50 protein-coding genes (2 of these 50 cut by a window edge) are annotated in these 57,671 nt (G+C 47.6%); 28 read left to right on the forward strand and 22 right to left on the reverse strand.

All coding sequences use genetic code 11. From position 1 onward, the window contains the following. Window positions 1-756, reverse strand: partial view of a TRAP transporter substrate-binding protein DctP gene (gene dctP / locus JNC77_RS11430; RefSeq protein WP_374832573.1) — the 5' portion only. 255 nt of this gene lie to the left of the window's left edge; 756 of the gene's 1,011 nt are visible here — the first part of the coding sequence; it begins with the start codon at window positions 754-756; the stop codon falls past the left edge of the window. Window positions 757-986: 230 nt separating this feature from the next. Between dctP and JNC77_RS11435 the strand changes: the two genes are divergently transcribed. The 3 genes from JNC77_RS11435 to JNC77_RS11445 are packed head-to-tail and all read left to right on the forward strand — an operon-like array spanning window position 987 to window position 4,692. Beyond that, complete coding sequence (locus tag JNC77_RS11435) at window positions 987-1,856, forward strand: FAD binding domain-containing protein (protein ID WP_374832575.1); 870 nt, start codon at window positions 987-989, stop codon at window positions 1,854-1,856. Then, entirely contained in the window at window positions 1,853-2,356 is a 504-nt protein-coding gene (locus tag JNC77_RS11440) for a (2Fe-2S)-binding protein (RefSeq protein ID WP_374832577.1), read from the forward strand. Before JNC77_RS11435 ends, JNC77_RS11440 begins: the two co-directional genes overlap by 4 nt. A 2-nt stretch (window positions 2,357-2,358) precedes the next feature. Continuing rightward, window positions 2,359-4,692 carry a xanthine dehydrogenase family protein molybdopterin-binding subunit gene (locus JNC77_RS11445; protein ID WP_374832579.1) on the forward strand — a complete coding sequence of 778 codons (2,334 nt, stop codon included), beginning with the start codon at window positions 2,359-2,361 and terminating at the stop codon, window positions 4,690-4,692. A 61-nt stretch (window positions 4,693-4,753) separates the two neighbouring features. Here the strand turns inward: JNC77_RS11445 and pyc are convergent, their stop codons facing one another. From pyc to JNC77_RS11475, 6 genes are all read right to left on the reverse strand, one after another. Continuing rightward, the gene (gene pyc / locus JNC77_RS11450) at window positions 4,754-8,209 is read right to left on the reverse strand and encodes a pyruvate carboxylase (RefSeq protein ID WP_374832581.1); all 3,456 of its coding nucleotides are present in this window, start codon (window positions 8,207-8,209) and stop codon (window positions 4,754-4,756) included. A 373-nt stretch (window positions 8,210-8,582) separates the two neighbouring features. Then, window positions 8,583-9,761 (reverse strand): diaminopropionate ammonia-lyase, encoded by a 1,179-nt coding sequence (locus JNC77_RS11455; protein WP_374832583.1) that lies wholly within the window; start codon window positions 9,759-9,761, stop codon window positions 8,583-8,585. 170 nt (window positions 9,762-9,931) lie between these two features. Next, window positions 9,932-10,612, reverse strand: a complete 681-nt coding sequence (locus JNC77_RS11460) for a GntR family transcriptional regulator (protein WP_374832585.1) — start codon at window positions 10,610-10,612, stop codon at window positions 9,932-9,934. 76 nt (window positions 10,613-10,688) lie between these two features. Next, window positions 10,689-11,021, reverse strand: coding sequence for a cupin domain-containing protein (locus tag JNC77_RS11465; RefSeq protein WP_374832587.1), 333 nt, complete (start codon window positions 11,019-11,021; stop codon window positions 10,689-10,691). Window positions 11,022-11,113: 92 nt separating this feature from the next. Beyond that, entirely contained in the window at window positions 11,114-12,766 is a 1,653-nt protein-coding gene (locus tag JNC77_RS11470; protein ID WP_374832589.1) for a thiamine pyrophosphate-binding protein, read from the reverse strand. A 10-nt stretch (window positions 12,767-12,776) separates the two neighbouring features. After that, complete coding sequence (locus JNC77_RS11475; RefSeq protein ID WP_374832591.1) at window positions 12,777-13,565, reverse strand: SDR family oxidoreductase; 789 nt, start codon at window positions 13,563-13,565, stop codon at window positions 12,777-12,779. Between the two features lie 135 nt (window positions 13,566-13,700). On the opposite strand from JNC77_RS11475, the gene JNC77_RS11480 reads away from it, so the two are divergent. Beyond that, complete coding sequence (locus JNC77_RS11480; protein WP_374832593.1) at window positions 13,701-15,149, forward strand: aldehyde dehydrogenase family protein; 1,449 nt, start codon at window positions 13,701-13,703, stop codon at window positions 15,147-15,149. Between the two features lie 58 nt (window positions 15,150-15,207). Here JNC77_RS11480 and JNC77_RS11485 read toward each other — a convergent pair whose 3' ends face one another. The 3 genes from JNC77_RS11485 to JNC77_RS11495 form a co-directional block, all read right to left on the reverse strand. Then, window positions 15,208-15,891 carry an ABC transporter ATP-binding protein gene (locus tag JNC77_RS11485; protein ID WP_374832595.1) on the reverse strand — a complete coding sequence of 228 codons (684 nt, stop codon included), beginning with the start codon at window positions 15,889-15,891 and terminating at the stop codon, window positions 15,208-15,210. A 41-nt stretch (window positions 15,892-15,932) separates the two neighbouring features. Continuing rightward, complete coding sequence (locus JNC77_RS11490; protein WP_374832597.1) at window positions 15,933-16,721, reverse strand: ABC transporter permease; 789 nt, start codon at window positions 16,719-16,721, stop codon at window positions 15,933-15,935. 134 nt (window positions 16,722-16,855) lie between these two features. Continuing rightward, the gene (locus JNC77_RS11495) at window positions 16,856-17,758 is read right to left on the reverse strand and encodes a LysR family transcriptional regulator (protein ID WP_374832599.1); all 903 of its coding nucleotides are present in this window, start codon (window positions 17,756-17,758) and stop codon (window positions 16,856-16,858) included. 170 nt (window positions 17,759-17,928) lie between these two features. Between JNC77_RS11495 and JNC77_RS11500 the strand changes: the two genes are divergently transcribed. From JNC77_RS11500 to JNC77_RS11525, 6 genes are read left to right on the forward strand one after another with little or no spacing between them, the layout of a single operon-like run. Further along, window positions 17,929-18,897, forward strand: coding sequence for an ABC transporter permease (locus JNC77_RS11500; protein WP_374832601.1), 969 nt, complete (start codon window positions 17,929-17,931; stop codon window positions 18,895-18,897). Further along, complete coding sequence (locus tag JNC77_RS11505) at window positions 18,897-19,796, forward strand: ABC transporter permease (RefSeq protein ID WP_374832603.1); 900 nt, start codon at window positions 18,897-18,899, stop codon at window positions 19,794-19,796. The genes JNC77_RS11500 and JNC77_RS11505 overlap by 1 nt, the downstream gene beginning before the upstream one ends. Beyond that, on the forward strand, window positions 19,793-20,803 hold the full coding sequence (locus JNC77_RS11510) for an ABC transporter ATP-binding protein (protein WP_374832605.1): 1,011 nt from the start codon (window positions 19,793-19,795) through the stop codon (window positions 20,801-20,803). Before JNC77_RS11505 ends, JNC77_RS11510 begins: the two co-directional genes overlap by 4 nt. Further along, window positions 20,800-21,846, forward strand: a complete 1,047-nt coding sequence (locus JNC77_RS11515; RefSeq protein WP_374832607.1) for an ABC transporter ATP-binding protein — start codon at window positions 20,800-20,802, stop codon at window positions 21,844-21,846. The genes JNC77_RS11510 and JNC77_RS11515 overlap by 4 nt, the downstream gene beginning before the upstream one ends. Then, window positions 21,843-23,426 (forward strand): ABC transporter substrate-binding protein, encoded by a 1,584-nt coding sequence (locus JNC77_RS11520; protein ID WP_374832609.1) that lies wholly within the window; start codon window positions 21,843-21,845, stop codon window positions 23,424-23,426. The genes JNC77_RS11515 and JNC77_RS11520 overlap by 4 nt, the downstream gene beginning before the upstream one ends. Continuing rightward, window positions 23,423-25,291 carry a CocE/NonD family hydrolase gene (locus tag JNC77_RS11525; RefSeq protein ID WP_374832611.1) on the forward strand — a complete coding sequence of 623 codons (1,869 nt, stop codon included), beginning with the start codon at window positions 23,423-23,425 and terminating at the stop codon, window positions 25,289-25,291. The genes JNC77_RS11520 and JNC77_RS11525 overlap by 4 nt, the downstream gene beginning before the upstream one ends. 67 nt (window positions 25,292-25,358) lie before the next feature. Here the strand turns inward: JNC77_RS11525 and JNC77_RS11530 are convergent, their stop codons facing one another. Both JNC77_RS11530 and JNC77_RS11535 read right to left on the reverse strand, forming a co-directional pair. After that, window positions 25,359-25,808, reverse strand: coding sequence for a GFA family protein (locus JNC77_RS11530; RefSeq protein ID WP_374832613.1), 450 nt, complete (start codon window positions 25,806-25,808; stop codon window positions 25,359-25,361). A 99-nt stretch (window positions 25,809-25,907) separates the two neighbouring features. Next, window positions 25,908-26,468: an invasion associated locus B family protein gene (locus JNC77_RS11535; RefSeq protein WP_374832615.1), complete on the reverse strand. Its 561-nt coding sequence runs from the start codon at window positions 26,466-26,468 to the stop codon at window positions 25,908-25,910. A gap of 450 nt (window positions 26,469-26,918) precedes the next feature. Between JNC77_RS11535 and JNC77_RS11540 the strand changes: the two genes are divergently transcribed. Both JNC77_RS11540 and JNC77_RS11545 read left to right on the forward strand, forming a co-directional pair. Further along, complete coding sequence (locus tag JNC77_RS11540; RefSeq protein WP_374832617.1) at window positions 26,919-27,527, forward strand: hypothetical protein; 609 nt, start codon at window positions 26,919-26,921, stop codon at window positions 27,525-27,527. A 113-nt stretch (window positions 27,528-27,640) separates the two neighbouring features. Beyond that, entirely contained in the window at window positions 27,641-28,630 is a 990-nt protein-coding gene (locus JNC77_RS11545; RefSeq protein ID WP_374832619.1) for a DMT family transporter, read from the forward strand. On the opposite strand, the gene JNC77_RS11550 is transcribed toward JNC77_RS11545, so the two are convergent. Beyond that, entirely contained in the window at window positions 28,610-29,461 is an 852-nt protein-coding gene (locus tag JNC77_RS11550; protein ID WP_374832621.1) for a sulfite exporter TauE/SafE family protein, read from the reverse strand. The genes JNC77_RS11545 and JNC77_RS11550 overlap by 21 nt on opposite strands. 368 nt (window positions 29,462-29,829) lie before the next feature. Between JNC77_RS11550 and JNC77_RS11555 the strand changes: the two genes are divergently transcribed. Genes JNC77_RS11555 through JNC77_RS11565 form a run of 3 tightly spaced genes read left to right on the forward strand, consistent with a single transcriptional unit; the run spans window position 29,830 to window position 33,243 of the window. Next, window positions 29,830-30,216, forward strand: coding sequence for a response regulator transcription factor (locus tag JNC77_RS11555; RefSeq protein ID WP_374832623.1), 387 nt, complete (start codon window positions 29,830-29,832; stop codon window positions 30,214-30,216). Between the two features lies 1 nt (window position 30,217). Then, complete coding sequence (locus JNC77_RS11560; RefSeq protein WP_374832625.1) at window positions 30,218-30,532, forward strand: hypothetical protein; 315 nt, start codon at window positions 30,218-30,220, stop codon at window positions 30,530-30,532. Further along, window positions 30,532-33,243, forward strand: a complete 2,712-nt coding sequence (locus JNC77_RS11565) for an ATP-binding protein (RefSeq protein WP_374832627.1) — start codon at window positions 30,532-30,534, stop codon at window positions 33,241-33,243. Before JNC77_RS11560 ends, JNC77_RS11565 begins: the two co-directional genes overlap by 1 nt. Before the next feature lie 3 nt (window positions 33,244-33,246). Here the strand turns inward: JNC77_RS11565 and JNC77_RS11570 are convergent, their stop codons facing one another. Then, window positions 33,247-34,788, reverse strand: coding sequence for a helix-turn-helix domain-containing protein (locus JNC77_RS11570; protein WP_374832629.1), 1,542 nt, complete (start codon window positions 34,786-34,788; stop codon window positions 33,247-33,249). A gap of 178 nt (window positions 34,789-34,966) precedes the next feature. Here JNC77_RS11570 and JNC77_RS11575 point away from each other — a divergent pair, with 178 nt between their 5' ends. The 5 genes from JNC77_RS11575 to JNC77_RS11595 all read left to right on the forward strand — a co-directional run bounded on the left by JNC77_RS11575 (window position 34,967) and on the right by JNC77_RS11595 (window position 40,123). Further along, the gene (locus JNC77_RS11575; protein WP_374832631.1) at window positions 34,967-36,310 is read left to right on the forward strand and encodes a substrate-binding protein; all 1,344 of its coding nucleotides are present in this window, start codon (window positions 34,967-34,969) and stop codon (window positions 36,308-36,310) included. 91 nt (window positions 36,311-36,401) lie between these two features. After that, window positions 36,402-37,430, forward strand: coding sequence for a branched-chain amino acid ABC transporter permease (locus tag JNC77_RS11580; RefSeq protein ID WP_374832633.1), 1,029 nt, complete (start codon window positions 36,402-36,404; stop codon window positions 37,428-37,430). 6 nt (window positions 37,431-37,436) lie between these two features. Beyond that, entirely contained in the window at window positions 37,437-38,576 is a 1,140-nt protein-coding gene (locus JNC77_RS11585; protein ID WP_374832635.1) for a branched-chain amino acid ABC transporter permease, read from the forward strand. A 12-nt stretch (window positions 38,577-38,588) separates the two neighbouring features. Then, window positions 38,589-39,362 (forward strand): ABC transporter ATP-binding protein, encoded by a 774-nt coding sequence (locus tag JNC77_RS11590; RefSeq protein ID WP_374832637.1) that lies wholly within the window; start codon window positions 38,589-38,591, stop codon window positions 39,360-39,362. A gap of 11 nt (window positions 39,363-39,373) precedes the next feature. Continuing rightward, window positions 39,374-40,123 carry an ABC transporter ATP-binding protein gene (locus tag JNC77_RS11595; protein ID WP_374832731.1) on the forward strand — a complete coding sequence of 250 codons (750 nt, stop codon included), beginning with the start codon at window positions 39,374-39,376 and terminating at the stop codon, window positions 40,121-40,123. A 68-nt stretch (window positions 40,124-40,191) separates the two neighbouring features. On the opposite strand, the gene JNC77_RS11600 is transcribed toward JNC77_RS11595, so the two are convergent. The 7 genes from JNC77_RS11600 to JNC77_RS11630 all read right to left on the reverse strand — a co-directional run bounded on the left by JNC77_RS11600 (window position 40,192) and on the right by JNC77_RS11630 (window position 47,683). Further along, the gene (locus JNC77_RS11600; RefSeq protein WP_374832639.1) at window positions 40,192-41,964 is read right to left on the reverse strand and encodes an SLC13 family permease; all 1,773 of its coding nucleotides are present in this window, start codon (window positions 41,962-41,964) and stop codon (window positions 40,192-40,194) included. Between the two features lie 181 nt (window positions 41,965-42,145). Then, window positions 42,146-42,829: an ABC transporter ATP-binding protein gene (locus tag JNC77_RS11605; protein ID WP_374832641.1), complete on the reverse strand. Its 684-nt coding sequence runs from the start codon at window positions 42,827-42,829 to the stop codon at window positions 42,146-42,148. Next, complete coding sequence (locus tag JNC77_RS11610; RefSeq protein ID WP_374832643.1) at window positions 42,830-43,579, reverse strand: ABC transporter ATP-binding protein; 750 nt, start codon at window positions 43,577-43,579, stop codon at window positions 42,830-42,832. It lies immediately after the preceding gene. After that, the gene (locus JNC77_RS11615; RefSeq protein WP_374832645.1) at window positions 43,572-44,552 is read right to left on the reverse strand and encodes a branched-chain amino acid ABC transporter permease; all 981 of its coding nucleotides are present in this window, start codon (window positions 44,550-44,552) and stop codon (window positions 43,572-43,574) included. Before JNC77_RS11615 ends, JNC77_RS11610 begins: the two co-directional genes overlap by 8 nt. 9 nt (window positions 44,553-44,561) lie before the next feature. Further along, the gene (locus tag JNC77_RS11620; protein WP_374832647.1) at window positions 44,562-45,482 is read right to left on the reverse strand and encodes a branched-chain amino acid ABC transporter permease; all 921 of its coding nucleotides are present in this window, start codon (window positions 45,480-45,482) and stop codon (window positions 44,562-44,564) included. 164 nt (window positions 45,483-45,646) lie between these two features. Next, a complete protein-coding gene (locus JNC77_RS11625) occupies window positions 45,647-46,783 on the reverse strand; it encodes an ABC transporter substrate-binding protein (RefSeq protein ID WP_374832649.1) in 1,137 nt (378 codons plus the stop codon). 54 nt (window positions 46,784-46,837) lie between these two features. Beyond that, window positions 46,838-47,683 (reverse strand): alpha/beta hydrolase, encoded by an 846-nt coding sequence (locus JNC77_RS11630; RefSeq protein WP_374832651.1) that lies wholly within the window; start codon window positions 47,681-47,683, stop codon window positions 46,838-46,840. Window positions 47,684-48,031: 348 nt separating this feature from the next. Between JNC77_RS11630 and JNC77_RS11635 the strand changes: the two genes are divergently transcribed. From JNC77_RS11635 to repC, 5 genes are all read left to right on the forward strand, one after another. Beyond that, window positions 48,032-48,409 (forward strand): MarR family winged helix-turn-helix transcriptional regulator, encoded by a 378-nt coding sequence (locus tag JNC77_RS11635; protein ID WP_374832653.1) that lies wholly within the window; start codon window positions 48,032-48,034, stop codon window positions 48,407-48,409. 65 nt (window positions 48,410-48,474) lie between these two features. Beyond that, complete coding sequence (locus tag JNC77_RS11640; RefSeq protein WP_374832655.1) at window positions 48,475-50,094, forward strand: AMP-binding protein; 1,620 nt, start codon at window positions 48,475-48,477, stop codon at window positions 50,092-50,094. Between the two features lie 407 nt (window positions 50,095-50,501). Continuing rightward, window positions 50,502-51,707, forward strand: coding sequence for a plasmid partitioning protein RepA (gene repA, locus JNC77_RS11645; RefSeq protein WP_374832657.1), 1,206 nt, complete (start codon window positions 50,502-50,504; stop codon window positions 51,705-51,707). Between the two features lie 3 nt (window positions 51,708-51,710). Continuing rightward, entirely contained in the window at window positions 51,711-52,733 is a 1,023-nt protein-coding gene (repB, locus tag JNC77_RS11650; RefSeq protein ID WP_374832659.1) for a plasmid partitioning protein RepB, read from the forward strand. Between the two features lie 167 nt (window positions 52,734-52,900). Next, a complete protein-coding gene (gene repC / locus JNC77_RS11655; RefSeq protein ID WP_374832661.1) occupies window positions 52,901-54,100 on the forward strand; it encodes a plasmid replication protein RepC in 1,200 nt (399 codons plus the stop codon). Between the two features lie 70 nt (window positions 54,101-54,170). On the opposite strand, the gene JNC77_RS11660 is transcribed toward repC, so the two are convergent. After that, window positions 54,171-55,115, reverse strand: a complete 945-nt coding sequence (locus JNC77_RS11660; protein ID WP_374832663.1) for a LysR family transcriptional regulator — start codon at window positions 55,113-55,115, stop codon at window positions 54,171-54,173. Between the two features lie 319 nt (window positions 55,116-55,434). Between JNC77_RS11660 and JNC77_RS11665 the strand changes: the two genes are divergently transcribed. From JNC77_RS11665 to JNC77_RS11675, 3 genes are all read left to right on the forward strand, one after another. Continuing rightward, window positions 55,435-56,235: a transporter substrate-binding domain-containing protein gene (locus JNC77_RS11665; RefSeq protein WP_374832665.1), complete on the forward strand. Its 801-nt coding sequence runs from the start codon at window positions 55,435-55,437 to the stop codon at window positions 56,233-56,235. Between the two features lie 136 nt (window positions 56,236-56,371). Continuing rightward, the gene (locus JNC77_RS11670) at window positions 56,372-57,067 is read left to right on the forward strand and encodes an ABC transporter permease (RefSeq protein WP_374832667.1); all 696 of its coding nucleotides are present in this window, start codon (window positions 56,372-56,374) and stop codon (window positions 57,065-57,067) included. A gap of 5 nt (window positions 57,068-57,072) precedes the next feature. Then, window positions 57,073-57,671, forward strand: partial view of an ABC transporter permease gene (locus tag JNC77_RS11675; RefSeq protein WP_374832669.1) — the 5' portion only. Its footprint extends 100 nt past the window's final position; only the first 599 of its 699 coding nucleotides appear in the window; it begins with the start codon at window positions 57,073-57,075; the stop codon falls past the right edge of the window.

Below are 57,671 nucleotides of genomic sequence, written 5' to 3' on the forward strand. Positions count from 1 at the left end.
CTCGTATTTATCGAGGTTCATCACAATGTTTGCACCACTGCGATACATCGGCTGGTCGATCATATATTTGGTGACGCTCTGCCAGCCATAACGGGTAAAACCATCGGCAACCGGCCAGCTGAAACCATCAACCGTACCGCGATCCATCGCCAGATAAATTTCACTTGGTGGCAAAGTGACAGATTCTGCGCCCGCATCTTTCAAGAAATGTCGGGTCAGCGGTGCTGAACGCAGCTTTTTCGACTTGATGTCGTCAATGGATTTTACCGGAAAATTGGTACTGATATAATGAACACCTACACCTAGATCTCCACTGGCGTGGCCGATATAACGTGCACCTTTGTTGGCATAAAGATCAACCAAATAGTTATGTAGTTTACTGCCCGGGCCATTATCCGGCACTTTATAAGGTGAAAGTTCGGTGATGTCTCCGCCCGGCACCACACCTGCCCAATAGTTTGGTGCACCATACCAGACATCAAAAACACCATTTACCAGCGCTTCCGGCTGATCAAAAGGCGGCAGAACATCGTCTGCACCCATATATTGCACCCGCACTTTGCCTTCACCAATGCGGTTTACATTATCCATGAAATTTTTGCCGATATCGGCAGTTGGTGAAAAGCCGTGCGCCCATGCGCCGACCATTCTTAATGTTACAGTTGCTGCTTGCGCCTCTGTCATCCACGCCGTGCCACTCCACAGAAGCGCACCTGCCAAAGCTATCGATGTAACAGGGGTAATAAATTGCCTCATGACCGAAATCATGTCATTTCCTCCCTTGATTTCTCCCCGACCGCACTTCGCCAAAAATGCGGCTTACACTCAAATCCTCCTTTGAGCGCAAATGTATCGTAATGCGTTTACATCCAACTTGTCTACAAAGTTTTTTGTATTGCATACAATCTTTGCGTAGCTTACAAATAAATATGACGATATAAGCGGGTTTCCTGTTTCACAGGTTCCATCACTTTGGGAGGAGTGACATGCGCCCTTCGGGTTTTAGCTATCATCGCGCTGATGACCTTCAGCACGCCTATCAATTATTGGCCGAGTTTGGTGAAGATGGCCGCCCCTTATCAGGTGGGCAAAGTCTGGTACCAATGATGAATTTGCGTTTAGCAAGGCCAAATCATCTGGTTGATATCAACCGGCTACCGCTTAACCAGTTTGAATTACTGCCAAATTTTTTACGCATCGGTGCACTGGTGCGCCATCATGAATATGCAACCAATCCGCATATTGAAGCCTACTTTCCAGCATTTCAGGAAGCCGTTCACTGGATCGCTCATCCCACGATCCGCTTACATGGCTCGCTTGGCGGTAGTATTTCCCATGCTGATCCGACCGCAGAATTACCTGCCATGTGCGTTCTTTATGATGCGGAAATTATTTTAGGCTCGCTGCAAGGCGAACGCCGCGTTAAAGCACAAGATTTCTTTCATGGTGCCTATGTCACTGCCGTGGAACCGGGTGAAATGGTTATTGCAGTGGAGTTTCCATTGCCAAAAGAGCAACCATCCGGTGCTTTTAGCGAACTTGGCGAGCGCTTAGGCGATTTTGCCATTGCTTCTATCGGTGTCGCACTTACCCATAAGGCCGGCACTATCGCAACTGCGGCAATTGTCTGTGGCGGTGCCGAAATGGTTGCAACGCGAGGCCCTGCGATTGAAGCGCAATTAGTCGGAAAACGCTTGGATCAAGTCAATTTTGACACACTGGCTGCCGAGTTTTCCGGCCAGTTTAATCCGGCTGGCGATTTTACCGCTACTACTGCCTATCGCAAAAACCTGATCGGTGAATTGACAAAGCGCACATTGCAGCGCGCTTGCAACAAAGCATTGGAAGCAGCATGAGCGAACAATCAAAAATGAATGTAACTTTGACGGTTAACGGTAATACCCGCACGGTTTCAGTCGAACCCAGACATTTGCTGGCAGATGTTTTGCGCCATGAATTCAATCTTTCCGGTGTCCATATCGGATGTGCGCATGGCGCATGTGGTTGCTGCACGGTGCATCTCGATGGGATCCCACGTCTTTCCTGCCTGACATTCGCGGTGCAATGCGACGGACGCGACATCAAAACCGTTGAAAGTTTGGGCGGCATTGATGCCACCCATATTTTGCAACAGGCATTCAAAAGCGAGCATGGCCTGCAATGCGGCTATTGCACTCCTGGTTTTCTGATGACACTCGCGCCTTATGTCAGCCAACAAATTGAACTGGGTGAAATGCCGGAAGAAGCTGATATTCGTGAAGCTATGAGCGGCAATATCTGTCGCTGCACCGGTTATCACGGTATTGTGGCCGCGGTTAAAAAAGCGATTTCATCTCAATTGACGGAAAGGGCTTGAATATGAGACCTGAAAGCCCCCGCCATATCGGCGCACGCATTCAACGTTTTGAAGATACAAGGCTTTTGTCGGGCACGGCACGTTATATTGACGATATCAAAATGCCGGATATGCTGCATTTGCGTTTTGCACGTGCGCAATCCGCCCATGCCAAAATTGTGGAAATCGATCAATTTGCGCTGGAAGACATCGGTTTTAAAACCTGGGTTTTTACCGGTGAAGACACCCGCCATTTGTCGATGAAAGCCCATCAGGATTATCCTGAAATGCAATATTCAGAGCAGCCTTTGCTGGCTCTTGATAAAGTACGCTATGTCGGTGAACCGGTGGCAGCTGTACTGGCTGAGGACCCTTATCATGCAGAGGATGCGGCAGAGCAACTTTTCATCGATTATGAACCGCTGGCCGTTGTCGCTTCCATGAAGGATGCGCTTGACCCGAATATTCCGCCAATTTTTGATAATTGGACAAAAAACACCTTTGTCGAACGGCAAATGAAAGGTGGCGATCTGGAGGCGGCAAAAGCTGCTGCCCATTATACCATCAAGCGTCGTTATATCAATAAAAGACAAGCCGGCGTACCAATGGAAGGCCGCGGTGTTGTCGCTTATATGGATCCGGCAACGCGGTTTTTAACCGTCTGGTCGTCCACTCAAATGCCACATCTGGTGCGCACTTATATTTCAGAAGAATTGGGCTTGCCGGAATCGCGCATCCGCGTTGTTGCGCCCGATGTCGGTGGTGGGTTTGGTGTCAAAGGGCAAGTCTTCCCCGATGAGGTACTGATCGCTTGGATTGCAATGCAGGTTGGCCGTCCGGTCAAATGGATCGAAGATCGCCGCGAACATCTGATTTCCAGTATTCATGCCCGCGATCATGATCATACATTGGAAGCTTATGTCTCTGAAGATGGTCGCTTATTAGGTTTGAAGGCTGATATCAGTGTCGATGTCGGTGCCTATTCGACATTTCCGTTTACCGCTGCCGGTGATCCGGGAATGGCTGCAAAAGTCATGCCGGGGCCTTATGATTTTCAAGCTTATGAGGCCACATTCCGTGCGCTCGCCAGCAATAAATGTCCGCTCGGCACCTATCGCGGTGTGGCGCGCCCGTCTGCCGTGTTCTCACAAGAGCGCTTGATGGATGATATTGCCAAAGAAATTGGCATGGATCCGTTTGAATTTCGCCTGAAAAATATCATCCGCGAATTTCCATATAAAAACGTGCTCGGCTTTACCTATGATCCGGGGTCTTATGAGCAATCCATCCTGCAAATCAGGGAATTGTTGAAAGACGATATTGCAGCGGCTGAAGCATCAAAAAGCTCCAAAACCACCCGTATTGGCGTCGGTATTGCCACATTTTTAGAGCAAACCGCGCATGGAACACCCGATTTTGCCCGTCGTCGTACACCCATTGAAACCGGTTATATTGCAGCGCATGTACAAATGGCACCGGATGGCACAGTGACCATCAATTTAGGGCTGCAAAGTCATGGCCAAGGGTTGGAAACCACCATGGCGCAGGTCGCAGCCGACGCCTTGGGCGTGCGGCCGGAAGATGTTTTTGTCAAACATGGAGACACAATGGGTTCACCCTACTCGGTCGGCACATGGGGCAGTCGCGGCGGGCCTTTGGGCGGCGGTGCCGTCCATATGGCCTCCTTACAAATTGCCAATAAACTTAAGGCCATTGCGGCTCATTTTCTGCAAGCAAGCAGTGATGACATTGAGCTACGGGATAATTTGGCCTTTTTACGCAGTGATCCGGGGCGCAATGTGGCGCTCAAAACCATCGCGCGTGCAGCAATACGCAATGTCGACCAATTGCCGGAAGGTATCTTGCCAGGCTTGGATGCCGAATATGCACTTGATGGGCCAACGGACGGAACCTATGCCAATGCCACCCATGCGGCCGTGGTTGAAATTGACGTACCAACCGGAAAAATGAAACTGAAGCGCTTTGTTGTGGTGGAAGATTGCGGCACCATTCTCAACCCATTGGTGGTGGACGGACAGGTGCGTGGCGGCGTGGTGCAAGGCATCGGTTCAGCAATGTTCGAGCATTTTGTCTATGACGAAGAAGGGCAGCCCTTAACCACCAGCTTTGCTGACTATCTGATGCCGATTGCACCGGAAATTCCAAATATCGAAGTGCATCACATTGAAACGCCAACGCCGTTAACACCGCTGGGTGCCAAAGGTTTGGGTGAAGGCGGAGCTATTGGCCCCCCTGCTGCAATTGCCAATGCAGTGGCCAATGCGCTTAATGTTTATGTGCCATTTACACCTCTCAATGCCAGCGACATCTGGGAATTAACAGCAAATATGCGTTAAATTAAACGAAAAACCCCGACATTTCTGTCGGGGTTTTTTATGATTACAACTCCAGAAAAACTTATTCGTAAGTAATCAGCAGGTCTTTTGCATCCACCTGCTCACCAGCGCGTACCAGCACTTCAGCCAATTTGCCATCACGTTCGGCATGAATCGCGGTTTCCATTTTCATCGCTTCCAATGACAATAACACATCGCCTGCTTTAACCGCTTGACCGCTTGAGACAGCCACGGTCGAAATCACACCCGGCATCGGTGCGCCGATATGTTTGTCATTTGCCATGTCCGCTTTACGCTTCACACCACCCGCTGCACCCTTGGCACGGTTTGGCACTTTAACACGGCGCGGTTGACCATTAAGTTCAAAGAACACAGTGACCATGCCCTTTTCATCTGTTTCACTCATTGCCTGATTGACGACGACAAGGGTTTTGCCCTTTTCCAGATCAACAAACACTTCCTGCTCGGATGCCAGACCATAGAAATAAACCGGTGTCGGTAAAACGCTGGTTGGGCCATAATTTTCCTGTGCTGCCGCATAATCGGCAAACACTTTCGGATACATCAGCGATGAAGCAAATTCCTGATCGGAAATTGTGCGCCCAACTACCGTTTCAACACTTGCCCGCTCGGCTTCCAGATCGGCTGGCGCCAATAATGAACCCGGGCGCACTGTGAATGGCTTTTCGCCCTTCAGAATTTTCTTCTGAAGCGCTTCAGGCCAACCAGCAGGCGGTTGCCCCAAATCACCGCGCATCATCGACACAACGGAATCAGGGAAAGAAATATCCTTGTCCGGATTTTCAACATCCTTAACCGTCAAATCTTGACTTACCATCATCAAAGCCATATCGCCCACCACTTTGGAGGATGGTGTGACTTTAACAATATCACCAAACATCTGGTTCACATCTGCATAAGTTTGCGCCACTTCATGCCAGCGGCTTTCAAGCCCTAATGAGCGCGCCTGTTCTTTCAAATTGGTGAACTGACCGCCCGGCATCTCATGCAGGTAAACTTCCGATGCGGGACCTTTCAGATCACTTTCAAAGGCTGAATATTGATTGCGTACCCCTTCCCAATAAAAAGAGATTTTGCGGATGGCGTCGGCATCAAGACCAGTATCGCGTTCATCGCCATGCAATGCTTCGACAATGGAACCCAAACACGGCTGCGATGTATTGCCGGAAAGGGCATCCATCGCCGCATCCACCGCATCAACACCAGCATCCACTGCCGCCAAAACGGTGGCAGCAGAAATGCCGGATGTATCGTGGGTGTGGAAATGTAACGGCAGATCGGTCGCTTCACGCAGCGCTTTAAACAATTGTTTGGCAGCTGCCGGCTTCAACAGGCCAGCCATATCCTTGATTGCAATAATATTGGCACCGGCTTTTTCCACCTCACGCGCCAGATCAACATAATATTTCAGATCATATTGCGGGCGGGCACTGTTTAAAATATCGCCGGTATAGCAGATGGCGGCTTCGCAAAGTTTGCCTTCTTCCCGAATTGCATCCATCGAAACGCGCATATTTTCAACCCAGTTGAGGCTGTCGAAAACGCGGAAAAGGTCAACGCCGCCGCGCGCTGCTTCGCGCACGAAATATTTGACCACATTATCCGGATAGCTCTTATAACCAACGCCATTGGCACCGCGCAGCAACATTTGCAGCAGAATATTAGGTGCATTTTCACGCACCATTGCCAGACGCTCCCACGGATCTTCGGTCAAGAAACGCATCGACACATCAAAAGTCGCGCCGCCCCAGCATTCAAGCGAGAAAAGATTAGGCAGTGCCCGTGCGTAAGTGTCGGCAATGCGTGCAATATCATAGGTACGAAGACGCGTTGCCAACAACGACTGATGACCATCACGCATGGTGGTATCGGTTACCAGCACCCGTTTTTGCTCACGCATCCATTGGGCAAATTTTTCTGCGCCCAACTGATCCAGCAATTGTTTGGTGCCGTCGACAATCTTTTTGTCCGGCGTATAAGGAATTTTTGGTGCGGCTGTTGCGGCAGGCTGGGCGCGGCCACGCGTTTCCGGATGACCGTTCACCGTCACATCAGCAATATAAGTCAACAATTTAGTCGCACGATCCTGACGCTTCATATGGGTGAAAAGCTCAGGTGTCGTATCAATGAAACGGGTTGTATAATCATTCGCCAGAAAGCTGGGATGATTGATAATCGCTTCCACAAACGTCAGATTGGTGGCAACTCCGCGAATACGAAATTCACGCAACGCTCTATCCATCCGACGTATCGCTTCAATCGGTGTGGAGCCGGAAGCTGTCACCTTCACCAAAAGCGGGTCATAATAACGGGTAATATATGCACCTGAATAAGCGGTACCGCCATCCAGACGAATGCCGAAACCGGAAGCTGAACGATAGGCTTGAATACGCCCATAATCCGGAATGAAATTCTGCTCTGGATCTTCGGTGGTAATACGGCATTGCAGCGCATGACCGTGCAAATGAATGTCTTTTTGCGCAGGCACACCTGACTCCGGCGTGCCAATCGCAAAGCCTTCAAGAATATGAATTTGCGCTTTGACAATATCAATACCGGTGACTTCTTCCGTCACCGTATGTTCGACCTGAATGCGCGGATTGACCTCAATGAAATAAAACTCATTGCTGTCGACATCCATCAAAAATTCGACAGTACCAGCGCCGATATAATCAGTCGCTTTGGCAATTTTCAGCGCATAAGACGCCACTTCCTGACGTTTTTCATCGCTCAAATAAGGTGCTGGTGCACGTTCGACCACTTTTTGGTTGCGGCGCTGAATGGAACAATCGCGCTCAAAAAGATGCACCGCATTGCCATGGGTATCACCCAAAATCTGCACTTCCACATGGCGCGCCCGTTCCAGCAGTTTTTCCAAGTAAACTTCATCTTTACCGAAAGCCGCCTTGGCTTCGCGCTTGGCTTCCACCACTTCGCGTTCCAGATCTTTTTCAGAACGGATAGCGCGCATACCACGGCCACCGCCACCCCACGAGGCTTTCAGCATCACCGGATAGCCGATTTGGGCTGCCAGCTTTTTCACTTCCTCGATATCATCAGGAAGCGGATCGGTAGCAGGCACCACCGGCACACCCACTTCCAAAGCCAAATTACGCGCGGAAACCTTATTCCCCAGACGGCGCATGGTCTCAGCCTTAGGGCCGATAAAAATAATGCCGTTTTTATCACAGGCATCGACAAATTCAGGGCTCTCGGAAAGCAGGCCATAGCCGGGATGAATGGCATCAGCGCCGGATAATTTGGCGACACGAATGATTTCATCAATGGAAAGATAGCTTTCAATCGGCCCCAGATCACGCTCCAAATGGGGTCCGCGACCGACCTGATAACTCTCATCCGCTTTAAAGCGATGAAGGGAAAGTTTATCTTCTTCAGCCCATATGGCTACCGTTTTAAGCCCCAGTTCGTTGGCCGCGCGAAATACGCGGATAGCAATCTCGGAACGATTAGCGACAAGAATCTTCCTGATGGACAAGATAAAATCTCCCGTATTATATCTGGTGGAATTTACTGCAAGCGTAACTCTCAATTCTCATTTTGATACTTTGTCTGAACTAATTAAGACGGAATATCAATAAGATAGTTGCTTGGATATGTTAGACGAAAAAATGCAAAACGAAATTTTCGTTCGTTTCGGTTGAATTTTTTATTCCAATGACATTGTGTTATGACATTCATCTGGAAGATTATTCAATTTTTTCAATGGGTAAGTAATGCTGACCTGTTTTTGTATTATATCTGAGTAAAGTACGCTTCGTTCCATTCAGAGAACGACTGTATAAATTTTGTTATAAATTTTTATCATTCAACTCCGGACGGCAAAGCTGCCGTCCGGAATTTTATGCCGGTCAGCTTGCCAGCAAACGTTGATAAAGTGCTTCGTCAGTCGCCCCTTCTGTGCCAATCAACAGCACACGGGAATCATTGTTAAGACCAAGTTTTGCCATTAGTGCCGAATCATCAGTTGCCGTTAAAAGTCCGGCCAAACCGGAGGCACCTGATTCACCAATTTTAAGGGATGGATCACTGCCAAACGGATGTGCCAATTGTTTCAAGGCTGTCACTGCTATGTCTTCATTGACAGTCAGATAATAATCAGCTGCTTTTTCAAGCACTTCCCATGCGGACAGTGATGGTTCATAGCATTCAAGCATCGCCATGATGGTTTCTTCACCCGGTTCCATTGCCAATGAATGACCAGCCTCGGCACTGCGCTGCAGACAATTTGCGCGTTGTGGTTCCACGACAATGAGTTTTGGTCGCTTATTCCCCATCTTATCGAGGTAAAAGCCAGCAACGACCGCAGCCAAACCACCTACACCAGCCTGAATGAAAATATGGGTGTAATCTTCATCTGATTGATCCCAGATTTCGTTAAGCATCAGCGTATAGCCTTGCATCACCAACCCTGGAATTTCAGTATAACCGGCACGCGAAAAGTCGGAAATAACCGTCCAACCGTTTTCTTCCGCCATTTTAAAAGATTGGGCAACGGAATCGTCGTAATTACCTTTGGTGCGGATAATTTCTGCACCAAAACGGGCAATAGCGTCTTCACGACCTTGGGTGACATTTTCATGCAGGAAAATGACGCAGCGACAGCCGTATTTTTCTGCGCCCGATGCAACCGAGCGGCCGTGGTTGCCGTCTGTAGCACAGCATATCGTCAATTGGCTCGCAACCGCTTTACACTCATCACTGGTGAGTTCTGATGGCGCAATTTTACGGCCCAGTTTTTCTTCAACATAAGCATGAACTACACGCGCTACCGCATAAGCACCGCCAAGTGCCTTAAAACTTGAAAGACCGTAACGGCCGCCCTCATCTTTAAATGAAATAGTGTTCAGGCCAAGTTTTTGTGCCAGATTTTTCAACTCAACCAATGGTGTTGGCTGATAATCCGGAAATGCACTTAAAAATGATTTGACCTCTTCAACGCCGGCAATACCAGCGATCAGCGATTGCGCATGATCAAGTTTTTGACCCTTTTGTGCCGATTTATTCTCTACCAGACGAACGTCCGTCATCGCGCTCACTCCCATGCGAATAGATCTATACCGGAAATATTCCGGCCGGTTGAAAGTCGGGAAATATTTTTCGTCAGAACAAAGCAGCACTAATTAAAAAGCCACTCTTGCCCCGAAATAAAGTCAATTCTGCTTTTTTATAAAAGCATCATGACGGTCAAATGACAGCATCAGTCTGTGTGGCTTAGGACACTGCTTTCGAGTGCTACCACAACATCTGCCGCGCCACCTGCAATCAGCTCCACATGCTCGCGCATCAGTCTGTCAGCCAATTCGCCATCACCATTTTCAATGGCTTGCAGCAAACGGCTGTGATCATCACAGCTTTCCTGCATGCGCCGCGGATGAGTTACATAACGACGATAAGGATTAAGGCGTTTGCCCAGTTTAAAAGCTTCTTGATAGAGAAACTGGTTTTGTGAACAACGCCAAATGACATCATGAAATGCATTATTCGCCAAAATAAAGCCGGTCTGGTCATCCTCACCAGCCTTTTCACGGCAAATATCATTTTCCATGCGCAGAACTTCAATATCTGTTCTGGTCATACGGCGGGCACATAAACGAGCTGCCAATCCTTCCATTTCCGCAAGCACCTGAAACATTTCGACAACGCTGCGCGTTGTCAGTTCCATCACGGTTGCACCCTGATTACGTTTGATTTCCACCAACCCGCTGGAAGCCAGATGACGCAGTGCTTCACGCACGGGCGTGCGTGAAACTTCGAACCTTTTGGCCAACGCCTGCTCATCAAGCCTTGTGCCCGGCAAAAGACGACCGCTTAAAATATCATCTTCCAATATCTGGACTAAATTGGCTGGTGAAGAGGTTTGATCCAAAGTTACATTCATTCTTTTGCCATCTGCGCTTTATCGGTTTTCGTATCAGGAAATCAGAACCGGCGTTCATGTTCCAACGAAAATATTGTTATTGTTTAACTGTGATGACGATGCTGACGCATTCTTCATCTTGCTCGTTAATCGTATAATGAGGATCAAACGGTTCGAACAGAACGGCCTGACCTTTTGTTAAAGTAAAGCGCTCTTTACCTGTATCAAAGGTTAAAGCACCCGACGCAATATAAAAGACTTGCGACACGTCGTCATGGTGATGCAGCTCTCCTCCACCGCCTTTCGGCGCTTTAGAAACCTGTATGCAGAAATTGGAGCCCGCAAAAGGCACAATATCCAATACGTTCAAACCGCCAAAATGGTTGGGCGGCGTAATGCCGTGTTTATCGCCATCTTTCCAGATTTTCATTCATTCCTCCAGTTTATCAGTCATGTCACAATCGGCAAGGTTCAAACTGTGCTGCTTTTTCAAAGAAAGCGCAGCACAGCTCAGACTTTAGATTAAGAAATATATTCCATATAAGGGCTAATGACGCTGCGTACCGGCACCTGAATGATTGCTGGCTTGCCGCTGGCAACGGCTTGTTTCACTGCTTCGCCGATCTCGTCGGCTGTTTTGGCGTGATAGCCTTGACCACCCAAAGCTTCAGCCAGTTTTGCCCAATCACGTCTCGGCAACGCCATTTCATAGGTTTCACCATATGACATCTCCTGCGGCAAAGCGATGGCTGCCCAGGATTCATCATCCAGAACCACAATGATGAAAGCACGGCCATAGCGCTCCGCCGTATCAAGCTCTGTCACATGGAAACCGACACCGCCATCGCCGACAAAAACAATAGACGGCGCTTGCGGGTCGGCAAAGCTGGCACCAGCGCCATAAGGAACTTCCGCTCCCAATGTACCCGATTGACCCGCTCGCAAATAACGCCCCGGCGCTTTGATTTTTAATCGTGCATCCGCCCAGAAATCTACATTGCCATGTGAGGTGGTATAAATCGTATTATCCGGTGCGGCTTTAGTCACCGCATCAATCGCATTGATTGGATGCAATCCTTGCGCATTATCTTCACCCGCTTGCGCTTTAAACTCGTCATTCCATTTGGCAATCAGCGCATCGCGCCAGCCTGCATCAAAGGCACCAGTCGCTGCTTCTGCCAAAGCATAAATAAAATGATAGGCGGAAGCATTAATGGCCACATCCGCACGGCGGTTGCGGTGTAAAATGGTCTGGTCGCCTGCGACCTGAATAATTTTCGTATCTTTACCAACGCCTGAGCCAAATTCGAGGTCGAATTCAAAATGATGGCCAACAAGAATAACACAATCGGAGGCAGCCAGTGCCTGACGCATAGCGCTGTTGCAAGGCGTATAGGCAGGGCCGGCCCACAGATCATGATTTTCATCCACCGAACCACGCGCCAAACGCATGGTGAAGAACGGCAGTTGATGTTTTTCAATTGCCTCTTGCAAACGCTCGCTCGGATTGAAAAACACATCATCGCCAAGGATCAATACCGGACGTTTTGCGGCACTGAATATTTTTTCAAAAGCCGCAATATCACCGGCGCAATTGCCCGGGCGCCCCGGTTTAACTGGTGTCTGTGTTGCAATGGTTGCCGGATCCGCATCAATCAATTGATGCAAAATGTCGGTCGGCACTTCTAAAAACACCGGCCCCGGGCGACCTGCCCAAATATGGCGCCAAGCCATGTCCAGATATTCGGGCAAGCGTTTAGCTTCTGTGCAGCGTGCTGCCCATTTTGTCACCGCCTGCATGGCAGGCAGCACATTAAAGGTCATGCCTGCACCTTTATCGGCGCTGGTCGTTGCTGATTGTGCACCGATAATTAAAAGCGGTGTACCTGCCAGATTGGAAACAATTGCAGGTGTTATAGTATTGGTCACACCAGGCCCAAGCGTTACCATTGCAACACCAACTTCACCCTTCACACGGGTATTAGCCTCGGCCATATAGCAAGCAGCTGCTTCATGGCGCGCATGTACCAATTGAACGCCGGTTTTGGCGCAAGCCCGATAAACCGGATTGATCGGTCCCCCGGATACGGAGAAAATATTCTTAACACCGGCTGCGTGTAACCATTTGACAATAGCCCCACCGCCATCAAGCTGTATTTGCTTATCAAGCATCATTCTCTCTCCCTTAATATGCGCGTGATTTTCCGCCATCGAGTGCAATGGCCGTGCCGGTGATAAAGCCGCCGCGTTTTGAAGACAGGAAGGCGACCATCGCGCCAAAATCTTCCGGATCGCCAAATTTGCCGACGGGCACTTCACCGAGCCATAGTTTTTCGGCGTCACCACGGCTGAGCTGATCGCGCTCCATGCTGGACGTCACCAGATACTCCATCCGGTCGGTTGCAAAAGGCCCCGGACAAAGGCAGTTGACCGTAATACCTTCATGAGCAAATTCGATCGACAAAGATTTGGCCATGCCAACCACCGCCAGTCGGATCGAATCCGACAAAACCATATTCGGCTGAACTATTTTCACACCCACTGTGGTGACAAAAATGATGCGCCCAAACTGGCTCTTCTGCATATGAGGCAGAATTTCATGGCAAAGATCGACCATCGGGAGCAGGCTTTCATTGAGCGCCTCTTCCCAGCCTTCACGGCTTACTCCTAAAAAAGGTGCCGATTCAGGCCCGCCTGTATTCGCGACAAAAATATCAATGCCGCCAAGTGCGGCGACTGCGGCCTGAACGCCGGTTTGTAAAGTCGAACGTTTGGATAAATCAATTTCCACCGCGACAGCCTTTGCCGCACCTGCTGCTTTCAGTTCTTCAACAAAACCTTGCATACCAGCCAGATTGCGCCCTGCAACAGCCAATGACGCCCCCTCACGCGCCAAAGCAATAGCAGCAGCGCGGCCAAGACCACGTGATGCTGCTGTTATCAGAGCGCGCTTGCCCTGAAGTCCCAGTTCCATTCTCCACCTCCCAGAGTTGTCTAACATGACACATACACATGTGCAGATTAAATGTCGACAATATTTTATAATTTGTATACATATTGGTTTATCGTGTATCAATCATACACATAAAACAAACTGGAGGAGTTTGAATTGCGCGATATTCCGTTATTAATAGGTGGCAAAGAAATTCATGAAGGTTCCGATGGCATCGGGGAGAGCCGCGATCCTTCGACCGGAAAACTTATCGGCCGTTTTGTTCGTGCCGGTGAAAATGAAGTGAATGCAGCTGTGGAAGCTGCCCGCAATGCTTTTGATCAAGGGCCCTGGGCACGTATGCGCCCGTTTGAACGCGGCCGTATTTTGCATAAAATCGGCGAGCTGATTCTCGAGCGCCGTGACGCAATTGCAAAATTGGAAAGCCAGGACAGCGGCAAACCTTTACGCGACGCTTATTGGGAAGTTGATTGTGCCGCACGTTTCTTTGAATATTATGCAGGCGTTGCCGATAAACAGCACGGCTCTTCCATTCCCTTAGGCCCTGACTGGTCTGATTGGACGGTGAAAGATGCTATCGGCGTTTCATTGCATATTATTCCTTGGAACTATCCGTTCCAGCTGATTGCCCGTGGTGTTGCACCCGCGCTCACCGCTGGTTGCTCGGTCATTATCAAACCTGCAACCGAGACACCTTTATCGGCCTATGAATTTGTCAAAATCTGTCAGGAGGCCGGTCTGCCGGATGGTCAGGTTAACCTTATCAATGGCCGTGGTTCGCTGATTGGTGACGCGCTGGCAAGCCACAAAGGTATTGATCAGATCACTTTCACGGGTTCGGTGCCAACGGGCGAACGTGTGTTGAAAGCTGCCGCTTCGCACGCCATTCCATGCAATATGGAATTGGGCGGTAAATCTCCGCAGATTGTGTTCGGTGATGCCGATCTTGAAAAAACCATTCCCTTAATTGCAGGCGGCTTCCTCACCCATGCAGGACAAGTTTGCAATGCCGGTACTCGATTGTTGGTAGAACGCTCAGCCCATGACCGTGTGGTCGAAAAACTACACGCACATATCTGCGCCATGAATATCGGCAGTGCGGTTGATGATCCGGATATGGGGCCGGTGATTAACCAATCACATCGCGATTCCATTCAAAGCTATTATGATGTGGCAGCCAAGGACGGCGAGATTTTGTGGGGTGCTGATCTGCCCAAAGCGCCAGAACTCAGCGATGGTGCATTTGTGCGTCCTGCTTTAGTTGTAGGTGCAAGCAACATGACGCGCATTGCGCGCGAAGAAATCTTTGGCCCTATTTTGACGGTCATACCGTTTGATACGGAAGAAGACGCCATCCGCATCGCTAATGATTCCGATTTTGGCTTGGTGGCAGGTGTACACACCACTAATATCAACCGTGCTTTGGGAGTTGGACAGCATCTGCGCGCAGGTCAGGTCTGGGTCAATTCCTTTGGCGTCGGTCTTGATGTGGAATTTCCTTTTGGCGGTTATAAACTTTCAGGCTTTGGTCGTGAAAAAGGCTTGGAAGCACTAGGCGCATATCAGCAGATCAAAAATATCTGCATTCATCATCCGCTTGGCTAAACCATAATATTTGCAAGATAAAAAAAGCTCCGGTCATATTGGCCGGAGCTTTTTCATTTTATCCTTTCCATTCGGCAGTCGGCATAAAAGCTTTGACCCCGCCTTTATCAAGATGCAAAACCACATTGCACATGTTTTTGATCAGCTTATGATTATGGCTGGCAATTACGATAATACCGGCTTTTTCTGCCATCGCATTCATACGCTTTTTGGCTTTTTCCTGAAAAGACGCGTCCCCCGCGCCGATCCATTCGTCCATCAATAAAATTTCCGGATCCATTGCGGTGGCGGCAGCAAAAGCAAGGCGCGCAGACATACCCTGACTGTAAGATTTAAGCGGCATGTCGATAAAATCACCAAGCTCGGAAAACTCGATGATTTCGTCAATTTTCTCAGCGATCTGCTGATTATTCCAGCCATTGATCAGGCAGCGCAATTCAATATTACGACGTCCGGACGCACCGGCACGAAAGCCTAAACGGATATTGAATAAAGCATCCACCCGTCCATTAATATCAACTTCGCCTTCGCTCGGTTCATAAATTCCGTAAAGCAGCTTCAAAAGGGTGGTTTTACCCGCACCATTTGAGCCAACCAGCCCCAAACGGTCTCCGGCCTTCAAACTGAAAGTGACATTTTTGAGCGCCTGCACATAGTTTTTACCGTTTTGATTAACGATAGTTCCGCCTGTTGCCGCCTGCGTTTGCTGCGATTTAGGTGCCAGTGACAACCGCTTTTGCATCCGGTAATTCAGCCCGAGATTTTTTACGTCAATTGATATCATCAGAGCATAAACACAATTTCTTTGCGATATCTGCCGATGAGATAAAGCGCAATCAGCCAAAAGATAATGCCGACAGATACACAAAAACCGAAGGCAAAAGACGGAAAATCACTATTGAGAACAGGGCCACGAACAATTTCGAGGAACCAAGTAAACGGATTATAAGAATATACCAGATCACGGATGCCGTCGCCGCCGGTATAAGTCCAGAAAATTGGTGTCAGAAACAAACCCAGTCGCATGAGATTAGCGACCACAAATTGCAAATCAGGGAACCAACAACCGGCAAAAGCAACAACCGTAATAACGGCTGGTGTCACCAATATGATGATAAAAATTCCTAATAATGACCAGAGCATGCGGACATCGACACCGATATCGGAAAAAAACAGCAATGCCAGACAACCAGCGCCTGCATAAAGTGCTCTGATCAGCATTTGCATGGTCATACGGAGAATATAAATCGAAATCGGCAGCGGCGTACCTGTAATAAAACTTTCTTCCCTCTGAAAAAGGGTGATTGCTCTACTGATAACATCAGAACAATATAGCCAAACAAAAAGGCCAATAGCCACATAAGCGGTGTGATGTTCGATATTGCCACCTCTACCAAAAATAACGATAAAGGTTCCTGCCAGCAAAAGATAATTCAGAAGCATCCATAAAGGGCCTAAGGTTGTCCGGCGATAATAATCGCCGATATCTTCTTTGGCCAATGCAACCCAGACATTGCGCATAGATAGTCCGCGCTTAATGTCAGCGAGCGCTTGCATAAATATATTGATCATAAGAAGCGCTTGTCACCCGTTCTTCATGCGTCCTGCATTATTTATTTTCATCCGGCTTCTCATATGAAAACCACTCAAAACCAGTATTGTCATTCTTAATCAAGCCGCAAGTATTTATTTATAACCACTTGTTACTAAAAACGAGTTGCAATTTTCTGTAACCGCCCAGTGGTAAATTCCACAAACTCGGCACCAATCTCGGAAATACTCGGTCTTTCAGGATAAATAAACGCAAAATGATGTGGAATATCTGGTATGAAACGACGCACCTCGATATCGAGGTCAAGGCATTCTTGCACCAGCAGCGAATTTACAATTGAAACGCCGATACCTTGTGCGGAAAAGCCGCAGGCAGAACTCACCGAATGTGCCTCCAGGCGCACATGTGGTTTGACGCCATGCGCCGAAAAAGCCAATTCCAGATCATGACGTGGTGCACGTCGCCAGCCTAGCAATACCAACGGTTCATCGCGCAGATCTTCCGGCCGGATCAGTTTGAGTTTAGCCAGTTTGTGATTTTTGGCCATCACACAAACCGAATGCCCCAAAATAGTTTCCGAACGCACAAATCCTTGTTCGATGGCGGGAAGGCGCATAAAACCTATATCTGCGGTTTTTTCCTCCATGAACCGATGGATGACATCATAAGTACCATGTAATATCTCAAAACGTATTTCAGGGTGGATTTTTAGAAAATCTGCAATAATTTCCGGTAAAATACGCCTGCAAATACCCGGCGGCACAGCAACCCGCAACAAGGCATTGGAATATCGGCCGGAACGGATTTTTTGCGCAGCCTCGTTTAAAATATGAATACGCTCCATAACGTCGGAGACGTAACTTTCAAGCAAGTGATTGATCCGCGAAGGCACAAGGCGCGCCCCTTCCCGCACGAAAAGATCAATTTCCAAATCTTCTTCCAATTGAGTGATGCGACGGCTGATTGCCGACTGTGAAATTCCCAATAATTCGGATGCAGCCTGCGTCGAACCAGTAGTCATCACAGCGCGATAGGCTTCAAGATCTTTAAATTTCATAACCGACCCGCTTGCTCACAACATTTATATCTATGCGTTATATGCATATATATTCGCGTTTATTTCATAATATTGCAAGTGATTTGTCCTTGTGTCAAATTATTCTAATTCCAAACTGGAGGTGGATGGGTGGATCTTTTATTAGTTCAATATGATCGGGCGGATGCGCTATGACTGCGTTTATTATCCGCCGCCTTTTTCAGGCACTGATCGTTTTATTTATTACATCTGTGATTGTCTTTGCCGGTGTTTACGCCATTGGCGACCCGCTGGAAATTTTGCTTCCCGCCGATGCCACTATGGCAGAACGGGCACAAGTCACACAGTCTTTAGGCTTAGACAAACCATTGATCGTTCAATACGGCCATTTCTTGTGGAATGCCCTGCATGGCGATCTTGGTACATCTTTTGTTTATAACCAACCTTCTGTCAGCGTTATTTTACAGCGCTTGCCCGCCACATTAGAGTTGGCCTTTTGTGCACTGATTATGGCGCTTGTTTTTGGCATTCCTCTTGGCCTTCTCTCAGGTCTAAAAAGTGGCAGTGCCACTGATGAAACCATCATGACTGGTTCGATTCTTGGTTTCAGCCTACCCAATTTCTGGCAAGGCATGATGCTGATCATGATTTTCTCAGTTTATCTTGGTTGGTTGCCATCCACCGGACGCGGCCAGATCGGTACTATTTTTGGCATTGAAACAAGCCTTGCAACATGGAACGGCATTCAGCATCTGATCTTGCCGGCCATCAATTTGTCACTGGCCAAAATCTCATTGGTGATCCGCCTCACCCGTACCGGTGTGCAGGAAACCATGCCGCTTGATTTTGTTAAATTTGCGCGTGCACGTGGCCTGTCACCTTTCCGCATCATCAGCGTGCATGTGTTGAAAAACATTCTCATCCCGATCATCACCGTAATCGGTATCGAGTTTGGCTCACTCATTGCTTTTGCTGTTGTCACCGAAACCATTTTCGCGTGGCCGGGTGTCGGCAAGCTGATTATCGACAGTATAAATGCGCTCGATCGCCCTGTGGTTGTAGCCTATATTCTGGTCGTCGTTTCCATGTTCATCATCATTAATCTGGTCGTCGACATTTTATATTCGCTCCTCGATCCACGTATCAGGAGTAAACGCTAATGCTGCGTCTTATTCATTCCGCTTTCGGTGATGGTATTATCACCACTGCAATCACCGGTATTTTCGGCAGCATTAAAGCCACACTGGCACTCATAATTTGCATTTTGCTGGTTTTTTGCGCGATTTTTGCGCCGTTTCTCGCACCGCAAAATCCTTATGATCTGATGCAGATCGATATTTTCGACGCCAAACTGCCGCCAATGTCGGTCGGTTATAATGGTATGACCTATTGGCTCGGCACTGATGCTCAAGGGCGCGACATGCTTTCGGCCATGCTTTATGGTCTGCGTACCAGCTTGAGCGTTGGCCTGACAGCGGGTTTGCTTTCACTCTTTATCGGTTCGGCGCTTGGTCTCCTGGCGGCCTATAGCGGCGGTCGTCTGGATGCATTTATCATGCGTCTTGTTGATCTGATGCTTGGTTTTCCAACTATTTTGGTGGCTTTGCTCATTTTGGCCGTGCTTGGTCAAGGCACTTGGAAAGTCATCATGGCACTTGTCTTTGTGCAATGGGCTTATTTTGCCCGTGCAGCCCGTGCGGCGGCATTAGTCGAAGTCAATAAAGACTATGTCGAAGCTGCGCGCTGTTTAGGGCTTGGAAGAAGCCGCATTTTGTTTGCGCATTTATTGCCGAACTGTATGCCGCCTTTAATCGTCATCGGCACCATCCAGATCGCCAGCGCCATTGCCGCAGAAGCGACACTCAGCTTTTTAGGGATTGGTCTGCCAATCACCGAACCTTCCCTCGGCCTGCTCATTTCCAACGGTTATCAGGTACTTCTCGCCGGTCTTTACTGGATCAGCGTTTTCCCCGGCCTGTTGCTGCTCACACTGGTTTTTTCCATCAATATCGTAGGCGACCGCCTGCGTGAGGTTCTCAATCCGAGGTTGGCACAATGACGGACACGCAAAATTTGAATCGCGAAATAGTCCTTGATGTCCGTGATCTGCAAACCCATTTTTTCACACCAGCGGGTGTGGTCAAATCTGTTGACGGGGTCAGTCTGACGGTTCGGCGTGGTGAAATTCTGGGGCTGGTAGGTGAATCCGGTTCCGGCAAATCCATCACGGGTTTTTCCATCATCGGTTTGGTCGATAAGCCAGGGCGCAATGTCGGTGGTTCCATTCTCTTCAAGGATGAAGAACTGCTCAATGCTTCTCCTAAGCAGTTGCAGCATTTGCGCGGCAATCGCATTGCGATGATTTTCCAAGACCCGATGATGACCCTTAATCCGGTGTTGTCGGTCAAAACCCATATGATTGAAACCGTGCTTGCGCATGATAATGTCAGTCGCCAAGAAGCATTGCGACGCTCCATTGAAGCACTCAGCATGGTGGGTATTTCACAACCGGAACTGCGCATTGAAAGTTATCCGCATGAGTTTTCTGGTGGTATGCGCCAACGCGTAGCGATTGCAATCGCGCTATTGCACAAACCTGACCTCATCATCGCCGATGAACCAACAACCGCTTTGGATGTCACCATCCAGAGCCAGATCTTGTCGGAAGTGCAAACGCTTTGCCGCGAGCTCGGCATGGGGCTGATTTGGATCAGCCATGATCTGGGTGTTGTTGCAGGTCTCGCTGACCGTGTGGCGGTTATGTATGCCGGACGCATTGTCGAACAAGGTTTGGTTGACGACGTGCTGGATCGACCAAAACATCCTTATACCGCAGGGCTTATCGGATCGGCACCAGCGGCCAATGAACGTGGCGCACGCCTCACCCAAATTCGCGGGGTCGCGCCCCACCCGCTCAAACGTCCGGAAGGTTGTGCATTCCGCACACGTTGCGATTACGCCACGGATGCCTGTCTGGCCGAGCCTGCGGTCACAACCGATGATCATGGCCATCGCTGGCGTTGTTTCCATCCGCTTTCGCCCGTTGCAGGGGAGCAAACCCTATGAGTGAAATTTTTGCTGAAGCCAAAAATGTCTCCAAACGTTTCTTCACTGAACCCGACTTTGCAGAAAAAATTGCCGCCAAACTAGGCGTGCAATCCGAGCCACGTGTTGTTCATGCGCTGGATGGTGTTGATCTGCAAATCTGCAAAGGTGAAGTGGTTGGTTTGGTGGGTGAATCCGGCTGCGGAAAGTCTACCCTTGGCCGTGTCATTGCCGGAATGTTGCCTGCAACCGAAGGTGACGTGTTCATCAAAGGTGCAGAGCGCAATAAATTACGCGGTAAAGCGGCAAAAAATGCTCGTCTCAACACGCAGATCATCTTTCAAGATCCAATGTCATCGCTTAATCCGCGCAAGCGCGTTGTTGATATTATCGGTGAAGCGCCGGTCGCGCATGGCCTCATCAAGAGAAATGAAAAAGAAAAACTTGTCAAAGAACTTCTGGAAACAGTCGGCCTTGATCCCTCAATGGCCAATCGCTATCCGCACCAGTTTTCCGGTGGTCAGCGCCAGCGTATCGGCATTGCCCGTGCTTTGGCAGTCAAACCGGAATTTCTGATCTGCGATGAAAGTATCGCAGCGCTTGATATTTCCATTCAAGCTCAGGTGATCAATCTGTTTATGGATCTGCGCAAAAGCTTTGATCTGACCTATCTCTTCATCAGCCATGATTTGAGCGTTGTAAATCATATCGCCGACCGTGTGGTGATCATGTATCTGGGACGCATTGTCGAGGCAGGCACTGCCGAGACAATTTTTGAAAATCCCAATCATCCTTATACAGCAGCCTTGCTGGCCGAGGTGCCGCGCATTGACCGCCGCCACCGCGCATTCAGTCCGGTAAAAGGTGAAATTCCTTCACCGATGAACCCGCCAGCGGGCTGCCATTTCCATCCGCGTTGCCCTTATGCAATGGACCGCTGCCGCCTAGAGCGACCAGTTTTGCGCAATTTGGAAAACGGACACCAAAGTGCTTGTCACTTAAACGATCTAGAACAAAGACCACTCTTCGACAATACGGGGCATAAAAGGGAGAACCTGTCATGACGTTTTTGAAATCTGTGACCACTGCTGCTTTTGCGGCGGCAATGCTGGCCACCACCTCACTTTCAGCCTTTGCTGATAATGTGGTTATCGGACGCGCCAACGAACCATCGGCAATTGATCCGCAATTTTCGCGCACCGGCAACAATCAGATGACTGCCGACAACATGTTTGAAACATTGTTGTTTACAGACGCCAATTTGCAAATGCACCCGCACCTGGCCACTGAGTGGAAAAACCTTGACCCGCTGACATGGGAAATTAGTTTGCGTCAAGGCGTTACATTCCACGATGGTTCACCTTTCACCGCTGATGATGTGATTTTCTCACTCGCCCGTACTGACAAAGTGCCAAATAGTCCGGCACCCTTCACCGACACTGTCAGCTCGATCGCCAAAGTGGAAAAGATCGACGATCACACCATTCGTGTGACCACCAAACGCCCTAATCCGGCTTTGATGGAGCAAATCGGCCGCGTTTTTTTGGTTTCCAAGAACGCTGCCGAAAATGCGACCCTTGAAGACTTCAATTCTGGTAAAGCTGCAATTGGTACTGGCCCTTACAAATTTGTTGAATGGAAACCGGCTGAATCTTTGAAGCTCGTTGCCTATGACGGTTATTGGGGTGAAAAACCGGATTACGACACAGTTGAATTCCGTTTTATTGCCAATGATGCCGCACGCACTGCCGCTCTTCTTTCCGGTTCCGTTGATCTGATCGACGCTGTTTCACCAGCAGATGTTGCACGTCTTGAAGGCGAAAAGAGCATTAAAGTTTATCCGATTGAATCCGGTCGTCTGGTTTATCTTGCTCTTAGCATGCGTGATGACACAGCACCGGGTGTCGTCGATGCGAGCGGCAAACCAATCGAGCCAAATCCGTTCCGCGATGCACGTGTGCGTAAAGCTATTTCATCAATGATCGACCGCAATCTGATGGTTGATCGTATTTTGAACGGTTCCGGCGTCGCCTCGGCGCAGATTGTCCCATCCGTGCTGGGTGGCTATGTCAAAGACCTGCAACCAACCAAAGCAGATGCAGCTGAAGCCAAAAAACTCTTGAACGAAGCTGGTTTCCCTGAAGGTTTCGGCATCACGCTTTACTCATCCAACAACCGCTTTCCGGGTGATGGCGACATTGCGCAGGCAATGGGTCAGATGCTGGCGCGCGGAGGCCTCAAGGTCAACGGCGTGCAAACACAGCCATATAACGTTTATGCGGCAGCGGCCACCAAGGGCGAATATGGCGCGTATATTTTCTCGCTTGGCGCCTCCACTCCAAATGCAGAAGGCAGCCTGCGTTCGCTCTTACAGACCTACAGCAAAGATGCCGGCACAGGTGGTTTTAACCGCATGCGTTATTCCAACCCAGAATTTGATGCGATGCTGACTTCGGCCATGGAAGAATTCGACCATGAAACACGTATGAAGAAGCTGGAAGATGCCACCAAAATTGCCATGGAAGATCAGGCTATTGTGCCGCTCTACTTCCAGAAAATTTACTGGGCGTCGCGTGATGGCATTGATTTCACCCCGAACTTAGCTGAACGAACCATTGGACAGGATGTGCGGAAGCAAAAATGACCTTTACACCTAATGAATTGACGGCGGCGACTTTGGTCGCCGACGATGTCATCGTGCACCGCAACGTTATGGTTGCGATGCGAGATGGCGTTCATCTGGCAACCGATATTTACCGTCCTGCCAAGGACGGTAAACCGGTGGAAACACCTTTACCCGTTATTCTGGAACGTACGCCCTATGACAAAGCAGGCACCCCACGCACAGAATTATCGGTGAAAAAGCCGACCCCCATGTCGCGTCAGGATCTGGCGATCCATATGGTGCGTCTTGGTTATATTGCGGTCTGGCAAGATTGCCGTGGGCGCTATGAAAGTGAAGGCCATTTCACCAAATATCTGTCTGAAGGCGAAGACGGCTTCGACACGATGGAATGGATTGCGGCGCAACCTTGGATGAATGGCCGTATCGGCACGCAAGGTCTTTCCTATAATGCCCATACACAAATGGCGATGGCCTGTCTCAATCCTCCCGGACTTGCTGCCATGTCTGTCGATTCCGGCGGTTTTTCCAATGCTTATACCTGCGGCATTCGCCAAGGCGGCGCATTTGAATTAAAACAAGCCACATGGGCATATCACCGCGCACAAGAAGCAACCGATGATCGCACTGCGGCCGCTGTGGCTAATGAAAGCCTACATGACTGGTTTGCCCAGATGCCGTGGACAAAAGGCCGTTCACCGGTACGTTGGAACGGCGAATATGAAGATTACCTCGTTGAGCAATGGCAAAACGGTACTTTCAACGATTTTTGGAAAAAAGTCGGCATTTATGCTGCCGGTTACTATGACACTTTCCCGAAAGTGCCAATCATTTTCATGTCAAGCTGGTATGACGCCTATGTCACCACAACACTTGAAAATTACACCGCGCTGAAAGGCGACGCGGAACGCCCATTAAGCCTCATCATGGGACCCTGGACACATGGCAATCGCTCACGGCAAGTCTTTGGTGATGTGGATTTTGGTGCTGCAGCCGTTTTTGACGGCCAGATTGATGAAGACTGGCTGACTTACCGTGAAAAATGGTTTGCACATTATTTAAAAGATGAAACCGATCCAAAACAGGCCGGACGCGTTCATTTGTTCTTAATGGGCGGCGGTTCTGGCAAGAAAACAGAAGCTGGTCATCTTGATCATGGTGGACACTGGATCGAAAGCACCGACTGGCCATTGCCGGAAGCAAAACCGCTTGATCTTTATCTCCATGCAGATATGAGCCTGCAAATATCGGCGCCGCAGGCGGAAAATGCCGCAATCAGTTATGATTTTGACCCGCGCAATCCGGTGCCGACCATTGGCGGCTCGCTCACATCCGGCGAACCGATTTTCACCGGCGGCGGCTTCAATCAAGTTGAATCGGAAGCCTTTTATGGCTGCACCCATCCGGGTCTGCCACTGACAGCCCGTCATGATGTCCTAAGCTTCGAAACCGACATTTTGCCTGAAGATACCAGCATTGCAGGCCCCGTTGAAATTGAGCTGTGGGTCACAACGGATGCTTTGGACACGGATTTCACCGCCAAATTGGTTGATGTTTATCCGCCATCTGAAGACTATCCGCGTGGCTACGCGCTCAATATTACGGATGGTATTTTCCGCGTACGTTACCGCAATGGTTTCGACAAGCCTGAGCCGGTAGCCAAAGATGAAGTATTTAAAATCACCATTTCGCCTTTCGCAACAGCCAATATGTTCAAAAAAGGTCATCGCATTCGCTTGGATATTTCATCATCGAACTTCCCTAAATATGATGTCAATCCAAACACCGGTGAACCGGAAGGCACCAGTCGCCGCAAGAAAACAGCCGTCAATACGGTTTTCATGCATAAAGGGCGCGCTTCCAAATTAAAGCTGCAAAAGCTTTGATATCAGTATTAAATACCAAAATGCCCCTGACATTCAGGGGCATTTTTATTATCTATGCCGATGATTTTTAATCGGTGACTTCTGTCGCAATAAATTTCAATATGCCTGCATATTGCACCGGCTTTTTGCCATCTACTGTTTTCCGGTCTGAAGGATGAGAAACACCATCATTGACGGGAACTTCATCAAAATCAAACGGGCTGATGCCTTCAAGACAGGCAACATTCACGCCATATTGATGTGGATTTGACCGGCGCTGATGATGAGTGTAAATCCCGCAAACCGAGCAGAAATAGTGTTTCGCATTTTTGGTATTAAATTGATAAAGGGTGAGCTTGTCCTCCCCTTCTAAAATCTTAATATCCGGCAATTCAGCCGAGACGGCAATAGCGCCGCGCATACGACAATAAGAACATGTGCAACGACGCGCTGTATGTAATCCATCCGATAAACGAACATGAAATTTCACCGTACCGCAATGACATTGGCCTGAAATTTCAACGATGTCCTTATTCATTTTTCCACCCGATTTTGCATGTCTCAACCTGTTGAGCAAAAAAATAGCATAAAAAAAGACAGAATATTCTGTCTTTTTTTAAGAACCCGTTGAATGTTTTTACTTCAACAATTCTTTAACACGGATGAGTGCCGCCGAAAAACCATCAAGCGAAATACTTAATTTAACCTCACCACCATTTACTGCTTCTGCAATCAGGTTTAAAGTTTTGCCTGCATTCAACGCTTTTAACTGCGCATCACCAAAATTCAGCGGCACAATACAACCGGCCGGCAGACATGTTGAAAATTGTTGAGAAGCTCCGGGCTTCGCTTCATCAATCTGCAAAGCCACTCCTTTGCTCAGTTGCAAACCAAATGGCAGCACCAGTGCCCCCGAAGTACCATCCGCTGTTGGCTGCAATTCAACCGCCAGAACGCGGGAACCTTTATTATCCTGTTGCTGCTGCGATACGGAACAATGCGGTTTTGTTTTTACATCATTCGCTGCCTGCAATCGGCATTGCACCGCCCAGTCACCATGGGTTTCCGACAAAGAGCTCGCTCCACCGGGTAAAAGCGACGACGCATTATCTTGTGCATATGCAGAAAATGTACCAGCGCAGGAAACAAGCAAAGCGGCTGTTAATGTCAGATATTTTGGCACGATAGAATATGACATAAATTGATCCTATATATGCTATTATTAAAATGATCCGCACATATAAAACACATGCGTCTTTTTACTGTAATTGATTGCCATTCACAGTTCTTTTGTCAATCCAGATTAATCATTATGAAGAAATAACAATATATTTTTGAAATCTTACTCATTTTCTGAAATATAAATATAAATTTCTACTAGATTACATCATTGTTATCTGTAAATTAGAAGGTTTATTAAATAATATAATCATAAATACAATTCATAATTATTGGATGGCATTCATAATCAGACGAATCTCATGCTAAAGGCTACTTTATTCTGCGATCAGCATTAGGTAACTTATTAAGCTTAACACAATCGCTACCTCCAATTTAATGCTTGTTGCGTCATATATAAGGAAAGTATATCGTTTAGCGAACCATCTACATTAAACTTGTCTACTTTTATCAAATATTCAGGTGCTTTTTGGCTTCCGGTCTTCAAACCGCGATTACTGCGGCCGATACATTTACGCATATGCGTATTATCAATGGCATGGGCATCAGCCTGTGCCTGTCGCGTATTCTGATTTTTTTATCACGTTTCATCCAGCATCCGACCAAACATAAAATATCAAAAATCCATATGGGTTGGGTTTTAGTCATACTGCTCTGGATCATCCAGTTTTGGTGGGATTACCTTTTTGACAGCTCAACAAAAGTCTATGATGTCTATACCTATGTTGTTGATCTGTCATATGTCTTCGGGCTATTTTTCATTTGTGTGACTTTGACGCCTGATGATGTCAACGAATATGGCGGTTATGAAGAATATTTCTTCTCGCGGAAAAAATGGCTTTTCACATTTTTCATTATCTTGAATATCATTCAATATCTTAATGACATTCGCAATAATATTGTATCCGATAATATGGAAGATCTGATCAAAGAATTGACTTTGCTGGCATTCAGCACGCTTTGCATCCTCTTCGCTATGCGTGTTAAAACCAAAAAATTTCAGTTTTTCCTGATTTTCCTTTTAATGCTTGGAATTGTTGCCGATTTTACCCTACAATTTTTGGAATTGGATTCTTGAACGAAACCAGATAGCCTGCATCCCATATCACTGCCAATTGATTGACGGTGATTTGTGTGTTTCCCTGCATATTTTCGCTTTCAAGCAAATATCCAATAAGTTGGCATTAAAAATTGAATAATAACAAGCATTTCGCCGTTCACTCTGCGGATGGATCCGCTCCTGTTTCCGCTCAGACCATACAGGTTCCAGGCGGTCAGACAGAACGCAACCATAAAATCGGTATTGTGTTGGTGATTGGTGCCACCGCCATTTTTGCCATGCAGGATGCAATTACCAAACATCTTGTCGCTGATTATCCGATTACTTTTATTATTATGGTACGCTATTGGGTGTTTTTCGCTGTCGGGACAGTGATGGCAGCCCGCGCTGATAGTGGTTTCAAACAAACAGTAAAAACCAAAAAACCTGTCATTCAAATTGCACGCGGCCTTATTCTGGTTTTTGAAATTGCTATGGTTGGCTTAGCCTTTAAAACTATGGGGCTTGCAGAGGTCATCGCGCTGTTTCAATCTTATCCGTTGTTTGTCACAGCATTGGCAGCTATTTTTTTAGGTGAAAAAGTCGGCTGGCGCCGATGGTTAGCTTTAGCTGTTGGTTTTGGCGGGATCCTCGTTATCCTGCGCCCAGGCAGTGGTGTGATGGAATTTGGTGCCGTTTACACCATTCTTGGTGCAATCGCCTATGCACTTTATCAGATTTTAACCCGCGTTTCAGGCACAAGTGACAGTGCCATAACATCATTCTTTTATGTAGGCGCAGTCGGTGCGGTTCTCATGACGCTCGGTCTGCCGCTCTTTTGGATCAGCATGGCACCGGTTGACCTCTTATGGCTCGGACTTCTGTGCATCATGGCGATGACCGCGCATTTCTTTTTAATTAAAGCGCTGACGCTGGCACCTGCAACCTTGCTGCAGCCGTTCAATTATTTGCAACTGGTCTGGTCAATAATCGTCGGTTGGATTGTCTTCCGCGATATGCCCGATATCTGGACCTTTGTCGGTGGTTTTATTGTGGTCGGCAGCGGATTATTTGTGTTCTACCGCGAGCAAAAGCGCGCGGCAGAACGTAAAAAACAGTTTTTAAAAGAAAATACTGTATAAAAAGCGCAGACAAATAGCTGTCAGAAACAGTCCGAATGCCATTTCCAGCTTGCGGCGGGAAAGGCGGTGCGCCAATTTTGCACCAATCGGTGCCATATAAATACTGGTCGGAATGAAGAGCAAAAAGCCGACCAGTGATACATAACCAAGTGTCAGTGGCGGCTGCAATGCTGCAACATCCGGATAAAGTGCAGCTGTCGGCCAACCGGCAAAAATATAGCCCAACGCGCCCGGAATAGAGATCAGAACACCCACACCGGCAGAGGTTGCAACGGCTTCATGAATGGGGCGTTTGTAAAAGGTCATAAACAATGTGGAGAGCTGACCGCCGCCGATCCCCATCAAAGAAGCGAGCACGCCTATAACGGCACCAACAAGTTTAACAACAATCTTGCTTGGATAGGTTGTGCCCAGATACCAATTGTCTTTGGCAAACAACAAACGAATTGCCGTAAAACCTGCCACCATCACGAAAATAATTTTAAACAAATCAGCCGGTGCAAAACGTGCGATCATCGAACCAATGATAACACCTGCCAGAATGGGGACGACCCAGCTACGTAGCAAAGCCATATCAATGGCACCCCGCTCCTTATGACTATAATAAGAACGGATCGAAGTTGGCACGATAATAGCGAGCGAAGTACCAATGCATAATTGCATCCGCACATCTTCCGGCACGCCTAAATAACGAAACAATTCATAGAGAATGGGTACCGCAACCGTGCCGCCGCCAACACCAAATAGACCGGCAAGCATACCAGTAATGCCCCCGGCGACCAGCAGGCCGATTACCAGCCAAACCAGTTCATATGTATCAATACCCGTCATTCTCTCATGTCCGTTATTTTCAAGGATTATTGGTTGTTTATTTTCCAAACAGGCTGCAACATTTCATACTGAGCATGTTTTGCAAGCCTTGGCTGAGGGTTTTAAACCACAAAGAAAGCAAACTGGCGGATTTCAACCGTTATTAGACCATTGAATAGGCTGTTTATCGCGTTGACGCATATTAAACTGTTGGAATCACATCCATGGCCTCACAGCCTGATGAGGTTTCTTTTAAACGGCTTGTGCCGCCGAAATTTTTCAGCTTCAATAGCGACAAAAGCATAAAGATAAAAAGTCACCAGCGCCTTATAAAACCATCAATAAAAGGGAACAGCGCTGATCAAGACTTAAAAATTGGGAGTTAAGTGGTGTTGGATATTCTTATTGCAGAAGATGAACCCGCAATATTAGAGTCCCTTGAATTTATCCTGCAGCGAAACGGCTGGAGTGTTGCAGCCGTTCATGACGGGGAAGCTGCATTAGAGGCACTTGTTCGTCTGCAACCACGCTTGTTGTTGCTGGATATCATGCTGCCGCGAAAAAACGGCATGGATGTTTTAAAAGCAATCCGTGCCCAACCGGATATTTATCAAACCAATGTGCTGGTTTTGACCGCCCGCGGCCAACGTTATGACCGCAAAATGGCCGCAGATTTAAATGCGGATGGTTTTATAACCAAACCTTATTCCAACAGTGAAGTTATAGCCGAGGTCAATCGCCTTTTATCTATGCCGCAAACAATTAAAGCGGGCTGATATGGCAAATAGCCGTTTACCACAGAGCGAAAATGAAAAAAAACGCGACAATGCGCTGTTTTTGCTACCGCTTTTCGGTGCAGTTTTTTCACTGCCACCGATGATGAATTTGTTTAACCACAAAGTTCTGATCTTTGGAATGCCTCTGGCTTTTCTATATTTACTTGGCGTCTGGACAATAATGGTCATCATGGCCTTTATCATCTCGCGTAAACGCAGCAAAATTATAGCGCCCGCTCATGATGCATCACCACAAATCCCTCCTGCCAAAACGTCACCAACACCCGTTCTAACCAGTGATGAAAGTAGGCTTTAATGTTGCTGTCACCGAATTTCGTTATTCTGACAGCTATTGCCTATGTCGGGCTTTTATTTCTGCTTGCTTATATTTCAGACCAACGCGCGCAACGTGGCAATGTTGGTTTTCTGCGATCACCGTTTATTTATACGCTTTCCATCTCGGTTTATTGCACCAGCTGGACATTTTACGGTGCAGTCGGCACAGCCGCCCGCAGCGGGCTTGAGTATATGGCCATTTATATGGGGCCGACTTTGGTATTTGTCGGCTGGTGGTTTTTGCTGCGCAAACTCATCCGCATCAGCCATGCACAACGCATCACTTCCGTAGCGGATCTATTATCATCGCGTTTTGGTAAATCCAGCCCCCTTGCCGTGCTTGTTACCCTCATCGCAGTCATTACCATTACCCCTTATATTGCCCTGCAACTCAAAGCCATTACCGGTTCCATTCAAGTCATTTCCATCGCCAAAAGTGGGGGCGGATTGGACGAAGTAAAACTTGCACTTGGCGTTGCCATCGGTATGGCACTTTTCACCATTTTATTCGGCACTCGCAATGTCGATGCCCGCGAGCAACATCACGGCGTAGTTGCAGCCATCGCTTTTGAAGCCATTGTCAAACTGATAGCACTCATTGCCGTCGGCATTTTTGTTGTTTTCAGCCTCGGTGGCGGTATGGAGCAAATTTACACCCAAGCGGCCGAAGCAGGCATTAATATTCATGAACGTGAAAGCTTTGGCAGCCGCTGGGTAACAGTGTTGTTTTTATCTGCCTGCGCCGTTATCTGTTTGCCGCGCCAATTTCAGATTACAGTCGTTGAAAACTCCAATGAAGAGCATTTGCGCACCGCAGGATGGGCATTTCCGGCTTATTTGCTGGCGATGAGTATTTTCACCATGCCGATAGCGCTTTATGGTCTTTCAACTATGCCAGCCGGTTCCAATCCGGATATGTTCGTGTTGACGCTGCCAATGTCGACCGGCAATGACGGCTTGGCGCTTTTTGCCTTTATCGGCGGCTTTTCCAGCGCCACTTCGATGATTATCGTCGCTTCCATTGCGCTTTCCATCATGGTTTCCAACCATGTTATTTTGCCTATTGCGCTACGCCATTCCGATAATCTGGAAGCGGCAGGTGAACGCGGTATTGCAAGACTTTTGCTGCGTACAAGACGCATTTCTATTGCTGCACTTTTGTGTCTTGGCTTTTTATATTTCTGGCTGACCTCCAATTCCGATGCTTTGGCACCGATCGGGCTCATTTCTTTCGCCGGTGTGGCACAATTGTTGCCTGCGATGGTGGCAGCCCTTTATTGGCATGCAGCCACAGTCAAAGGTGCCTTTTCCGGTATTCTGATCGGTTTTATCATCTGGGCATGGACATCCTTTTTGCCAAGTTTCGGCACGACCAGCGAAGTGGTTGCGCAAATTGTCGAATTTGGACCGTGGGGCTTATCCATACTGCGCCCCGAAGCACTCTTCGGCATGGAAGGCTATGACCCGCTGGTGCATTCAGTGTTTTGGAGCATGTTTTTTAATATCTCCACCCTGTTTTCCGTTTCCATGCTGACCAATCAAAGCGTGATGGAGCATATTCAGGCAACGCTCTTTGTTGATGTTTTCAAGCCTGGTCAGACAGCGCAATCGCATATTATTCAAGGCTCGGTTTCAACGGACGAATTGTTTTTCGTGGCTGAACGTGTCCAAGGTTGGTCACGTGCTAAAAATTTCTTCGATGTTCATAATATCCCGCGCGGGCATGGCCGCGAGCGTTTTAATGCCTCGCCCGAATTTATTGCCGAGCTGGAGCGAAGCCTTGCTAGTTCTATTGGTTCTGCATCCGCCCATCTCTTGCTCAGCAAAATTGTGGCTGGCGATATTATCACGCTGGAAGAAGTGATGCGTATCGCCGATGAAACCCAGCAAGTGATCGAATATTCACACGAATTGGAAGAAAAATCGCAGGAACTGCGTGAAACCGCGCAAAAACTGACCGAAGCCAATGCGCTTTTGCATGAATTGCACCGACAAAAGGATGATTTTTTGTCCCAAGTCAGCCATGAAGTGCGCACACCGATGACGTCGATCCGCTCATTTTCCGAAATTTTACTCACCGATGATCAGCTTGATGAAAGCCACAAAAAGCGCTTTATCAATACGATTCACCGCGAAAGTATGCGTTTGACTAAATTGCTTGATGAAATTCTCGATCTCAATGCATTGGAACATGGCGAACGCAATTGGGAAAATATTGAAGCCAATGCCGCGGAAGTTTTAGAACGAGCTGTGGAGGTTTGTGAAGCACTGGCCCAACAGCGCTCCATGCTGGTTGAAAGCGGGGAACGCGTCAAAGAGGCTTGGGTTCATACCGATCCTGATCGACTTTCACAGGTTTTCATTAACATTATTGCCAATGCGATTGCTCATAATGATGCAGTTTTCCCGGTAGTGAAAATCAGGTCATATCATGCAAATGACCAGTATCACGTTGAAATCTCTGATAACGGCACCGGAATACCGGAGGAGTTCAAGCGCAGCATTTTCGACAAGTTCGTGCGCGGTTCATCGCGCGAAAATGCACATGGAAACCATGGTCTTGGCTTGGGGTTGAATATCAGCCACCGTATCATCACTAAGATGAACGGCTCACTCGAGCTTGTCGATAGTGGGCAAACTGATGTCTGTTTCCGCATCAGCCTGCCTTTATGCCAACCGGTCAGTGGCTGAAATTCAAGGTGCTGATGCCGGTTCCTGCCGGTGCCCGCAATCATACCGGATACAAAGGCGGCACGAAGGGCCAATCGGCACTGGTTTAGCGCTGAGTTCCAGACCCTTGCCGTAAATCGTTCTGTCGGCATGCAAAATATCGCAAGCCAGCATGACCGAAAATACCAATGGTCGCTCACCAAAGGCAGACACGCGTTTCGGCACGGCCTTGGCTATCAACAAATATTTGTTTCCATTGGTAAATTCTGAAATTTGTCTGATAGCACTGTTAGAGGCAAAAGCATCATAGACCGGCCAAAGCAAACAGCCATGCCCCGAAACCGGCAATGTGAAACCAGGCAGCGGAAAACGTTTACTCAACCGTCCGGCCATATCGGCACGCAAAAAGCCGAATGGCACACCTTCTTGGCCTTTTCGCCGCAATGTCACCAATCTATGAGCCACCTGCTCGAAGCTTGCGTTATAAATTTGCGATAATAAATCAATGTCATAGAGATGTTCTTCTGCATCTTTGAAAAACATCTCATAAGGCATCATAATCGCACCAGCGATATATGACGACAAAGCATGCTCGGCGATGGAGCGCGCTTCCGGCGACGAGAGGTTGAAAAGGTCAGCCTGCGCCGCAATCAAACTTTGGGTTAATTTGGCCGCATAAAGATTGGCCATCTGAAATTGCCGTGTTGCGGCAGTTGTATTGCCGCGAAACCAAAGCGTATCATTGGCAGTATCAAACCAATGTCCCCAACTGACATTTTGCTTTTCCGCCCATTTCTTGCAGCGGATTTTCAGCTTTTTTTCCAGTGCGATAGTCAAGGTTGTTTCTGAAAATTCACCGTGGATTTCAATTTCACGCCTCAATTCAACAGCCGCCTCTTCGAGGCTTGGATAGTAATTTTCCCAACCAATAATAGCTTCCTCAACCTCCTGCAAAGGCGTAATTGCTTTGCGCCGTGCGGTCGATTCATCAAAATATGAGGCCAAATTGCGAACAGTGCTGGTAAGACTGCCACCTTCACTATTAATCATACCGGTAAAGCGGTACCGGTCTGTGGCATTTAAATCCGGCATGGTGAACAAGATTTCCGCGCTTGAACGGATAGCGGCGATACGGTTCAGCACTTCATGCAGCGTTTCCGACAAAAACGGATCGGAACGCAATCGGCTGGCATAGGCTTCCATATCTTCATTAGCATCCGTATAAGCCTGATAAAGCAATTGAATTGCCTTTGCCGCTTCCGGATAACGGGCAACAAAATCTGTCATTTCGATCGTGTTCAAGTCAATTTTGCTTAAAACCGGATCGGTGGCAATTTCCTGCAAAGCCAAAATTTGCCGTTGCTCGCTGCGACCGGATAAATGCTCCACATCCAGATTGAGACGCTCTGCCAAACGCAATAATAATGCGCCACCAATCGCACGCTTGTTGCTCTCGATAAGATTTAAGTAACTGGCTGAAATGCCAACGGCTTTTGCCAGACTTGCCTGTGATTGTCCGGTGGCTTTTCTTTGTTTTCTGATCTGTATGCCGATAGGTGCGCGCATGATAGCTCCGACAGGATAAAACAGACATGTAAATTATTGACAAAATAATATTTACAAAAACTATAATATTTACAAATTCATATAGCAATATCAATTTGTTATTGAAGTATATTTCTTTTGAACGACACTGATCCTTGGGAACAATAAGCATAAAAACTATGCTCGAGGAGGAGCTCATATGTCATTTCGTATCAACAGGCGTACTGTCATCAAGGGTGCAGGTGCTGGTCTTGTGACCTCACTCGGCACACCACTGGTTTTCAGCAAAGGCGCTTGGGCCGAGGAATTTTGTAATAATCCCGGAAGCGGCAACCCTGTTTTCGGTTTTATCGTACCACAAACCGGTTCTTACGCCGAAGAAGGTTTGGAACAGCTGAAAGCCTATGAGCTGGCCGTTAAACATATCAATGGTGAAGGTGACGGTGGCGCACTCAATACGCTTAAACCACTATCCTTGAAAGGTAATGGTATTTTAGGCAAAAAAGTCGAATTTGTAACGGGTGACACCCAAACAAACACCGACGCCGCACGCGATGGCGCACGTCGTATGATCGAGCGTGATAAAGCCATCATGGTGACCGGCTCCGTGACATCGGGTGAAGCCATCGCCGTGCAGAGCCTTTGTCAGGAAAAAGGCGTGATTTACATGTCCGGCCTGACCCACTCCAATGATACAACCGGTAAAGACAAACGTCGTTACGGCTTCCGTCACTTCTTTAACGCCTATCAGTCCGGTGTCGCGATTGCGCCTTTCTTGGCTGAAGCATATGGCCGCGAACGCCGCGCCTATCACCTGACCGCCGACTATACATGGGGCTGGACACAGGAAGAATCCATTAAAGCCGCAACAGAAGCCCTTGGTTGGGAAACCGTTGCAACCGTGCGCACACCACTTGGATTGGGTGACTATTCACAATATCTGACACCGGTGATGAACTCCGGTGCGGACGTGCTGATCCTCAACCACTATGGCCATGATATGGTCAACTCACTGCCGCAGGCAGTGCAATTTGGCCTGCGTGACCGCCAAGCAAACGGCAAAAACTTTGAAATCGTTGTGCCGATGTTCTCCGAATTGATGGCTGTTGGTGCCGGCGAAGCCGTAAAAGGCATCTTCGGTACGTCCAACTGGCATTGGGCGCTTGATGATGAAGGCACCAAAGCATTCACCAAAGCCTATGGTGAAGCCTATGGTTCACCGCCATCACAGTCCGCACATACAGGCTATGTTCAGGCTATTCTTTACGCTGATGCCTGTGAACGCGCCGGCACATTCTATCCGCCGGAAGTTATCAAAGCGCTGGAAGATTTTGAATTTGACGGTATGGGCAACGGCCCTACACTTTATCGCGGCAGCGATCACCAGTGCTTCAAGGATGTACTTGTGGTGCGCGGTAATGAAAACCCGACCAGCAAATTCGACGTTCTCAATGTGGTCGGCAAGGCCGCACGCGCCGATGTGACTTATGACCCAAGTATTTTTGGCGGTGAATTGGGCCCATACGACCCGAAAACCTGCTGATCATTAAAAACGGGCATTTTATCCGGCGCAGGTTTGCGCCGGATGATTCATCACTTTCACCTTTTTAAGGTTCTAACCCGCAGGAACAGATATGAACGCGTTATTTGCGCAATTGCTCAATGGTCTGGATAAAGGCGGTGCATACGCTCTTATCGCCCTTGGCCTTACGCTGGTCTTTGGTACGCTGGGCGTGGTGAACTTCGCTCACGGCGCTTTATTTATGCTTGGCTGCTTTTGTGCAGTGATGTTTCGCTATCTCATCACGATGGAAGTCGTCACCACAGACCCGACGAAACTCTCACCTTGGGGCGCACCGGTAGAAATCCGTACGCCGCTAGTGCAAAACTGGCTCGGCGATTTCGGTGCCGTACTTGTCGATTATTCTGTCCCCATTTCCATCCTACTGGCCGTTCCGGTGATGTTGATTATAGGTATCGTCTTGGAACGCGGCCTGATCAAACATTTTTACAAACGCAGCCATGCCGAGCAAATTCTCGTCACTTTCGGACTGGCGATTGTTCTGCAAGAAATCATCAAAAGCTTTTTCGGTGCCAATCCAGTACCCCAGCCGGTTCCGTCGGATTTACGCGGCGCGGCTGATATCGGTTCATGGATAGGCATGCAGGCGCACACCCTCACCTATCCGTGGTGGCGTCTTGTTTATCTTGTCTTTTCTTTAGCCGTTATCGGCGGCGTGTTTGCATTCCTGCAATTCACCACTTTCGGCATGGTCGTGCGTGCTGGTATGGCAGATCGTGAAACAGTCGGACTTCTCGGCATTGATATCGACCGGCGCTTTACCGTGGTTTTCGGGCTTGCGGCCGTAGTGGCCGGTGTTGCCGGCGTTATGTACACACCACTATTACCGCCTAACTATCATATCGGCATGGACTTCCTTGTCCTCAGCTTCGTGGTCGTTGTGGTGGGTGGTATGGGTTCGCTGCCAGGCGCTGTTATTGCCGGTTTCCTGCTCGGTATCTTACAATCTTTTGCTTCGATGACCGAGATTAAATCAATTATTCCAGGCATTGACCAAGTCATTATCTATCTGGTGGCTGTGGTTATTCTGCTGGTACGTCCGCGTGGTCTAATGGGACGCCGCGGTGTGATGGAGACCTGATCAACCATGTTTTCACTATCCAGAAAAGACACACTTACACTTGCAATTTTTGCGCTGGTTGTGATTGCCATGCCTTTATGGCTTGCCCCCATCGGGGCAGCCTATCCGGGTTTGATGCAAAAATTCGCCATCTACGCCATCTTTGCTATCGGCTTTAACATCCTCTTTGGTCTCACTGGCTATTTGAGCTTTGGTCATGCAGTATTTTTGGGCGTCGGCTCTTACACCGCGGTGTGGTCATTCAAACTATTATCCATGGATATTATTCCCGCCACACTGCTAGCAGTGGTGATGGCTGGTCTATTTGCCCTGATTATCGGTTTTTTCAGCCTGCGCAGATCCGGCATTTACTTCTCCATCCTGACACTCGCCTTTGCGCAGATGAGCTATAGTCTGGCTTATTCTGTGCTGACCCCCATCACCAATGGTGAAACCGGCCTGTTGCTCGCTCGTAATGATCCACGGGTTTTAGATAAAATGATCGGCAGCGCCACCAGCGGTGCAGGTCTGCCGACGCCAACCTTGTTCGGCATGGAAATCAACGGTTATTTCGGCTTCTATATTTCCGCTTGCTTGCTGATTTTGGCCTTTTATTTGTCGCAAAAAATCTTTGCCTCACCTTTTGGCATGGCGTTGCGCGGCATCAAATCCAACCAAACCCGCATGGTTTATACCGGTTTCAACACCAAGCCTTATATGCTTTCTGCCTTCGTTATTTCGGGTATGTTTGCAGGTCTTGCCGGTGCTCTTCTCGCGGTTACCGATCCGATTGCTGGTGCCGAGCGCATGAAATGGACAGAATCCGGCAATGTCGTTTTGATGACTATTTTAGGTGGTGTCGGAACGCTCACCGGCCCTGTGATTGGTGCATGGCTGATCAAATATTTCGAAAATATTTTCTCGGCCATCAATATCAACACGCTGCATAAAGCTTTTTCCTTCCTGCCTGACGGCTTGGAAAATGTGGTCGTTACCGTGCTTTCCAAATTCGTCGGTGAAGGCTGGCACCTGACCCTCGGCCTGATCTTTGTGCTGATCGTCGTGTTCCTGCCGGGCGGTTTGGTTGAGGGCTACCAACGCTTGTTAAAAAAGCTTAAGCCCAGCCCCAAAACCGCTAAAGCCCTTCATCCCCAACCCGCAGAATAGGATTATGTTGTCATGAGTGAGACACCAGGTAATATTGTTCTGCACGCAGCAGATGTGTTTAAAAACTTTGGCGGTTTGCAGGCTTTGTCAGACATTGACCTACAAATCGAAGAAGGCAAAACCCATGCCATCATCGGCCCCAACGGGGCCGGTAAATCAACCCTGCTCAATGTGATCATCGGGCGCATTCCGCCAAGCAGTGGTGCAGTCGTCTTTGACGGCACCATTCTGACCGGGAAAAAGCCGCATGAAATCAATCAGCTCGGTATTTCCCGCGTTTTTCAAACGCCAGAGATCTTTGCCGATCTTGATGTTTTGCAAAATGTCATGGCACCGGCCTTTGCCCGTCGCGATGGTGCATTTAAAGTCAATATGTTTCGTTCTGTCGCTAAAGAAGCCGAAATTCGCGATGAAGCAGAGGCTCTGCTCAACGATATCGGCCTTTATAATCACCGCGAAAGCTTGGCCGGTGTTTTATCCCGTGGTGACAAAAGACGATTGGAGCTTGCCATGTGCTTAATCCAACGTCCACGCTTATTGCTCTTGGATGAGCCGACCGCCGGCATGTCGCGTCACGATACCAACACCACGATTGAGCTGCTCAAGAAAATCAAAATGACCGGCATGACCAAGGTTATCATCGAGCATGATATGCATGTGGTATTTTCTTTGGCCGATAAAATTTCAGTGCTGGCACAAGGTAAAATCATCGCCACAGGCTTGCCGGAAGCGATTAGAGACGATCCGCGCGTGAAAATGGCCTATTTGGGAGGGATTGAAGAATGAGTGCTGTCTCAATGAAAAAAGAGGCTATTTCTGCCGCCAATAATACCGATCCTTCACAGGAATTTTTCGCCATCCGGGATCTTCACGCCTATTATGGTGAGAGTTACATCGTTCAAGGCGTCAATCTCGACATTAAAAAGGGTGAAATTCTGGCGCTACTCGGCCGAAATGGTGCTGGTAAAACCTCTACCATGCGCGCAATTGCACGCTTGGCCGAGCCGGAAGCCCGTGCTGGCGAAATCTGGCTTGAAGGCCAACCGCTGCACACCATGAAATCCTATCAGGCCGCACAGGCCGGTATTCAATTAGTGCCGGAAGATCGCCGGATCATACAGGGCATGACGGTCGAAGAAAATCTGATTTTGGCACAAATTGCGCCAAACAAAGGCTGGAGCCTGGAGCAAATTTACGCGCATTTTCCGCGCCTTGCCGAACGACGCAATCAAGAAGGTATCACCATGTCGGGTGGCGAGCAGCAAATGCTTGCCGTTGCGCGCGCCCTTGCACGCGATGTAAAATTGTTGCTGCTGGATGAACCTTATGAAGGCTTGGCACCAGTGATCGTCAAAGAGATCGAGAATATCGTCTACGATATTAAAGAGCGCGGCATTACGACCATTATCGTTGAGCAAAATGCTGTTGCTGCACTTCGTCTTTCTGATCGCGCAGTCATTCTGGATTCCGGCGAGCTGGTCTTTAGCGGCAGCGCCAAAGAACTGCTTGATAATCCTGAGCTTCGTAACGAATATCTGGCAATCTAAGCCTCTTAAATATTAAAAAGCCCGTATGAAATGACTTTCATGCGGGCTTTTTAATGGATTTTTTAACCTCAAGTCAGCGGCCAGAAGAAAATCAACGCTGGCACTGCAACCAGAGCAATAATTGCCGAAAGCGGCAGCCCTAAACGCGGATAATCACTAAATTTATAACCACCCGGGCTCATAACAAGCATATTACACTGATGACCAATCGGTGTTAGAAAATCGCAACCAGCGCCAATGGCAACAGCCATGAGAAAAGCTTCCGGCTTATAGCCTAAACCCGCCGCAAAGCTGGTGGCTATTGGTGCCATCACAAGCACAGTTGCAGCATTATTGAGAAACGGTGTTACAGCCATAGCAGTCAGCAAAATCATCGCCAATGCGCCTGATGGCGGCAGATAGGTAGCGACCATCGACAACCCTTCAGCGATTAAATCGGTGCTGCCTGTCGTGCGCAAAGCATCACTGACCGGAATGAGGGCGGCCAGCATGATGAGAATAGGGCCATCAATTGCCGAATAAATCTCGTTAATCGGAATAACTTTGAACAAGATCATCGCCACCGCTGCGGCAAAGAACGCAATAGAAACCGGCAACAGCCCTAAAACAGTCGTCATAATGGCGACAATCAAAATGGCGAGCGGCACCAAACCACGGCGCACACTGCCGAGCAAAATCGTACGTTTGGCGAGCGGCAGACAACTGAATTCACGTAACAATGGCGGCAAAATATTTGCTCGCCCCTGTAAGACGATCACATCACCAAAACGGAACTCAACCTCGCCTAAACGCTGGGTAATACGTTCTTCCTGACGACTGACAGCCAAAAGGTTGACATCATAGCGGCTGTAAAGGTCGAGATTGCGTGCAGACAAACCAATCAGCGGCGAGTTTTTACCGATAACCGCTTCAATTGCCTCAATCTCTTCAGAGCCCTCAGTATCATTCGGGTTACGGTCTTCCGCTATTTGCAGCTTGCCATTGCTGATAACCGCATCCAGCGCTTTGGAATCCCCTTCCAGCAGAACCACATCGCCCTCCAAAACGGTGCGATCAGGCAGGGGCGTAATGCGCCGACCATCGCGAATAATCGCGGTAATCATCGCATTGCCTTCTGCAGGCTTGATCAGCTCAACGATTGTTTTGCCAACAACACTCGAATTTTTAGCAATTTTAGCTTCCGAAGCATAGTTTCTGATCTCTAATGCATCCGTTGCAGAAACATTTTCTTTTTTGCGCTCCGGAATGAGCTTATAGAAAAAGGCCAAATACAAAATACCAACCACGGCCAATGTAGCCCCGACCGGGGTAAAATCAAACATGGTGAAGCTTTCGCCCACCATTTCAGCACGTAAACGCGACACAACAATATTCGGCGATGTCCCGATTTGGGTCATCAAACCGCCAAGCAATGCACCAAAAGCCATTGGCATCAGGAACACGGAAGCTGACACATTGGAGCGGCGGGCAAATTGGAAAGCGACAGGTATCATAATCGCTAAAGCGCCTACATTTTTAATGAAGGCCGACAAAACCGTCACAACGCCAACTAAAATAATCAGCTGAATGCGCACAGATGAAACTTTCGGGAAAAATTTCTGTACCGCTGCTTCCATCAAACCGGAGCGCGCCACGCCTGCCGAAACGATTAAAGCACTGCCGACAATGATAACAATTTCATCGCTGAAACCGCTAAAAGCCTTGTCATATGGCACAACCCCCACCGCAATGCCAAGCAGTAACGCACAGACCGCCACCAGATCATAGCGAAACTTGCCCCAGAAAAAGGCTGCCATCATCAAGGCAATTGTGCCCGTGGCCAGGATTTGGGGTAATGTCATCAATAAAAATCCCTGTATCAGCCTGAACGGCAGAGAAGAATCATCCTCAGTATTAATGAAATTAGAAAGATTTTCTGAAAAAGGAAGGACACAACCGTATATTTAGATAAACGATAAGATACTTTGCCAACGCTGGCTCGAATAAAACCACGATTTAAAATCTTATATTATCAATGGCTTATTAAACACCAAGATAACGCTGCTGCACATCCGCATCAAGATTTTCCGGTGTACCCTGCCAAACGGTTACACCTTTTTCCAAAATCACGCACTGATCTGCGACCGGCAATAATTCCGCCAAGGTTTTATCCACGACAATGATGGATTGACCGGTGTTTTTTAATGCACGGATGGCTTTCCAAATCTCCTGACGGATAACTGGTGCCAAACCTTCCGTTGCTTCATCCAACACGATCAGCTCTGGATTAGTCATCAAAGCGCGACCAATAGCCAACATTTGCTGCTCGCCACCGGATAATGTTTGAGCGGACTGCTGTCCGCGTTCTTCAAGGCGCGGGAAAAGCTTACCAACCGCTTCGATCGTCCATTCGCCATGACGTGCTGAAGCCAGCAGATTTTCATTCACCGTAAGATTAGGAAAACACCGCCGTCCTTCCGGCACAAGCCCAAGGCCAAGACGGGCAATTTTGTAAGGTTTTTGCCTGGTGATATCGGTGCCATTGAAAACCACTTTGCCACGCTTGGCCGGATTAAGCCCGAAAACAGAGCTGATCGTGGTCGTTTTCCCCATGCCATTACGCCCCATCAGCGCCAGCACCTCACCTTTGGCAATGGAGAGATCCACACCGAACAAAGCCTGAGAAGCACCATAAAATGTCTCAAGCTGATCTATTTGCAGCAACATTTAATGCCCCTCCCCCAAATAAGCTTCACGCACCAGCGGATTATTACGTATTTCACTGACACTGCCTGTTGCAATCACACGGCCATAAACCAGCACCGAAATGCGATCTGCGAGCGCGAAAACAGCGTCCATATCATGCTCAACCAGCAAAATGGGCGCTTCATCACGCAGTTTATCAAGAAAACCAGTCAAAGCGAGTGAGCCTTCCGGCCCCATTCCAGCCATCGGTTCATCCAAAAGCAAAGCTTTTGCCTGCAAGGCCAGCACAATCGCGATTTCCAATTGCCGTCTTTCGCCATGCGATAATTCGGCACTGACCACCAAACGACGTTCATAAAGCCCGACACGTTGCAAAATGTCTTCGGCTTCATCCACCAGCGCATGATCAGTGACAGCCGATTTCCAAAAACGAAAGCTTGAACCTTGCTTTGCTTGCAGCGCGAGAGTGACATTGCGAAGGGCTGAATATTCCGGCATCAAAGATGAGATTTGAAATGTTCGACCCAAGCCGCATTGAGCACGCTCTGCAACCGAAAGATCGGAAATTTCAGCACCGTTGAAGTGAATTGTCCCGCTGTTCTGACGTAAAGTGCCCGCAATTTGATGAATCAGCGTTGATTTGCCCGCTCCATTGGGCCCAATCAGCGCATGAATCTCACCTTTGCGTAAGTCAACGCTGACATCATCAGTGGCTTTGAGAGCGCCAAACGACTTGTTTAAATTCTGAATTGAGAGAATTGGTTCAGCCATGACGTGCCTTCCCCGTAATAAGTCCGATCAAACCGCCGCGTGCAAACATCACCACGCCCAGTAAAATCAGTCCTAAGAAAAACTGCCAATGTTCCACCGTACTGCCTAAAGCAAATTCAAACAGCACATAAAGCACCGCACCGGCAAAAGGACCGAACAAACGCCCTGTTCCGCCTAAAACAATCAGCACAATCAACTCACCCGACATATGCCACGAAAACATCGTCGGGCTGACAAAGCGGTTCAGATCGGCAAAAAGCGCTCCTGCAAGAGCGGTAATCATGGCAGACAATACAAATGCTGTAAGACGGATCTGGAACGGTTTGATACCGATGGAAGCCAATCGTGTTTCATTTTGGCGTGCACCTTGCAAAGCGGCACCAAAACGCGAATTTGTCAGCCGCCAAAACCCGTAAATCACTGCGATCAAAACGCCATAAGCAATTAAAAACAAATTGAGCGGCGCAAATGTATTGATGCCGAAGAACGTATTACGTACCGGTATGGATAGTCCGTCTTCGCCACCATAGGCTGGCCATGAAATGGCGAAATAATAAACCATTTGCGCAAAAGCGAGCGTAATCATGATGAAATACACGCCGGAGGTGCGTAAACTGATCGTACCGATCACCAGCGCTGTCAGGCCTGCTACCAGCATCGCGACAATCCAGATCACCAGCATCTGGTTGGTTGCGCCAATGGCAAATGGCCATTCCATAAATGAGGTGCTAGACATCACATGCGTGGCGAAAATACCCGCCACATAGCCGCCGATACCAAAAAACGCCGCATGACCAAAGGAAACCAGACCGCCAAGGCCAAGCGCCAGATTCAAGCCCGTCGCGGCCAATGCCAAAATGGCAATTCGCGTGGTGAGGTTCACATAAAACGGCTCGCCGATTATATGTGCAATCACGGCTACAAGCGGCAAAGCAACAAGTAAGAAAAGATTGAGAAGAGTTTCTGTTTTCATCACACTTCCCTATCGCTCTGTCGCAAACAGGCCTTTTGGCCTGAAAGTCAGAATAATCGCCATAACGATATAAATCAGCATCGAAGCAAGCGCCGTACCCGTTGTAGAAGCTTGTGACGGCGGAATGAACAAGGCAAAGAGTTTTGGCAGCAAGAAACGCCCCATTGTGTCCACCACGCCCACCAAAATGGCCGCATAAAGCGCACCTTTTATCGAACCAATGCCGCCAATCACAATCACCACAAAGGCAAGAATAAGCACTGGCTCTCCCATGCCGACTTGCACTGATTGCAAAGCCCCCACCAGCGCACCGGCAAAACCAGCAAGTGCTGCACCAAGTGCAAAAACAATCGTGTTCAGCTTGGCTATATCTACGCCCAATGCGCTGATCATTTCACGATCCGCTTCACCTGCACGAATACGCATACCAAGACGCGTTTTATTAATAAGCAGAAAAAGCCCAAGCGCCACCAAAATACCAGCGCCGATAATTGCCAAGCGATAAAGCTGATAATGCGCGCCACCCGGCAATATAACCGAGCCTTGCAACAGCGGCGGTATGTCGAGATAAAGTGGAAATGAGCCGAAAACATAGCGCGTTGCATCAGAAAAAATCAAAATCAGCGCGAAAGTTGCCAAAACCTGATCCAAATGATCGCGCCCGTAAAGCCTGCGCACAATGGTTATTTCCATCAGCGCGCCGGCAGCGGCAGCGCCTGCCAGACTTGCCATCAGCCCGATCCAGAATGAGCCGGTATAGGCTGCAACTGCTGCACAAGCAAAAGCGCCAATCATGAAAAGCGAGCCATGAGCCAAATTGATAATGCCCATCACACCGAAAATAAGGGTCAGTCCTGCCGCCATCAAAAAGAGCATAACGCCAAATTGCAGGCCATTGAGGAGCTGTTCAATAATAAGAGCCAGCGACACACGATCATCCTGTGGTTAAATGTGGGAAGGCTGTTTAAGCGCCTGCCGTAAAACCTGATATATCAATACGTTAAACAATCAGGTGGTCAAGGCATGCGATTGAGCAAGAACTCAATCCGCACGCCTTGATGGCTTGGATTTAAACGCTTGAGACCACAGCGTTTTTACATTTTACACTCGGAAGCGTAAGCATCCTGATGATCGGTAAAGGATGTCGCAATGATCTTATTGGTCAGGACACCGTCTTCCTTAATCACTTCGCGGATGTAAATATCCTGAATCGGGTGATTATTATTACCGAATTTAAACTTGCCGCGAACACTGTCAAAATCTGCTTCCTTAAGCGCCGCGCGGAAAGCCTCCTTGTCCTTGATGCTGGCTTTTGCAGCCGCAGACAAAATCAAATTGGCGGCATCATAACCTTGGGTTGCGTAAAGCGACGGGATTCGCCCAAACTCGGTTTTAAAAGCTTCGACATATTTCTTGTTGGCTTCATTATCGAGGTCTTTTGACCAATGCGACGAGTTTTTCACGCCCAGAGCTGCATCGCCAATCGCTGCCAACACGTCCTGATCGAAAGAAAAACCTGGTCCCATCACCGGTATATCAACACCGGACTGTGAATATTGCTTCATAAAAGCAATGCCCATGCCTCCGGGCAAAAAGAAATAGACCGAATCTGCACCTGAGGCACGAATTTCGGCAATTTCCGCCGCATAATCAGTCTGGCCAACTTTGGTGTAAACTTCGCCAGCCAATTCACCCTTGAAGAAACGCTTGAAACCCGTCAGAGCATCGGTGCCTGCAGGATAATTTGGCGCGAGGATGAAAGCCTTTTTATAGCCTGCATCATTGGCGTAATTGCCAACGGCTTCATGCAAATTATCGTTCTGATAGGCCGCATTGAAATAGTTCGGGTTGCATTTTTCACCAGCCAGTGCCGAAGGTCCGGCATTGGTGGAGATGTAGATCTTATCCTGCGCCACAGCACCCGGTACTACAGCCATTGCCAAATTTGACCAGACGATACCGGTGAGAATGTCCACCTTGTCGCTCTGGATCATTTTATCGGCAATTTGCACCGCCAATTCCGGCTTTTGCGCGTCATCTTCAACAACGATTTCAATATCCTTATTGCCGGCTTGTTTTAAAGCCAGCAAGAAGCCGTCGCGAATATCAACGCCAAGCCCTGCCCCGCCACCCGACAAAGTGGTAATCATGCCCACTTTAATCGGTTCGGCCAAAGCTGTGCCTGAAAGCAGCATGCTAAGCCCTAGAAAAGCTGATGTAAGTTTTTTCATATTTTTCCCCTCAACATTTATTTTATAGTTCGTTATTAATTTGCTAGCATAAATTCAGGCAATTTCCAGAAGCGTTTTTGTCAAAATATGCTCCGGATCACTTAAACCGTCTATTATATTTAAGTGGTGCTTATCGGCTTCCTTAACAAAACTTGTCTCGCAATCAAATCCGCTCCAGATATTGGCATGTAAAGCACTTTGCCGGATGAATTCAGGCAGTTCTGCCCCACCAACCCATGCTGTCAGCTTGATATCTTTGACAGGTTCCAGCAAAGCGGGGCTTTGAGCATAGGCTTGTTGATCATCAAGCCGCAAAACATCATTCATTTCCGTTTTTATCAGTGGCCGCAGGTCACTTAAACCTGAAATCGAAACCGTATGCTTGATACGCTGCATGATTTTAGCATCAAGCGGAGAAGTTTTAGTGCTCATGCGGCTGACAATCTGACCACCAGCGGAATGGCCGGTCAGATAAATTGGCCCGTCTATTTTAGCACCGGCATGTTCGATCGCACGAGCCGCCTCATTAACAATATCTCCAATCCACACATCAGGACACAGAGTGTAAGAAATTACGGCTACCGCAAAACCATGCGCAAGAGCACCTGCCGCCAAATATGACGAGCAGGATTTATCAAGTTTCATCCAATATCCGCCGTGAACATAAACGACCAAGCCTTTATTTTGCTGATCTCTTTCAGCAATCGGATAAAACAGATCGTATTTATTGCGAGGCAAATTCCCATAAGCAATATCAGAGTTCAAACGTCCTTCGCTTAATGCTTTCTCACGAAATTTAAGCGATTTTTGCTGCCACAGCGGCGGATAATCAGCAGAATTAGTGACTGCCAAAACATTGGAATACGCCAGATCCCAATCGATCTTTGCGATATCATTCAAACTTCGCACCTCCTTGTGTGTTCAGTTGAATTATGCTGCCGGTTTCTCTTTAAGATGAATATATCTGGCAACTGCACTATTGTCGTCACAAGATGAAAATAATTTCAAGCTTGAAGTTTCAAGCTTGAAATTATTTTGTTTAGTGTCAGGATAGAGAAGTAAATAAGATATCCGTTTTTGGGAGGAAACAATGTCTTATATAAAAATGAAACCTAGACCGGATGAACGTCTCTAATGCCAGATAGCAAGGTTTCAACGTTAAAAATAGCAAGTGCTAACCGTTTGACTTCAAAGCAAAACTTACGCGTTTGGCTTAAAGTTTTAAAAACAACCAAGCATATTGAAACTATGATTCGCGAAAAGCTTCGTGATGAATTCGATACAACTTTGCCACGGTTTGATGTCATGTCGGCTCTTTATCGCTTCGATGACGGCTTGCGCATGTCTGAACTTTCCGCCGCTTTACGAGTTTCAAACGGCAATGTAACAGGCATTATTGAACGACTGGTTGCCGATGGCTCCGTCACCCGAGAAACAGTTTTTGGCGATAAACGTGCGACTATCGTACGTTTAACCAAAGCTGGCAGAACTTCCTTTGAAACATTGGCTGCTGCGCATGAAAAGTGGATTGATGATGTTTTAAAGGTTATCGAACCTGAGCAAAGCGCTACACTTTTAACAATAATGGATAAAATTGACCACTCCCGTGGTTTTACTGAAGGCTGATCCTCCCGCAGCCTGCTTATTATTTGATTCTAATAACAAATATAATGCATAGCAGGGGAATAAACATGCTTGGTCCTTCCGCGCATATTGATGAATTTTCACGCAATAATTTGCCGCCTTTTCAGGAATGGCCTGAGTTGCACATGTACAACTTTCAATATCCGGATTATCTCAATGCGGGCGTCGAATTAACCGATGCGATGGTTGCTAAAGGTTTCGGTGATAAAACAGCCCTTATCGGCAATGGCAGGCGCCGCACTTATAAAGAATTATCTGATTGGACCAACCGCATCGCCCATGTTTTGGTTGATGATTACGGGCTCGTACCCGGCAATCGTGTTCTCATCCGTTCATCCAATAATCCTGCCATGGTGGCATGCTGGCTCGCTGCCACTAAAGCCGGCGCTGTTGTTATTAACACTATGCCAATGTTGCGCGCTGGTGAACTAACAAAAATTGTCAATAAAGCAGAGGTTACACTGGCGCTTTGCGATAGCCGCCTGATGGATGATATGCTCCTTTGCGCTCAGAACAGCGCTTATCTCAAACGTGTTGTCGCCTTTGACGGCTCAGCAAACCATGATGCAGAATTGGATCATGCCGCACTGGATAAACCCGTTCAATTTGAAGCGGTCAAAACAGGGCGTGATGACGTTGCATTACTTGGTTTCACATCCGGAACGACCGGTGAACCAAAAGCGACTATGCATTTCCATCGTGATTTGTTAATGATTGCCGATGGCTATGCCAGAGAAGTGCTCAATGTTCAGCCCGAAGACATATTTGTTGGTTCGCCTCCCCTCGCTTTTACATTCGGCTTAGGTGGATTGGCGATTTTCCCACTCCGCTTTGGCGCGACAGCCGCCTTGTTAGAGCAAGCAAGCCCGCCAAATATGGTCAAATTGATCGAGACCTATAAAGCTACAATCAGCTTTACCGCGCCTACAGCCTATCGTGTCATGCTGCAAGCTATGGAAGAAGGTGCGGATCTGTCGTCATTGCGTGTTGCAGTTGCTGCTGGTGAGACCTTGCCAGCCCCTATTTATGATGCATGGATAAAGGCAACTGGCAAACCATTGCTCGATGGCATTGGTGCCACCGAAATGCTCCATATTTTTATTAGTAACCGCTTGGACGATTCAAGCCCGGCTTCTACGGGCAAACCCGTTAGCGGTTATGAAGCAAAAATTGTTAATGACAAAATGCAGGAAGTTCCACGCAATACAATCGGCCGCCTTGCGGTGCGCGGCCCCACTGGCTGTCGCTATTTAGCTGATAAGCGCCAACTTGATTATGTTTGCGATGGATGGAACCTCACCGGCGATGCATTCTATCAAGACGATGCCGGTTATTTCCATTTCGCAGCCCGTAATGATGATATGATTATCTCCGCCGGATATAATATTGCAGGTCCTGAAGTGGAGGCTGCCCTGCTCGCACATCCGGACGTTAGCGAATGCGCTGTTATTGGCGCTGACGATGAGGAACGCGGACAGCGTGTTCAAGCTTACGTCGTTTTACAAAAAGATTCTCAACAATCCGAGGCTATGATCAAGTGCCTTCAAGAGCATGTCAAACAACTCATTGCTCCTTATAAATACCCACGGCGAATAATATTTGTAGAAAGCCTCCCGAAAACGCCAACCGGAAAAATCCAACGTTATCTCTTAAAATCCGTGCAATAATAATTGAAAATGAAATTGTTGTACGCGAACAACTATCAACGATGGTGGTTGTACGCGTACAACAGAATTGCAGATGTAATTTAAAATTGTCAGTCCGGCGTTACCATTTGTTACGCAATCATAATTACTCATGAGCCCGCGTCTCCCGATAATGGATTGCAGTGCAAACAGCGGACAAACAATTATCAAAAATATCATATCTATAAAAATCCTTGTAACTATTTGATTCTTGGTAGATAACGTGTCATTCTCCGTTCACCACGGCTTCTAGTTTAGCGTTCTTTGGCTGGTATCGGTATGGTAAGCAATCTCTTAATGAGTGATTGCTCTCTGATTAGAATCGGGTCATAATAATCAGCGCTTATATTAATCCATTTCGGAAAAAAGCGCTGATCAACGAGGTGGGTATGTCTATCAACAATGAAACAGAACGTCCGGTTGGCGAAAGTCTGCGTTCTTTGATTGCTGCTGATGCCGCTGAATTATCGCGGCAGTTACAAGCGCATCAGTTGAGAACATTTCCCCCGACAGCACAAAAAAGCATCCGTCTGTTTACACCGCATGAAGCTGCCGAATTCATCGGCATTCATGAGGGCTATTTGCGTCAGATCGTTGCTGAAGGTCACGGGCCTGAACCATTGCCCAATGGTCGGCGCATGTATTCCATTTACGACATCGAAGAGTTGCGCCGCGTTTTAGATGAGGGCTCGGGTAAGAGCTCGCCTAAATATATCCGTCATCGTCGTGATGGCGAAAAGCTGCAGATCATCTCTGTAATGAATTTCAAGGGTGGCAGTGCGAAAACAACCAGCACCGCGCATCTAGCACAATATTTGGCCTTGCGCGGTTATCGTGTGCTGGCGATTGATCTTGATCCGCAAGCCAGCTTATCAGCTATGTTCGGTCATCAGCCTGAAATCGATGTTGACCACAATGAAACAATTTATGCGGCTATCCGCTATGACAAGCATCGCCGCCACATCACTGAGATCGTTCGTTCCACCTATACACCCGGATTGCATATCATTCCGGGTAATCTGGAATTGATGGAATTTGAGCATGAAACGCCTAAAATTCTAGCCGACCGTCAACAAGAGACAATGTTCTTCTCCCGTATTGGTGAATGTCTGGCAGAAATTGAAAGTGTTTATGATGTCATCATTATTGACTGTCCGCCTCAGCTTGGTTTTTTGACCTTGTCAGCTTTATGCGCGGCTACGTCTGTTTTGATTACCGTTCATCCGCAAATGCTTGATGTGATGTCCATGTCGCAGTTTTTGCATATGACTTCCGATCTCCTCAATGTTGTTGAGCGGGCAGGGGGCAATACTGAATATGATTGGATGCGCTATCTGATCACGCGCTTTGAACCCAATGATGGTCCGCAAAGCCAAATGGCCGGTTTCATGCGTTCTATCTTCGGTAATCGTGTATTGGAGCATGCGATGGTCAAATCAACTGCAATTTCCGATGCCGGCCTGACAAAGCAAACGCTTTATGAAGTTGACCGCGCACAATTTACGCGTGGTACTTATGACCGCGCGCTTGAATCTCTGACACTGGTTAATGGAGAGATTGAAGAAATGATCCGTAAAACATGGGGGCGCAAGTAATCCATGGCACGCAAAAACCTGTTTGATGTCAAAATAACCCAACCAACCGAAGCCAACGAGCCGGTTGAACAAAGAACACGTCCATTAGGACGACCTTTGATGGGACTTGGTGAAAACATCAAGCCATCCAGCCCTGTCGGTGCGATTTCACAATCATTGGAAAATATGAATGTGCGCGCCAACCGTGCTGATGAAATTGAAAAACAGCTTGCCGAAGGTCAGACAATCGTTGAACTTGATCCGGAATTACTGGAAAGTTCCTTCGTTGTTGATCGTTTAGGCGTTGAACTGGAAGATCAGCAGGCTTTGATCGACCAGATCAAAGAACATGGGCAGCAAGTGCCTATTTTGGTGCGTCCACACCCTGAGAAACCTGGCTTTTATCAGGTTGCATATGGCCATCGACGCTTATCCGCCATTAAAACAATCGGCGGTAAAATTAAAGCTGTTGTACGTGATCTCAGTGATGATCAGCTCGTTGTCAGTCAGGGGCAGGAAAACAATGCCCGTACTGATTTAAGCTTCATTGAGCGTTGCTTTTTCAGCTGGCAACTCGAACAACGCGGTTTTTCGCGTGACATCATCATGTCATCGCTTGGCGTTGATAAAGCAGCCCTTTCACGCATGATTTCACTGGTTGAGCGTTTACCGGCCGAATTTATCAAAGCAATTGGTGCAGCTCCGTCCTTTGGCCGCCAAAGATGGGCCGAACTTGCCGATTTATTGAATGAAAAACCACGTTTCAACAAAGCAAAACAGTTGATTGAACAGCAAGATTTCATTTTGTTGCGCAGTGATGACCGTTTTACTCGTCTTTACGAGACTTTAAAAACAACAAAACCACAGGAAAAGCTCACTCGCGTATGGACTTCTCCAACAGGTATTAAACCGCTGAAAATTACGGAAACAAATACAAAGGTAACCTTTACCTTTGACCGTAAGGCAGCAGATGATTTTGCGAGTTTTGTTGAAGAGCGTATGGATGCGCTTTTTGATGAATATCGTGCAACGAAAATGTCAGATTAACAGGAGACATAAACAGCAAAAGAAAAAGGCCCCCTTAACGTCGCCGTCGTGGAAGCCCTTCTCGTGTGTGGTAACTTGAGAATCGCATTTCCCCGAATCACTGTCAAGCTTTTTGAGCGTCTTTTTGGCGGCATGATTTCTTTTGCCTGATTTTAGGTGAGGAAAACATGGATTCTAATCTTGCATCGACACCATTTGGTGCTCGGCCGATGTCGTTTGCTCTTTTTTCTACACAAAAGCAAACACATCGAATCACTGAAAATACAGCTATTGATAAGTGGAAACTTTATCGCTGGCTCTGTGAAGGTAAGTCATTATTCAAAATAGGGGATCGCACCCTTGCTGTGCTTAATGCTTTATTGTCGTTTTATCCATCCAACGAATTGAGCACGGACAACAGCCTCATTGTCTTTCCATCCAACCGTCAATTATCGCTGCGTGCTCATGGCATGGCAGATGCAACATTACGCCGTCATTTAGCCAGCCTGTTGGAATGTGGTTTAATTATTCGCAAAGATAGTCCAAACGGCAAACGCTATGCTCATAAAGATAATAAAGGCGAGATAGCCAGTGCCTATGGTTTCTCACTTGCACCTTTGCTCACGCGCGCTGCCGAAATTGAAGAAGCTGCAAAAACTATTCGTGCACATCAGGCAGAAAATCGCCTCATGCGTGAGCGTTTAACGCTCCAACGTCGTGACATCACCAAACTTATCGAAATGGCTGAACAAAGTGCTCTTAACGGCCCGTGGGGAGCAATCTATAATAAATTTCGCGATATTATCAGCACCATCCCACGTCGTGCTAAAACCGCTTGTTTAGCGCAAATTGTCAAGCAGATGGACGCTTTGCGGGAAGAAATCGATAATACACTGAATTTACAGATAAAATCAGTAAAACTGAGCGGCAATGAAGCCCAAACTGAGCGGCAGCATAAGAGTTCTGAATCTGAATCTATAATAAAATTTGAAGCAGAGAATAATGCAACAATTGAACCAACTCCAGTTCAATTCAAGAAACAAATTGTACAAAACTATCCGCTAGATCTTATTTTACGTGCTTGCCCTGACATTAACGCTTATTCTGCTTGTGAAATTAAGCATTGGAATAGTTTTATTGCTATTACGAGACAGGTCAAAGGCTATTTAGGCATCAGCCAATCAGCTTTTTCAGATGCAATATCCGTCTTTGGTGAACAAAATACAGCAATTATCATTGCTTGTATGTTGCAACGTATTGATCAAATTCAATCTGCTGGCGGATATTTACGAAACTTGACCAATAAAGCGGCAACGACAAATTTTTCTATCGGTCCTATGCTCATGAGTTTGCTTAGAAATGAAAAACAAAAAGATCATATAAACTAAAACACCTGACGCTTTAATAAGGCATAATCGAACATAAGTTGCACATGAACAACTTGTGAACCTATTGATTTTACATCTTTTTTGCAGAGGCATAGAGATTTTTAGGAGAGAAGATGCCGGTTTGAGAAAATTGTTCTTGTACGTAGCGCGCAAAAATTTGCACCGCAGGACGTGTATTATGCCGCTTTAATGTAAGACAGGTGACATCAGCAGTTGGCAGTGCTTCTTCTATTGCCAAAACGACAGTTCTGCTGCCGTCATAAGCATAGCTTGTACCTGGAATTGCATTATGGATTGTATAACCATGCCCGTGACCAACAAGCCCGCGAATGAGTTCATAAGAACTTGAGCGATAAATGATTTTCGGTTCTATCTGGCAGCTGTGAAAAAGGCGCAAAAAATAATCGCGCGAGAGTGGCAGATCCAGCAGAATAAGCGGTTCATATTGAAATTCGTAGATGCTGACTTTGTCACGATAAGCCAGTGGATGATTTTCAGATACAACAATATAAGGTGGCAATCTAGTCAAAGGACTGGAATTGATCTCATCGGGTAGGGCATAGGTATAAGCAATTGCAATTTCGATTTCACCAGCCAAAAGCCCTTCGGTCAGTTCCTGCTGATTTCCTTCTTCCATCCGTACATTAATACCGGGATAAAGCTTGCTGAAATCCGCCAACAGGCTTGGCATAAACCGTGTAGCAAGCGTTAGAAAGCAACCAACTGTTATTTCGCCAGCTAATTCATGCGACAGACTTTGTGTGCTTAAATTAAAATCATAAGCATGTTTTAATAATTGACGCGCTTCATTTACAAATTTGCGGCCTGCCACAGTTAAAGAAATACCTTTGGCGTGATGACGCAAAAATATCTCCATACCAATTTGCTGTTCGGCCTGAGAGATTGCTGCTGAAATAGAAGGCTGTGAAACATTCAAATGTTTTGCGGCCTCTGTAATGCTGAGGGCATCAGCAGCTGTGACAATATATTGTAAGCTTCGCAAAGAAAGCAGCATGGTGCAAATACCGTTGTTATTATTTGATTGCACACTAGTGAAGCCTATAATTTCTTATGATGAAAGTGAAAAATTGCATAGGAAAAAACTATGTAAAAGAAAGTTTAAAAATATTTTACAAATGCAATGAATTCTTTCATGATGGCTTTCAGGTCTGGAAATGAAATTTTTGAAGATAAAAATTATCAGACCGGCATAAAGAGTAAAAAACAGGGAACGGCTTTTTAAAAGCTAATAAAATAAATATAACATATTGTATTTAATACACTTTTTGATCTTCATAAAAAGCTGATCATCATATTTCGGGGAGGAAATATAAGTGTCTCATACTCTATCAAAACGGTTTATGCCCTATTTGATCGCTTTCGGGCTTGGATGCACAACTTATGCAGCCAATGCACAAGAAAAACTGGTCTTGGGCAATGAGGGGGCTTATCCTCCTTTCAGTATGGTTGACGCAAGCGGCAGGCTCACAGGTGTCGAGCCGGAACTGGCGCGTGAAATGTGCAAGCGCATGAATGTTGAATGCGAATTCGTCGTTATGGACTTCAAAGCGCTCATTCCGGCAATCCTGCAAAAGAAGCTTGATTTAGTTGCCAGCCAAACCAAACCATTACCTGAACGTGTCGACAAGGTTTTATTTGGCCGTCCAATCCTTTTTAATCCCGATAGCTATGTTATCCCGAAAGACAAAGATTATCAATTTACCAAAGAAGGCTTGAAAGGCCTTAAAATCGGGTTACAGCGCGGTTCCGCACAAGCCAAATATGTGCAGGAAACATTCGGCGATGCGGTTGAAATTGTTTCATTCGACAATCCCGATCAAATCCGCCTTGATCTTGCCAGCGGACGTCTGGATTTAAGTTTGGGGCCTAAAATCAGCTGGACAAATGAGTTTTTAAGTAAACCGGAAGGTGAGAATTGGAAATTTGCCGGCGGCGATCTGTGGACTGGCGGAGGAGAGAAGGGCTCAAGTTGGCTGGCACGCAAAGACAGTCAGGAACTGCTTGACCGGGTCAATGCAACGCTTGATGAAATCATCAAAGATTGCACCTTCACGGAAATTCGCAAAAAATTTATGCCGGTTGAATTGCTGCCGGAAGAGGCTGCGTGCCGTTAAAACCTGATGTTTTTTATATCAGGTAAATGTTTAAAGATGGCAGCTGCGTCATAAGCCTCCTGAGGCAGATTACCTTTTGCCGTCTTTAACAATATTCATTCCATGTAACTGATGAAGGCCTGAAAAGGATTGCTTTATGCAGATTTTAGGTTTCAGCCAGCAAATGCTCACCGGCGCGATGGTGTCGCTGCAAGTGGCTGTTTGTGCTTTTGTAATGGCATTGACGATTGGTGCGGTGGCTTCTGTTTTGACCTTGAAACAGAAAACTGTTTTTGGGGCATTCTGGATTATCTATGCCTCGATTTTTACCGGTGTTCCTTCACTTCTGGTCGCTTTTTTCTTTTATTATGCCGGCTCCGACATCATTGCCGCTATAACCGGCTTGTTTGGGGCGGAAATACGGATTGACCTGACGCCGTTTATCGCCGCGATTTTGGCGCTCGGTATGGTTTATGGCGCTTATATTGCGGATTTGTTGCGTTCGGCCATTCGCAACGTGCCCAAAGGCCAGTTTGAAGCAGCTGAAGTTTTGCAAGTCAGCAAGCGTTTTTTTGTACCCTTAATCATTGTGCCGCAAGTGATCCGCATTGCACTGCCTGCTTTGACCAATATGTGGATTGTGGTGCTGAAAGATACAGCCTTAATCTCGCTAATCGGGCTTAAAGAGATCATGGCTTATGCCAAGCTTGCCTCTGGTGTCACCAAGGAACCTTTTGTCTTTTATCTAATAGCATCGCTGTTTTTCCTGCTGATGACCAGTCTGACCTATTATGTTTCCAAACATATGCAGCATTGGTCCGATCGCGGTGCAGCCGTTTACGGGAAGGATTAAAGGTCATGTATTTTGATCCCGTTCTTGCCTGGAATAGCCTGCCGTTTTTGCTGACCGCCACTGCCCGAACGCTGTCCGTGCTTATTCCGGTACTGATTCTAGGCGCGATTTTAGCCGTTTATCTGGCGGTTATCCGTGTCGAAAATCGCAAAGGCTCAGGCTTTATTGCAGTTTACGTCAATTTTTTCCGTGGTGTCCCAAGCCTTGTTGTTCTTTACATGATCTATAGCGGTCTACCGCAATTCTCGGTCATCCGCGATACATGGCTCTGGACGATTTTCTCGCAAGCCTATCTCTGCGCTTTAATGGGGCTGACCTTGACCCATTCGGCCTATATGACCGAGATTGTTCGTGGGGGACTGGCGGTTGTTCCTAAAGGTTTGACCGAAGCCTCAGCCGTACTGGGACTTTCTGAGCGCCAGACTTTCTTTCGTTTGAGATTACCATTGGCCATCCGCTATTCTTTGCGTGCTTATCAGAATGAAATTCTGATTATGATCAAAAGTACTGCTGCGTTAAGTGCGATTACCATCGTGGATCTGACGGCTGCTGCTAACTCGATCTTTGATTATACCTATGATCCGTTTACGCCGCTTTTGACGGC

The organism is Paenochrobactrum pullorum, assembly GCF_041929845.1.
GTDB lineage: Bacteria > Pseudomonadota > Alphaproteobacteria > Rhizobiales > Rhizobiaceae > Paenochrobactrum > Paenochrobactrum pullorum.

Bases quoted from the DNA above. Each gene is read 5' to 3' on its own strand.
- JNC77_RS11455 (WP_374832583.1), bottom strand. From the start codon at position 9,761: ATGACGGACGTTCGTCTGGTAGAGAATAAATCGGCACAAAAGGGTCAA.
- JNC77_RS11515 (WP_374832607.1), top strand. From the start codon at position 20,800: ATGAGTGAAATTTTTGCTGAAGCCAAAAATGTCTCCAAACGTTTCTTC.
- JNC77_RS11470 (WP_374832589.1), bottom strand. From the start codon at position 12,766: ATGATGCTTGATAAGCAAATACAGCTTGATGGCGGTGGGGCTATTGTC.
- JNC77_RS11585 (WP_374832635.1), top strand. From the start codon at position 37,437: ATGTTTTCACTATCCAGAAAAGACACACTTACACTTGCAATTTTTGCG.
- JNC77_RS11670 (WP_374832667.1), top strand. From the start codon at position 56,372: ATGCAGATTTTAGGTTTCAGCCAGCAAATGCTCACCGGCGCGATGGTG.
- JNC77_RS11635 (WP_374832653.1), top strand. From the start codon at position 48,032: ATGATTCGCGAAAAGCTTCGTGATGAATTCGATACAACTTTGCCACGG.
- repA (WP_374832657.1), top strand. From the start codon at position 50,502: ATGTCTATCAACAATGAAACAGAACGTCCGGTTGGCGAAAGTCTGCGT.
- JNC77_RS11605 (WP_374832641.1), bottom strand. From the start codon at position 42,829: ATGTTGCTGCAAATAGATCAGCTTGAGACATTTTATGGTGCTTCTCAG.
- JNC77_RS11575 (WP_374832631.1), top strand. From the start codon at position 34,967: ATGTCATTTCGTATCAACAGGCGTACTGTCATCAAGGGTGCAGGTGCT.
- JNC77_RS11580 (WP_374832633.1), top strand. From the start codon at position 36,402: ATGAACGCGTTATTTGCGCAATTGCTCAATGGTCTGGATAAAGGCGGT.
- repC (WP_374832661.1), top strand. From the start codon at position 52,901: ATGGATTCTAATCTTGCATCGACACCATTTGGTGCTCGGCCGATGTCG.
- JNC77_RS11505 (WP_374832603.1), top strand. From the start codon at position 18,897: ATGCTGCGTCTTATTCATTCCGCTTTCGGTGATGGTATTATCACCACT.
- JNC77_RS11460 (WP_374832585.1), bottom strand. From the start codon at position 10,612: ATGAATGTAACTTTGGATCAAACCTCTTCACCAGCCAATTTAGTCCAG.
- JNC77_RS11560 (WP_374832625.1), top strand. From the start codon at position 30,218: ATGGCAAATAGCCGTTTACCACAGAGCGAAAATGAAAAAAAACGCGAC.
- JNC77_RS11570 (WP_374832629.1), bottom strand. From the start codon at position 34,788: ATGCGCGCACCTATCGGCATACAGATCAGAAAACAAAGAAAAGCCACC.
- JNC77_RS11595 (WP_374832731.1), top strand. From the start codon at position 39,374: ATGAAAAAAGAGGCTATTTCTGCCGCCAATAATACCGATCCTTCACAG.
- JNC77_RS11550 (WP_374832621.1), bottom strand. From the start codon at position 29,461: ATGACGGGTATTGATACATATGAACTGGTTTGGCTGGTAATCGGCCTG.
- JNC77_RS11615 (WP_374832645.1), bottom strand. From the start codon at position 44,552: ATGAAAACAGAAACTCTTCTCAATCTTTTCTTACTTGTTGCTTTGCCG.
- JNC77_RS11510 (WP_374832605.1), top strand. From the start codon at position 19,793: ATGACGGACACGCAAAATTTGAATCGCGAAATAGTCCTTGATGTCCGT.
- JNC77_RS11500 (WP_374832601.1), top strand. From the start codon at position 17,929: ATGACTGCGTTTATTATCCGCCGCCTTTTTCAGGCACTGATCGTTTTA.
- JNC77_RS11445 (WP_374832579.1), top strand. From the start codon at position 2,359: ATGAGACCTGAAAGCCCCCGCCATATCGGCGCACGCATTCAACGTTTT.
- JNC77_RS11485 (WP_374832595.1), bottom strand. From the start codon at position 15,891: ATGCAAAAGCGGTTGTCACTGGCACCTAAATCGCAGCAAACGCAGGCG.
- JNC77_RS11535 (WP_374832615.1), bottom strand. From the start codon at position 26,468: ATGTCATATTCTATCGTGCCAAAATATCTGACATTAACAGCCGCTTTG.
- JNC77_RS11435 (WP_374832575.1), top strand. From the start codon at position 987: ATGCGCCCTTCGGGTTTTAGCTATCATCGCGCTGATGACCTTCAGCAC.
- JNC77_RS11530 (WP_374832613.1), bottom strand. From the start codon at position 25,808: ATGAATAAGGACATCGTTGAAATTTCAGGCCAATGTCATTGCGGTACG.
- JNC77_RS11565 (WP_374832627.1), top strand. From the start codon at position 30,532: ATGTTGCTGTCACCGAATTTCGTTATTCTGACAGCTATTGCCTATGTC.
- JNC77_RS11640 (WP_374832655.1), top strand. From the start codon at position 48,475: ATGCTTGGTCCTTCCGCGCATATTGATGAATTTTCACGCAATAATTTG.
- JNC77_RS11495 (WP_374832599.1), bottom strand. From the start codon at position 17,758: ATGAAATTTAAAGATCTTGAAGCCTATCGCGCTGTGATGACTACTGGT.
- JNC77_RS11625 (WP_374832649.1), bottom strand. From the start codon at position 46,783: ATGAAAAAACTTACATCAGCTTTTCTAGGGCTTAGCATGCTGCTTTCA.
- JNC77_RS11660 (WP_374832663.1), bottom strand. From the start codon at position 55,115: ATGCTGCTTTCTTTGCGAAGCTTACAATATATTGTCACAGCTGCTGAT.
- JNC77_RS11600 (WP_374832639.1), bottom strand. From the start codon at position 41,964: ATGACATTACCCCAAATCCTGGCCACGGGCACAATTGCCTTGATGATG.
- JNC77_RS11590 (WP_374832637.1), top strand. From the start codon at position 38,589: ATGAGTGAGACACCAGGTAATATTGTTCTGCACGCAGCAGATGTGTTT.
- repB (WP_374832659.1), top strand. From the start codon at position 51,711: ATGGCACGCAAAAACCTGTTTGATGTCAAAATAACCCAACCAACCGAA.
- JNC77_RS11440 (WP_374832577.1), top strand. From the start codon at position 1,853: ATGAGCGAACAATCAAAAATGAATGTAACTTTGACGGTTAACGGTAAT.
- JNC77_RS11475 (WP_374832591.1), bottom strand. From the start codon at position 13,565: ATGGAACTGGGACTTCAGGGCAAGCGCGCTCTGATAACAGCAGCATCA.
- JNC77_RS11520 (WP_374832609.1), top strand. From the start codon at position 21,843: ATGACGTTTTTGAAATCTGTGACCACTGCTGCTTTTGCGGCGGCAATG.
- JNC77_RS11610 (WP_374832643.1), bottom strand. From the start codon at position 43,579: ATGGCTGAACCAATTCTCTCAATTCAGAATTTAAACAAGTCGTTTGGC.
- JNC77_RS11490 (WP_374832597.1), bottom strand. From the start codon at position 16,721: ATGATCAATATATTTATGCAAGCGCTCGCTGACATTAAGCGCGGACTA.
- JNC77_RS11465 (WP_374832587.1), bottom strand. From the start codon at position 11,021: ATGAAAATCTGGAAAGATGGCGATAAACACGGCATTACGCCGCCCAAC.
- JNC77_RS11525 (WP_374832611.1), top strand. From the start codon at position 23,423: ATGACCTTTACACCTAATGAATTGACGGCGGCGACTTTGGTCGCCGAC.